The sequence below is a fragment of the Syntrophorhabdaceae bacterium genome (genome assembly GCA_036504895.1).
GTDB lineage: Bacteria > Desulfobacterota > Syntrophorhabdia > Syntrophorhabdales > Syntrophorhabdaceae > PNOM01.
This window is the reverse complement of record DASXUJ010000054.1, coordinates 1-57,671: the sequence shown is the minus strand read 5'-3', so window position 1 is coordinate 57,671 and position 57,671 is coordinate 1. Positions and strand designations below refer to the sequence as shown.

Genomic DNA, 57,671 nt, shown 5'->3' with positions numbered 1-57,671 from the left:
CCCCTTATTTGTCCCTCTCACACCTCATATCCCGAATTCCAGCACGAATTTCGACCCATGCCGGCGTTCAAGCCGGATGGTTCCGTCAAGCTGTTCCGTGAGCAAGCCGACGAGCTGCATCCCGAACCCGGTGGAGGCTGCGATGTCAACCGATTCCGGAATGCCCGTGCCGTTATCGTATACAATCAGGGTTGCACGGTTTTCCTTTACTGAAAATGAGACGCCTATCAATCCCCGATCCAGGCCGATAAAGGCATGTTTCATTGTGTTCGTAAGCAATTCATTGAGAATCATACCCAAAGAGGATAGCGTATTCGCGTCAAGGATTACGTCATCGATGTGCGGCTCCACGGTAACCGATCCCCGGGTGGAAAAATTCCTGAGAATTTCATCGATCAGAGACGCGAGGTAGTCCTTTGTAGATATCTGCCTGAAATCGGTAGACCGGTAGAGCTTGTCATACAGTACCATCATGCCTTGCAGGCGGCTTCTCGAATCCGCAAGGGCGGCGACTGCCAACGGGTCCTGTAATGTCTCTGCCTGCAGCAACAGCATGCTCATGATCACGTTCATGTTGTTTTTGATCCGGTGATGCACCTCATGGAGGAGGAGCTCCTTCTCGAAGAGGACGGATTTGATCCGTTCTTCCACCTCCTTACGCTCGGTGATATTCTCAACAAACCCCTCCAGGAAAGCTATTGCGCCGTCGGCGTTGAGCACCTTGCGCACCGTCACATTTGCAATGATAATAGTGCCGTCCTTGCGGCGGTAGCGACTCTCGGCGTGAACCCATCCGGTGCTTTTTCGCGTGGCGGTGAGAAGGTCCGAATGCTTTTCCGAGTCGACGTAAATTTGGGTTTTGATATTCGTGACGGCGGAAACCATCTCTTCCGGAGAGGCATACCCCATCATTTGAGCCAGCGCAGGGTTCACCCGCAAGAATCGTCCTTCCGGCAGGGAGTGGAATATGCCGATCGATGCGTTTTGAAAAAGACCCCGGTAATTCTCTTCACTTTCCCGAAGCGCCATTTCGGCTTTCTTGCGTCCGGTCGTCACTTCCGTATAGGTGATCATGCCGCCGATTTGTCCGTCCGCCCGATACCAGGGACGGCACTCCCACCGGTTGTACGTAACGGAGCCGTCAGGCCGTTCGAAATAATCGTCATCGTTGCGCTCTATGGCGCCCGCCAAACATCGTTGGTGCACATCCTTCCATTTCTGGGGCATCTCCGGAAATACCTCGTAGTGATGTTTTCCCAGGATGTCCGCTTCCTTGACATCATAATCCTGGAGGTACCGGTCGCTCACGGCAATGTAGTGGAGATCGCGGTCGTATACCGCGATCGCGTTCGGGTCGTGCCGGACGATATAGCGCATCATTTCCTCGCTTTCCCGAAGGCGCGTCTCCGACTGCTTGCGGTCGGTGATGTCGCGAACAATGGCCCACATACCCAGGAGGTTTCTTTCTTCGTCATCGATAAGAAACGTCCGCAGCTCGACGGGAAAGACGGCGCCGTCTTTCCGGACGTATTCTTTTTCATAGACATCCGAGAAACCCCGCACCATTATCTGCTCATCGATGATGACCGATTCTATGGAGTGCCATTTTTCAGGCGTCAAATCCTGATAGGTGAGACAAGCCAATTCCTCCATCGAGTAGCCGAGCATATGTATGAAAGATTGATTTGCTTCAAGGATCCTTCCGGTCATATCGACGAGCACGAAGGCGTCCGTCATGGTCTCGTGGAGCCGACGATATTTTGTTTCGCTGGCCTTAGTCCTCTCGTGGGCCTCGAATAACTCAAAGGCCATCCCGATCGAGGACTGGAGCACAAAGTTCCCGCAGTCCTTGGTTACATAACCATAGCGGGTGATCTCCTTTACTCTTTCCACATATTCCTGCTCGGAGTGGGAGGTGAGAAACACGATGGGGATCGTTCGTCGGGAGAGGATCTGCCTCGCAGCCTCTGTGCCGTCTATGCCTTTGCCGAGATTGATGTCCATGAGAACGAGGTCGATCTCTCTATTTTCAGTGGCGAGGCGGACAGCCTTTTCGCCGGAATTTGCAATGATGACCTTGTTGTACCCGAACCGCCTTATCGCCTCGGCCTCGGCCATGGCGATAAGGGCCTCATCTTCAACAAGAAGGATCGTCTTCTGTTCCTGAGCGCTCATGAGAGACATTCCCTAAATAAGAAAGCCTTTTCGCCGTCAGGGAGGGCATAGGTTCCCCTTGGGCGGGACAGAAGGCCCTGGATCGTTCACCGGCAGACATAGAAGATGTATACCTCTTTCCCTATAGCGAAACCTTTTTTATGAAGTTTCTTATGAAGCTTACCGAGGAGTATATTGGTGCGTCCGAAATTTGTCAACAAGATTAGCAATCTGCTATTTCCAGTCGAAGGGCGGTCAGGAAGTCCATGATTATATAACCTGTGGAGCCTGATCCGACGCTTAATGATTAATGACCAATGGCGACTGAAATACATTTCCCTACCCCCTGTGGTGCGGACCGTCATGAGAATGACGATTTTGACAATCTGATTCCATCCGAGCCCTTGCGCCGCATACAGCCCCATACTGGCGAACCGGCGGCAGCCTTCTTGCAGGATACCGTGAAGGAGCCGATGCGGAAGCGAAACTCCCGGGTCCATCGGAATGGACGCACGGTATATTGCGAATGCCGGTAAATTTTTCTATAGGAGATGGAGCTTTATGACATTAAACAGAACAGATTTGAAATCAGGTATCATCACCATTTTTGCGGCCCTTTGTGTATTCCTCGCAACGGGCTTAATCGTGCCTGCCTGGTGCGAGCCGGCAGCTGCTTTAAAAAGTGGAGAAACCGGAGAATCTTCGTCCATCACTCCCTGGACCACGGACTACATCCGTAAAAGACCGTACCTGATCTACAGCGGAAGGCCCACCGCCATGACGGTCCTCTGGCAGACCTATCAGACCCCCGCTATGTCGACCATAGAATGGGGAACTACCACGGGCTACGGCAGAGGCCCAATCGCGGTGCATGAGGACGGCAACTCATCGGATAAACACCAGTTCTCTTATACGATTTCAAATCTCCTTCCCGCGACGAAGTACTATTACCGTGTTACCAACGACACCTTCTCTCACACCGGCTCTTTCACCACCGCACCGCGTCCCGGCGAGACCTCTCTGTCCTTTTACGGGTATGGAGACACGAGGGCCGAATATCTCAACCCCCCGGTTGACCATAACGCCGTTCTGAGCGCACTGCTGACGGACATGGACCAGAACCCCGAGCAGCGGCAGACGCTTCTGGTCCACATGGGAGACTATGTCTATAACGGGTTGAATGAATTCCTGTGGGACGTGCAACAGTTCAACCTGGAGCCGGCCTACGATGCCATGCACTCCACCTTCGCGAAACTTCCGCTCATGGGAGTTCTCGGGAACCACGAAGGGTACGATGCCTACGCCGCGAAAAAAACGGTGATGAATTACGAGAACATAGGCGATCTTTTCCGGAAATATTATCCCTATCATTATCCGAACAATAACCGTTTTTATTATTCTTTCGATTACGGTCCCGTCCATTTTGTCGTAATCGACACGTGGTCATACCAGGGCGCCTCTTCGGAGCAGCAGACGATCGATGCCGTGCAGGCGAACTGGCTGAAGCGGGACCTCAGGGCTTCCAGAAAGCCCTGGAAGATCGCCATGCTTCACACGCCTATTTGGGCATGCCTGCAGGGTAATGCAGCCATGCAGGCCCAGCTCACGCCCATATTGAAGGAGGGCGGGGTCCATATGGTCCTCCAGGGGCACTCACACTATTACAGTCACGCAGAGACTGAAGGCCCCTACGCGGGCATGACCTGGCTCGTCCTGGGCGGCGGCGGCGCCCCGATCAATCCCGAGGCGGCGTGTGTTCAGGAAACGAACAAGATGTGGCCCCCCTTTGCGGCCTTTAAATTCCATTTCGCGAGATTCGATGTGTCCGGCAATACCATGACGGTTACCGTGATCGACAAGGACGGGGCAATAATAGAGACATTCCAGGTAACGAATTGACAGGGAGGTAACAGGGAGATATCTTTCGTACACTTGGACCGCCGCTGAATCGAGGAGGGTGTCCCATCTTCGCCGCCATGCTCCGGTCGCGTGCTCTGGCGTTATATAATTCCATGCACTCAACACAGACCCCGGGCCGTACTATAGAAAAAAGTTTTTTATCAGTCTACAAAAAAATGAGACCTCCTGTTAAGGTATTACGGGATGCGCCCCATCCCTACACCAATACAAGGAGGCCTCTCTAATGAATACTCACGAGGATAACAGGTTAAAGGAGTTCCGTCAACTGAAGAGTCTGATCCGGGGTTCCAAAGAATATCTGGTGGTCGGGATCGACATTGCCAAAGAAAAGCACCATGCCTTTCTCGGCACCGCGGCAGGCAAGACTCTGAGAAAGCAGCTCGCCTTCACCAATACCCGTGAAGGCTTCGAGTCTCTCTGTTTTCATGTGGAGGCAGTAAGAAGGCAAAATGGCCTTACAAAAGTAGTCTTCGGCCTGGAGCCCACGGGAGACTACCATAAGCCCCTTGCAGAGTACCTTCTGAGGCAGGGCCATACTCTTGTGATGGAATCGGGCGCCGCGGTAAAAAAGACGTGAGCTTTTAGACGGACGATGGGATAAGAACGATACCAAGGATGCCGCCAATGTGGCCGATCTCGTCTCCCAGGGGAAAGCCCAGTTCTATGATTTCCCTTCCGCCGATCTTAGGGAACTACGAGCGCTCCTCTCCTTAAAAAGAAGATTCAAGAAGCTGGAGCAGGGTTATAAGGCGAGAATAAGAAACCACCTCCTCGCCCAGTACTTCCCCGAGATGGATGAGTCCTTCGGGAATGTGGAAGGTCCTGCCATAGTGAAGTGGTGTCTCGACCCTAAGGAAATTGCCTCCCTCACCTTTGAAGAGTTCGTCCGCATGGTCTCCTCGGAGCGTGTAAGCGAACCACAAAGAAGACGGTTATTGACCACCTATACAAAGGCAAAGACCTCTATAGGGTGTGAGACAATGCCCGCTACGTCCTTTGAAGGCAAGATTCTTATCGATGCATTGGACCAGCTCCATGGGATGATTAAAGAGACGGACGCAAAGATTGCACAGGTATGCACGCGCTTCCCCGAGTATGCCTGCCTTCTCACCATTCCCGGATTCGGTCCCGATATCTCTTCCAAAGTCTTGGGAGCCCTCGGTAATCCTCATAGGTTCGAGAATGAGAGACAAGTCCTCAAAATGGCAGGGCTCGACCTCTCGAAGAGCCAGAGCGGGAAAAGCGAGACCGTTCCTGTCATCTCCAAGAAAGGGAAGGGAGATCTCCGTTATGGACTTTATCTGGCAGCCCTAAGCGCTTCCATAAAACATAAACGCTTTGTTGCCTACTTCACCAATAAGCTCAAAGGCAGGGAGCGGGAGAAGGGGATCAGGCTCAAGATGAGGGTAAAGCTTTCTGCAAAGCTCCTGGTGATCGCATGGACCCTCATGAAGAAAAGGGAGGTATTTAATCCGGATTGCATAGCTGAATAAGAAGATTATTACTGGCGTGAGAGTCCGAGCTCTGGCGTTGAGGCAAATGACCTCGATACATACAATTCTGGGCCTCTCACAAGAACTATGCAACCTGGATAAGGGATGATAGGTGATCCCACGGATATACCGGATAATACTAACGCTGAGGTGCCGGTTCGCAGTACGTGAGAGAGACCGCCAATTAAAGAAGCTTAACCCATAAGAGAAGTGCGCCTTGAGAAGGGGAGTAAATTGAGCTTACTGATATCATTAGATATTTTAATTGACTCAACATTTTGTTTGACGGGAGGATTATAGGATGTATCAATATACGCCGACGCGCCCAGCGATCCTCGCCTGACGACGAACCTGGAACATCCCCCTCGATTCAGCGGCCAGCGCAGCCCGGCAGTATTGAATGAATAATAAGGTGCCGGGGAAAAGCCCCGCGTGGAGATATTGGGGAGAAACGACAGGCCGGCGCGACGCAAGAAAAGTGCGGGGGGAAGAGGGGGTAGTCCAATGTTCAAGGCATTTTCCAGAATGGGTTTGAATGTTTACGGAGGTAAAGTCTGTTAATCACGTGAATTTATGACCACAATTAGAACTCCGGATGTGGCGCATTGGGAGCATCGCGACCGTAGGCGTACATCGCTGAGGCCGCGAGCGTATACAGGGTGCCTCAGATCGAGTTTTCGTCCCCTATCCCACCTTTTCAGGCTGTTTTTCACTCGGCATTGAAATACTGAAGGACATCCCGCTCACACCCACGGCCGGCGCAGTCCGGCACTATTGAAGTCCCTGCTCTTTCGCCCTGGGTCGCCGGCAGCTGAAATATATCTCGTCCTAATGCTTGTAAAACGATTACGAAACAATTGATGATTCAACGACTGCAAGGAACCCTCTCCCGGACCTATAATAGGTAGTGAATAAGACAAATTAGAATCGGAGACAGGTCTTCACCCGGGCTGTCCGAAGTTTGTTTGATAGGGATCTGAACTCACCGCCAGTCATTCATTCTGAACGGCACGGCATCCCTCGCATGATAACCGGGGAAGGTGCGCCGTGAAACGGATTTTTGCATCACTTCTTTTGATTGGCGTGATCATTGGTTTTGCGGGTTTCTCTCATTCCGGCATCACCTACAGGGTCTTTGACTATCCTGACCATATAGACACAATGCCCCGGGGGATAGACGGGGACAGGATCGTGGGAAGCCATTCCATGGAAGTTTTCGGCTTCTTTTATGACGGCGCCAATTTTATCTCCTTCCAATGGCCGGACACATTCGTGGAAGGCACCTGGGCCAACGGTATAAGCGGGAACAGGATCGTGGGATCGACCCAGGGCCAGGATTACCTGGGGGGTTTTATCTACGAGGCCGCCGCCTTTACCCCCCTCAATTTCCCCGGCGGCAGCTGGACATCGCCTAACGGCATAGAGGGAAATAAGATCGTGGGGACATACCTGACCTCGACTGAGGACAGCGATACCTACCATGGTTTTCTCTATGACGGCGCCGCCTTTACCACCCTCGACGTACCTGGTTCGAGCTATACGTCCGCCGAAGGCATAAGCGGGGCCAGGATCGTGGGGACCTATGTGGATGTCGATAACGTCTACCATGGTTTTCTCTATGACGGCGTCACCTTTACCACCCTAGATTTTCCGGGAGCCGCCTACACGTTTGCATACGGCATAAGCGGGACCAGGATCGTGGGGACATACGCGGATGCCGACAATATCTACCACGGTTTTCTCTATGACGGCGCCGCCTTTACCACCCTCGATTTCCCGGGCGCTTTCTTCACCTACGCATACGGCATAAGCGGGGATAAGATCGTGGGATATTCCGTGATTTCAGAAGACGTCGATGGCGGCCAATACCCTGTGATCCACGGCTTTATCGCCACCATCGTGAATGACAACGTGACGCTCACCGTCACCAAATCAGGCACCGGCGCCGGCACGGTCACAAGCAGCCCCACAGGCATCAACTGCGGCGCGAGCTGCAGCGGATCCTTTTCCCGGGGCGCATCGATCACCCTCACCGCTGCCGCCGCTACGGGCTCCACCTTCACGGGCTGGACCGGAGGCGTCTGTTCGGGAACAGGGACCTGCACGGTTACCCCAACGGTTAATACGGCCATAACCGCAGGCTTCGCCGCCGCCATATATACCGTCGGGGCCTCGGTTTCCGGAGGTCACGGCAGTGTAAGTCCCGCCACCCAGGCGGTCTCTTACGGGGCCTCCGCATCGATCACTCTCAGCCCCGACACGGGCTACCATATTGCCGGCCTTATTGATAACGGTCAGTCAGTCACGAATGTCTCAAGCTTCAGGACAAAAAACGGGCATGTCGCTGCTCCCGCACAGACAGCTCCAGGAAAAGCCGCGATGGTCGCCAATCCCTACGTGATCGGCAACGTTACCGAGGACCATAACATAGTGGTCACCTACGCGATCGACACGTACCCGATCAACGCCTCCGTCTCGGGCGGCCATGGATCGGTGGCCCCCGCGACGCAGACTATAAACCGGGGAGTAAACGCCTCGATTGCCATAACCCCCGAATCAGGCTATAACATCGCGGGGATTACCGACAACGGTCAAGCCGTGACAGTGGCCAACCCCTACACGATCAGCAACGTCACCGCCGCCCACACAGTAGTAGTTACCTTCTCCACCGACACGTACCCGATCAACGCCTCCGTCTCGGGCGGCCATGGATCGGTGGCCCCCGCGACGCAGACTATAAACCGGGGAGCAAACGCCTCGATTGCCATAACCCCCGAATCAGGCTATAAGATCGTGGGGATTACCGATAACGGCGTAGCCGTGATAGTGGCCAACCCCTACACGATCAGCAACGTCACCGCCGCCCATACAGTAGTAGTTACCTTCTCCACCGACACGTACCCGATCAATGCCTCCGTCTCCGGCGGCCACGGATCGGTGGTTCCCGCGACGCAGACCATAAACCGGGGAGCAAACGCCTCGATTACCATTACCCCCGAATCGGGCTACAATATCGCGGGGATTACCGACAACGGCGTAGCCGTGACAGTAACCAACCCCTACACGATCAGCAACGTCACCGCCGCCCATACAGTAGTAGTTACCTTCTCCGCCGACACGTACCCGATCAATGCCTCCGTCTCCGGCGGCCACGGATCGGTGGCTCCCGCAACGCAGAGCGTAAACCGGGGAGCGAACGCCTCGATTGCCATAACCCCCGAATCAGGCTATAACATCGCGGGGATTACCGATAACGGTCAAGCCGTGACAGTAACCAACCCCTACACGATCAGCAACGTCACCGCCGCCCATACAGTAGTAGTTACCTTCTCGGTCACGGCCACCCTGTCGGTGGAGAAGACAGGCACCGGCTCGGGCACTGTTATCAGCAATCCGCGGGGGATCAACTGCGGCTCTATCTGTGCCTACAGTTTCAATGATGGAAAAAAGGTGACCCTCGTTGCCCGGCCTGACGGCAGCTCCCTTTTTGCCGGATGGTCGGGAGGGGGCTGTTCGGGGACAAAAGCCACCTGTTCGGTGACGATGAACGAGTACACCTATGTAACCGCCGTCTTTAAGAGCGAATCCCATATAATTGTCACTCCGTCAGTTAAAAACTACGGCACGGTAAAGGTCAAAAGACGGAAAGCTGCGTCCTTCATAATAAAAAGCACAGGAAAAAAACCCCTGGCCGTGGGTGAGATCTCTTTGAGTGGCGATCCTTCCTTTGTCGTTACGAGAAATACATGCCCGGGGAAAAACCTCCCTCTCAATCACGCGTGCCAGGTGACGGTGACCTTCATACCTGTTACCACGCTCCCCGTGACCACAGATCTCATTGTGCCCTCCAATGATCTTGATATGCCTACCGTAATCGTGAATCTCGCCGGAAATGGAGGAGCGGGCGCCGGGGCAGCCGATGCCGGGGAGGAGACGGGAGATAGTGAGGAACCCTCGGTCCCTGTGGACTGACGCTACGGGAACAACCCCGCAGCAGCCGTCCCGTTATTCGGAAGAGCGGTAGCTGATGCGATAGACGGCGTCGGCTTTGTCGTCGGAGACGAGGAGGGCGCCATCGGGCATCACCAGGACGTCGACAGGACGACCCCATGAGGATAAGCCCTGCAGCCAGCCTTCTACGAAGACTTCATAACCGGTTATGGCTCCGTCTTTTTCCATAGCGCGGGTAATCCTGTATCCGATGGGCGGTATCCTGTTCCAGGAGCCGTGTTCGGCAATGAATATATTGTTGCGATTGCGGCGGGAACATGGCGCCTGTGTAAAACCTCATCCCGAGCGCTGCGACATGGGGTCCCAGGTTCTTCCGCGGGGGAACGAATTCCGTGCAGGACCTCTTGCCCCCATATTCCGGATCGGGAATATTGCTTCCATGGCAGAAGGGGAAGCCGAAGTGCATTCCCTTTTGGGGTGCGCAGTTGAGCTCATCGGGAGGCTGATTATTCCCTAGCCAATCACGCCCGTTGTCGGTAAACCAAAACTCTTTCGTCCTTGGGTGCCAGTCGAAGCCCACCGTATTGCGCACCCCCTGGGCAAATACCTCGAGGTCGGTTCCGTCGGGGTTCATTCGCATGATCGAGGCATACCGAGGGTCATGGCTCATACATATGTTACAAGGGGCCCCTACCGGCACATAGAGTTTGCCGTCCGGACCGAATCCGATGAATTTCCAGCCATGATGGGTCTCCTTTGGAAACGTGTCATTTACTACGACCGGTTTAGGCAGGTGGGACAACTGTTTTATGATATCATCGAAGCGGAGTATCCTCGATATCTCGGCAACATACAGAGACCCTCCGAAATAAGCTACGCCGTTAGGTGAATTCAGACCTTTGGCAATAATGACTATTTCCTCGGCCTTATGATCTTTGTTGCGGTCCAGGAGGGCATAGACTTTACCGGACGAACGACTTCCCGCAAACACGATCCCTTCGGGTCCGAGCGCAAGGGAACGGGCGCCTTCGACATTCGTGGCGTAAGTGTCTATGGCGAATCCGGGAGGGAGCTTGATCTTGTCGAGGCGAACCTCCGCCACCGCAGTTGAAGCTGCGAACGGAATGAAAAGTGCCGTAAGAAGGTGGGCACACAGATAGAGGATAAGTCTTGTCCCGCTGTTGCTATGAGGATTAGGGCTTGCGATTTTTTTTATCCCGTAGTGAGCCATGTCTGAGAATCTCCAGCGCTGAAATATGGCTGCGGCATCGGTGGCCATTTTTCCTCCCTTCCTACAATCTTGTGTACTTCGCGGTCTGTTATACCTGAAAAATAGAGCTTTCCTGGTCCAATTGCTTCACGCGAATGTATGCCCGGCATAGAGATTGTCAAGCCCTGTGGTCAAAGAGATGGATAATACCTACCGTCACCTTCCGTCAGTTCCCATGCCATATAGTATGTCAACGCGGTTGCCGCACGGCGCCGCTATAAAACACCTCACATTTGCCGGACTGAGCATATCGTTTTGCCTTCCTGTAAAGATCAAGGATCGGACCGGCAAGAGACTCGACCGAACTGACTGTGCCGGCACGGGGACTGTCGAAAGAACCGGTAATGGTTTGTTTAAATGTCGGGCACCCTTTGTCGTCGAGAAGTGCCACTGTCACGTTGTTAAATCGCCGGCTCACAAGATTGAGTTTGCCTTTGAGGGCCACCCGGAAATGGCGCGTGGCGAGGGCGCAATCGGTAGCCTCGGCCTCGCCGTTTTTAATCTTCCAGTGAGAGATAAACTGGGTGATGGCGCCTCGTCCTCCCTGGGTCTCGTAGTAAAGATCCCCGTAACGGTACCCTTTTAGTGCGACAGTGCCAAGAGGACCGACGAAGAAGTATGAAGCCAGATCGGCGAGGTGGAACTTCTGGCTCGTTTCATATTTTGCGAGGACTTTGTCGAGGTCCATAGTATAGGTGACGAGATTATCGCCCCGGAGAGAGAAAGTGCCTTCCATGCCCTTCAGTAAAGGGCGGTCCCCTGTTTCTTTCACCGTCAGGGATGCGACAAGATCACCCTTCCCCCCGACCAGCTTTTTTACGTCGAAAGATTCCTCCAGTTTTTCGAAATCCAGCTTCGACACTTTGAGATTAATTCTATATTCAGCCTTACCTTTCGATTTGTCTGCAGTGATATCCCCTTCACCCGCGGCTCCGAAGATATCCATGATGAGGGGCTTGAACGAGAATACCCCCTTCTCAGCCTTTACACTGCTTCTGATGCGGTTGACCTTGAGGTTCTTTTTCGCCAGTTCCTTACAGTCCATGGTTCCCGTAAATGAGATGTCTCGTATGATATCTTCCGTCATATCCACCACCGTCATATCTTTTACCGCCAGACTTATTTCCTTAAACTCCGTCGTTTCACCCTTTTTTCTGTCAGAGTAGACGATCGAGCCGATGGTAAAGGGTTCGAAAGTGTAAGCCCCTCTAATTGCCTTCACGGACGCCTTGAGGTTCTCCATCCTCACATTCTTTTTCAGCACCTCCTTGCAGTCCATGGTTCCCGTGAATGAGATGTTCTTCACCACACTTCCCGGGCCATCCACTACCGCCATACTCCTGATAGTCAGATTGACTTCTTTCAACTCCGTCTTTTCGCCCGTCTTCTGATCAAGATAAAATAGCGACCCCTTGGACAGCTTGAGATCATTCAACCTGAAACCCGGCCCCAGCCACCCTTTTATGGATTCCAGTTCATGAGTCCAGAAATTATATTTTCCCAAGGCGTCCTTCACGACGGTGACCACGGGTTTGACAACCTCGCAGCCGGTGACAGAGAGCTTTCCTCGCAACAGGGGCATCAACTCTGCCCGCAATGTGAGACGTTCAAGGGAGAGAATCTCGCCTCCCTTGCCGGTGACATGGACATTTTTTGCCGAGACGCCAAAGGGAACGAGGGAGAGCCTCATTCTCCCCTCAATCCTGACAGTGAGGCCGGTTTCCCTGGAGGCGGCGGCTTCGATCCTCGACTTGTGAGTGTTAATATTGAACGAAAGGACGGCAATAATCGCAATGATTACGACCGGGACGACCGCGCCGCCCGCGATCATAAGGCCCTTCCTTCTTAACGCTCTCATGGCGCTCACTCCGTGACGGACATTTACTTATTCCAACTATACGCATCTTGACTCAATAGCGGTAGTCAGTCGCTACGACATGTTCGCTCACGATGGGCAAGACCCCCGGGATTACGGGAGGGTGCTTTTCGGGCTGTCGGTTCAATGGGGCTTCCCCCCCACACACCACCCGCCTCCCCAAACCTGCTCTTTACAATAAACCGCCCAATGAGTAAAATAATCTACATGAAAACACCATCTATCGCACGACTGACTGCGCTTTTTGTCCTCCTCGGCTTTCTTCTTGCCCCTCTCTATTCCACTGCCCAGGACGGCAAGACTGCTTTTCTGGCAAAGGACAACCTTGTCCCTGTGCTTGGGAGCGGGAAGGTGAAGGTCCGGTTTTATACGGACTATTTTTGCGGCCCCTGCAGGGCCCTGGAGCCAAAGATCGAGCCCCTTATTGCCGACCTGGTGAAAAGGAACGCGATCACCATCACCTTTATTGACGCGCCTTTTCATACCTATTCCTCCCTTTATGCGAAATATTTCCTCTTCATCTACCGCGACAGGAGAGAGCCGGAATATCTCCTCAAGGCGCGAAATATTCTCTTTGAAGCGGCGAAGCAGCAAAAGGACGGTAACCCGGTTATCAATAATCCCCCTGCACTGGAGGAGTATCTTTCCAAGAATTATCTGCGGTTCCAGCCATACGACCCTGCCGCCGTATTTGCCGTGCTCGCGGGTTATATCCAGGAAGACAAGATCAATCAGACCCCTTCCTGCGTCATAACCGACGGCGGCAAGAAAGAGACCTACCGGGGGGGCGCGGATATCATAAAGGCCCTCTCTGCCATCAAATGAGAGGGGGCGTAAGGGCGAAAGGCTCCACCCCCGAAAAGATTTATCGTGTAACCGCTCATGAATTCTGAAGAGATTCTCTGCATTCACCTCGGGGGGCTCGGCGACCTGTGCCTTTCCGAATCCCTCTTCCAATCCCTCCGCCACCACTTTCACGCGCCCCTCGTGGGTCTCGGCACCAAGCGCTTCCTCAGCCTCTTTCAGGAGTATTTCGACAGGGTCCATGGAATCGAATCGGCCCGGTGGCTCTATCTCTTCTCCTCCCGGCCTGCGGAGATTACCTGGGAACGGATCGTCTTTATCGGCAAGGACAGGGAAGGGAGCCTGAGGTCGCGGTGGCAGCCTTTCTCGCGGTCGCCCCTTCTTTTTATTGAAATGTACCCGGAAGGCGCCTTCGGGAATATCTCCTTACAGGCACAGGCGACTCATGTGGAGGATTTCCAGCTGGCCCAGCTTGCGCGCCATGGGATAGGGGCCCTCAGGAAGGAGGTCTCCCCCCGGCCCGGCTCACGAGTGATACTCTATCCCGAGAAAGGCTTCAAGAAAGAAAAGTGGCATGAGGATAACTTCATCGAACTCTATCACTCACTTAAATCGCGGGATATCGAGACCGCGGTCATGGAGCCTTTCGATCTCAGATTGGGGCTTCCGGAGAGTATCACCCTCACCGAACTCACCGACGTGAAGGAGTTCTTTTCGGAAGGGGGCATCTTCGTATCGAACGATTCGGGAATGGCCCATTTCGCGGGCGCCTGCGGCCTTTACACGGTTACGGTCTTTATCGATTTTGACCCCGTGGTGTGGCATCCCCGGGGTGCCGGGCGCTTCCTCAGGAAGGGTGTCGATGAGGTAAATACCGCACTGGTGGAGAAAATCATTATGGATAGGCTGGCACTATCATGAGACATACAGTAACGGCAGCTCCGGGATCAATGAAACATCTGATAATAGGCGATGACGATCTCCTTGCAGTTTGCCGCGCACGGGCTTTCGACGACGCCCCGGAGAGAAAAGAACGCGGCCCTTTGCCCCTCGAGCACCGTCACTTCCTCGAGTGTGAAGTCGGCCGCCACCAGCCGGTACATATAGATGTCATAGCCGTCATAGGGAAAATTGCCGAAATATTCCGGGGCGGGGATCTCGAGATCGAGCTCTTCTCTGATCTCCCGCCGAATAGCCTCCAGGGGCGTTTCTCCTTCTTCGACCTGGCCCCCGAAAGTTCCCCAACAATCGGGCCAGGGTATGACGGGAATATTGTCCCTCAGTTGAAGGAGCACTTCCCCCTCTCCGTTTTCGATTATAAGCCCGCACTGGGGCCTTATCTTTTTCATCTCCTTATTCTAGGACGATAAGAGCGGTGAAGTCCAGAGGGAAGAGGAATGCCGCCTTTTCCCTTGCAAATTGCGCTTCAGTGTAAGAAAATGAGGAGAATGGTCGTGCGACTCCCTTACGCAGTCTATCCCTTCTCGCGCTCGGAGGTGTGTGCGCCCCATGGAGTGAACGGGGTTGCATAGGCCCATCCGTCTTATCCTTGCCCTATGTATAGTACTGCAGTGCGGCTTTGTTTTTGCCCAATCGGGCAATGTTGCACCTTCGGTTACGCGGCCGCTTACGGTGGCGATAGTCAACGATCCCCCAATGGCTTTCAAAGACAAAACAGGTCAATGGACGGGGTTCTGCGTCGAGCTGTGGCGTCACATGGCCCTGAAGATGGGCTCGGCCTATGAATTCAGGGAATTGGAATTCAAGGAGATCGAGGGGACGCTCCGATCGGGGAACGCCGATATCTCTGTTTCCCCTCTCTACGAGACGGTGGACCGCCATAGGTTTTTGGATTTCTCCGTCGCCATAGGCTCCATCGAGCCGGCTATCGCGGTCCTTGCGACCAGGGATCCCCATCCCTTCCTTGCCGCCCTCAAGGTGCTTCTCTCCTGGAATATAATCGAGATGGGGCTTCTCTTCCTGGCCGTGATCTTCCTTGCCGGGTTCACCTTTTGGATCATCGAAAGGAAGTCTAATCCGGACCATTTCGGCGGCCATCCCGTGAAAGGCCTCGTGGCAGGGCTATACTGGGTCGGCTCCACCCTCGTCTCCGGGTTTTGCACCGGGGTGAGTCTCAAATCGACTTCCGGCAGGATTATTGGGCTCCTATGGATATTGGCGGGGGCCATCGCCTTCAGCGCCCTTACCGCGTCGCTCGCCTCTTCCCTTATCGGGCGGCAGCAGCTCCTCGGCTACACCTATGATATGAACGCCATGAGGGGTATGCACCTCGGCGCGGTGACCGGGACCACCCAGGCGTCGCTCCTCGGGAAGCTGGGGGGGAAATTCACCCTTTTCGACAGGACGGACCAGGTAATCGAGGCGCTCCTGGCAAGGAGAATAGAAGGCTTTTTCGGCAACGAGCGGCTTCTGGCTTATGAGGAAAGCAAATATAGGAATAAGCTCTCCCTTCACCTGACTACGCTCAAAAAGATGAGGCTTGCCTTTGCCCTTCCCCAGGGAAGCCCGCTACGGGAAGGGCTCAATATTTCTCTCATGGAATTCATGGAAGGCCCTGAATGGGACAGCCTCGCCCATCGCTACGGTCTCACCCGTGATCTCGAGCCGCTGGGTAGAAAAGAGGCGAAAGGGTCGTCATGGTCGGGAAATTGAAAAGCCATGGAGGCGGCCCCGGCCAGATCGGGCAGATCGGCAGTTTCATGATGAAGGAGATGTGTGTTCTCCTTATCTTTGTGGTGCTGCTGGCGGCGCTCCTGACGCCTCTTCCCCTGCAGGGGCAGGCTTCATCGAGCCTCCCCCATAAGAAGCTGATTGTGGGAGTGATAGACGATCCCCCCTTTGCGATCAAGAACGAGAGGGGCCAGTGGACGGGATTCAATGTAGACCTGTGGCGCTACATGGCCGTCGACCTTGGCATCGATTATGAATTCAGGGAGATGACCTTCAAGACAATTCAGGACAGCCTCAGGAACGGGACGATCGACCTCTCCATCGCAGCCCTTTATGAAACCGCGGCCCGATACCGGCTCTTCGATTTTTCCACGACGGTCGGCACGGAGCGCCTGGCAGTGGCCGTCCCGGCAGACAAGGATTCTCATGCCTTACTGGGCGCCGGGAAAACTTTTTTTTCCTGGGGTGTGATAAAGATACTCGCCCTTTTTCTGGTGGTGCTTTTGGGGGTGGGGCTTATCCTCTGGCTCATCGAAAGGAAGCGGAATCCCGAAGATTTTGGAGGCCGCCCTGCCAAAGGGATCGGCACGGGCACCTACTGGGTGAGCTCGGCCTTAGCCGCGGGAGCGTGCTATGATGTGACGCTCAAAACGCTGCCGGCCCGCATTATAGGTCTTATCTGGATCTTCCTCGGCGCATTGGCGTTCAGCGCCTTTACCGCCTCCCTTGCCTCGACGCTTCTTATTCAAAGCCAGTCCATGGAGATCTATGATGCGAAAAAACTTCGGAGCCTGCGCCTCGGCGTCTTGAGGGACAGCCTGCAGCATACTCTGCTCAAAGATATAAATGGAAAATACCGGGTCTTCAATGACGAGAGCGCCCTCATGGCCGCCATGAGAGCGAAAAAGATAGAGGGCCTCTTTATGGGCGAGCTCACCCTCCATTATTACGCAGGCAACGAGTTTGCGAGGCCCCTGCGCATCCATCCCACGGAATTCAAGCCCCACCGTTTCGCTTTTGCCTTTCCCAAGGGGAGCCCTTTAAGGAAGCCCGTAAACCTCGCCCTCACCGAAATCGCGGAGAGGCCGGAATGGGAAGCACTCGCGACCCGCTACGGCCTCGATAATAATCTCGAACCGAAGCAGATGAGCCTGGGAAAGAAGAGCCGCTTTTCCAGGTAGCCGGTCCTTACGGCAGATCTCTCTTCATCGCGGAGAGGCGCGCAAAATGACCCCGTTCCTCCATAATGATCTTTTCGATGGCGGGACGTTCCTTCTCGGGCACGTAGGCCTTCAGCTCCTGGTAAAAGGTTATGGAGTCGACTTCCCTCTGGATCGCGAAATCAAGCGCTTCCGCCACGCCGCTAATCTCCTGGAGGACCGCCTTTTTATCTTTCGAAAAAATTACCTTGCCGTCGATGTAATCATGAAGGTAGGCCATATACTCGCCGGGATAGCTCTCCGGGGCATCGATCCTTTGGACCAGGCTTAAGAGCCCCTGGAAGAACGATTTGTGGCGGACCTCTTCCGCGGCAAGGTCGTTAAAAAAATCGGTCACTTTTTTATCGCCGGCCATCTGGGCGGCCCTGAGATAAAAGAGCTCCCCGTCCTCTTCGATACGGACGGCAAATTTCAAAATGTCGGCAGCGTCAAATTTCAGCATCGACTTCCTCCTCTGAGATAGTTTTCGAATTAGAGAAATATATATTATTCAATGAGTAGTACGCAAAGGAATTGCGCAAAAAATGGTTTACCCCACTCCCTGCGCTTCAAAGAGCCGGCGGATCATCTCGATCGCCTCTTCCTGAAGGGTATGGAGATGGTCTGTTCCGAGGAAGCTCTCCGCATAAATTTTGTAGATATTTTCCGTCCCCGAAGGCCTTGCCGCGAACCACCCGTTTCGGGAGACGACCTTGAGGCCTCCGATGGCCGCGCCATTGCCCGGTGCTTCCGTTAATTTCGCAAGGATCTTCTCTCCGCCGAGCGTATCGGTCTTCACCTGATCGGGAGAGAGTTTCCCCAGCAGGGCCTTCTGCTCCGGGGTAGCCGGGGCATCGATGCGCTCGTAGACAGGGGCGCCGAACAGCTCGGTCAGGGCCTCGTAATGGACGCCCGGGTCTTCTCCCGTGACCGCGGTGATTTCCGCGGCCAAAAGACCCATGATGATCCCGTCTTTATCGGTGGTCCACACGGTTCCGTCTTTCTTGAGAAACGATGCCCCCGCGCTTTCCTCGCCACCGAATCCGTATTTTCCGTCGATCAAACCATCTACGAACCATTTGAATCCCACCGGCACCTCGTAGAGCGCGCGGTCGAGATGGCTCGCCACCCTGTCGATCATGCTGCTGCTCACGAGGGTCTTGCCCACCGCCGAACTCCCGCTCCATCGGGGCCTGTGCTGGAATAGATACCAGATCGCCACCGAGAGAAAATGGTTCGGGTTCATGAGTCCCGCGCTCCTCGTCACGATGCCGTGTCGATCGGCATCCGGGTCGGTCCCGAAGGCGATGTCGAAATCACCCCTTAAGCCCACGAGGCGGGCCATGGCATAAGGAGAGGAGCAGTCCATCCGCACCTTGCCGTCCTTATCGACCGTCATGAAGCCGAAGGCAGGGTCAAGGGCCGGATTGACGACCGTGAGGTCGAGGCCGTACATCTCTCTAATGGGCTCCCAATAAGGGAGCGACGCGCCGCCCAAGGGATCGACGCCTATGGTGATCCCCGAATTCTTTATCGCCTCCATATCGATGATGTGGGCGAGATCGGCAACATAGGGCAGGATAAAGTCGTATTCGTGCACCGTCCCCGAGGAAAGGGCTGCCCGTAAGGAGAGGCGCTTCACGCCGTCGTTGCCGCGGCGGAGAAGATCGTTCGCCCGGTCTTCTATCCAGCGGGTCACCGCCACATCAGCAGGGCCGCCGTGAGGGGGATCGTACTTGAAGCCGCCGTCTTCGGGCGGGTTATGGGAAGGGGTGATCACTGCCCCGTCTGCGAGGCCTGTCGATCTTCCGCGGTTGTAGGAAAGTACCGCGTGGGAGACTACGGGCGTGGGCGTATACCCCCCGCCTTTCTGGATCATCAGGTTGACGCCGTTTGCCGCGAAGACTTCGATGGCCGTGGCATGGCTCGGCTCCGACAGGGCGTGGGTGTCCATGCCGAGGAAGAGGGGCCCGTCAATGGAGCGGCCCGCCCGGTAATCGCAGACCGCCTGGGTTACGGCAAGAATGTGGGCTTCATTGAAGCTCTTGCGGAAAGACGATCCCCTGTGGCCGGAGGTGCCGAACTCTATGGCTTCCGCGTTGACGGCAGGGTCGGGGCTTTCCGTATAATAGGCGCTCACGAGTCTTGGTATATTTACGAGCAGGTTTCTGGGGACGGGTTTGCCGGCAAGTTCGTGCAATGCCATTATGGCCTCCTCAACGTGTCTTTATCTATAGCAATAATAATACAGGGTTCGGCGAAGAGGCAAGTCAGGCTATCCTTTTTTTCCCCGCCGGGTGCGATCTGCCTCGTGCCTTTCTGTAAAGGACGCGTCAGAGGCTCAGGATAAAACACTTCAGGTATTCGCCCTCGGTAAAAGGCACGAGAACGGGATGGTCGATGCCGTGGGTATGGGCTTCGAGGAATTTGAAGTTCTTTTTTGTCCGGCCCCCCGCTTCGGAGAGGATGAATCTCAGCTCCTCGACGCTCAGATGAGTGGAGCAGGAGCAGGTGAGGAGGATGCCTTCCCTGGCGAGGAGTCTCATCGCCGCCTCGTTGATGCCCCTGTAGCCTACGAGGCCTTCCTTCTTCTTTCTTCTGTCCTTGATGAAGGCCGGCGGATCGAGGACGATGGCATCGAATTTCTCACCACCTTGTTTCAGGTAACCCTTTACATCGGTGCAGACCGATTCGCACAGGTTATCGGAAAAGCCGTTCATCCTGATATTCTCTTTGGCGAGATCGAGGGCTGCCGCCGAGGTATCCACATTGACCACGCGCCTGGCCCCGCCTGCAAGGCTGTAGACGGAGAAACCTCCTGTATAGGAGAAGCAGTTGAGGACCGATTTGTCTCTTGTGTAGCGGAGGAAGGCCTTTCTCTTGTCCCGCTGATCGAGGAAGAAACCCGTCTTCTGCCCTTTCTTCACGTCTACAAGAAAGGCAAACCCATTCTCCCTGATGGTGAAAACGTCCGGGACATCGCCCGCCAGGGTCCCGGTCTTCGCCTCCATCCCCTCTATTGCGCGCTGGGTGATGTCGGAGCGCTCATAGATGCCCTTTGGCCGGACCACGTGATCGAGGGCGGCGATAATAGGGACCTTCCAGGCCTCGATCCCCCGCGTGTGGAACTGGACTACGAGATAGTCGCCGTATTTATCCACAACGAGGCCGGGCAGGAAATCGCTCTCGGCGTTAATAAGCCGGTAGGAGTCGGTTTCCGCGTTCTCCACGTACTTCCGGCGCAGGTTATAGGCCTTTTCCACACGGCGGATGAAAAACTGCTCGTCCACCTCTTCCTCTTTCTCATGTCCCCAGATGCGCACGGTGATCTGAGAATAGGAGCTGAAATACCCCTGGGCGAGAAATTCCCCGGAGCTGCTCATGAGCCGGACGGGCTCACCCGCGGGAATCGCGTCGGGGATCGGCTCGAAGGCCTGGGAAAATACCCAGGGGTGGCCGCCTACTACAGGTCCGATACGTTTCTGTTTTACGGTTAGTGTAATCATGGGGTATAGAGTAACCTATCGAACCGCCCTGTGACAAGGCCTTAAAAATTGTCTGAAGAAGGGACTTTTTGAAGACCTCACAAAAAAATTCTTAAAAAACCCATTTCATAATCGGTCGGAGCGGAAGCCGAATGCTTCCCACCCATCCCCCTCACTTTGACCCGGGGGATACTACCTCGCCCCTTTTTCCGCTGAGTTTTCTTCGCTACCCTGCGCTTAACGCACCAGGATGAACAGAGGAGCACCTTCCTTGAGGCGACTCTGCCCTTCGAGGGGGTCCTCTTTTTGAAAAAGGGCTACTCTGTCTGTAAAGGACATGAATTGATTGTTAGGGGAGAGACATGATAAAACTGAAGGGGGAAAACCATTCAAAGGAGCGGGTATGAGAGAACTTTACATAAAAATAGCGGAATTATTGAGCCGGGGGGAGAGTTTTGCGGTTGCCACCATTTTTGATAAGGCGGGCTCCGCTCCCCGTGCCGAAGGGGCGAAGATGGTGGTGAGGGCTGACGGCTCCATCGCGGGCACCATCGGAGGGGGACGGCTCGAAGCGGACGCCATAGGCCTCGCACGGGAGGTCATCGATAAAAAGAAGACGATTACCCACACCTTCGATCTTACCAGCGCGGATGCCGCGGGCTCCGACATGATCTGCGGAGGATCGGGAGAGATACTGATCGATTATATCGACGCAGGAGAGGAGAACAACCTGAAAATCTATTCGGAGGCCGCCCGGATCGTCTCTCAAGGGAGGAAAGGCTGGCTCATCACCGTTTTGGACAGGCAGACCGGGGCAGAGGGCGTGTCGAGAGAGCAGTGTCTTATAGGGGAAGATAGACGCGTCATCGGCACCGTCACCTGCGATCCTTATCTCCTTGAAAAGCTGATTTCGGGCCCCGCAAAGATCACCCTCCATTCCGAGGCTTTCGATACACACCGTTTCCTTGTGGAGCCCCTGCGACAGGGGGGTACGGTCTTTCTCTTCGGGGCGGGACACGTGTCGCAGAAGATCGCACCTTTGAGCGCAAGCGTCGGTTTCAGGACCGTGGTGCTCGATGACCGGGAGGATTTCGCCAACAGGGAACGCTTTCCCGAGCCCACGGAGATAAAGGTGATAAATTCCTTCAAGACCCTCCCGGACCTCGGCATAGGTCCTGACAGTTATCTCGTGATCGTCACGAGGGGCCACCTTTTCGATAAGCACGTACTCGAACAGGTACTGAGGAAAGGGGCGGCATATGTCGGCATGATCGGCAGCCGGCGCAAGAGAGATCTTATCTATGAGGAATCCATGGGCCGGGGTTTTACGAAGGAAGAGCTGGCACGCGTCTTTTCTCCCATCGGCACCGATATCGGAGCGGAGACTCCGGAGGAGCTGGCCGTTTCCATCGTAGGGGAATTGATCAAAGTGAGGTCCGAAAAAAGCGGCAGCGGAAAAAAGAAGCGGGACAGTGAAGTCGTATTCTGCGGCAACATAAAACAGGTGTAGTCCGCAATTAGGCATCTTTCTCTCTTTCGGCGGCTCCGGTGTTGACTTGGCGGGGCGGAGTTAGTATAAAAAGCGAGGGGCCGTAGGATAAAAACCGAATAAGGGAAGGTGACATTGCGCGTGCGCTTTAATGTATTTTGCCACACCGAATGGGGTCAGGACGTCTATGTTCTCGGCTCCGGGCCGGAGCTGGGAGAGTGGGACCGCGACCGGGCCTTAAAAATGGCCTATACGTCCGGCGGCATCTGGACCGGGGTTGTCACCATTCCCGATTGTCCGGCACGTGCTTTTGAGTACAAATACATAATTAAGGCAGATAAGGGCTTCCTCCGGGAAGAGACCTATCCGCGGTCTGTGGCGTCCGTTCTTCAGGGACAGGAGATATCCGGCACGATAGCCCTTCTCGATACGTGGGATGACCCATCCGACCCCGACTCCCTTTTTCGTACTGCCCCGTTTGTGGAGACCATATTCAAGCGCACCCCCGGCGCCTTGTATGAAAATAGCGACCTCGGGGACGGCGATTCGTCCTCCCCGATCAAAATAAGGCTCCGGCTGCTGAATCCCCGTGTGTGCGGCGATGATGTGGTTGCAGTCATCGGCAGTATCCCGTCCCTCGGCGAAGGGGATAAGACGAAAGCCGTCCCTATGGATTCGTCGCACTTTCCCTATTGGACGCTCGATCTGACGGTTTCGCCGGATGTGGCGGAATTCTCTTATACCTATATTGTCAAAGAGAGGGGCGGCCGGATCATTGCCCGGGAAGAGAGTCCCGAGCGCAACGTTCACCTCGCGGACCACCTTTCTCTTGAAAAGGGTGATGGCACCGGCCTGATTCAGGTGACCGACAATAAATTCCATTATGAAAAAAAATGGAAGGGCGCGGGTATCGCCATACCCGTCTTTTCTATCCGCACTGAAAAGGGGCTCGGAGTGGGGGAATTCTGCGACCTCAAGGATCTTGCCGAATGGGCGCGGTCGAGCGGGTTTCAGCTCATCCAGATGCTGCCCATCAATGACACGTCCGCCTACATGAGCTGGATGGACTCATACCCTTACAGCTGCATTTCCGTCTTTGCCCTCCACCCCCTTTATCTGAACCTCGAAGCGATAGGGGATTTACCGGCGGGGATGGCTGGTGAGATCGCGCTCCACAGGACGAGTCTCAATAACTCGCCGGTATTTGAATACGAGCGTGTCATGGCAATTAAACGGCCTTTTCTCATGCGCATTTTCGAGGCGCAACAAGAGGCCTTTCTCTCGTCCGTCGAATTCAACCTTTTTCTCACGGACCACGGACACTGGCTCAAGCCCTATGCGGTCTTTTCCTCATTGCGGGACCATTTCCGGACGGGCGACTTCACCCAGTGGGGTCCCTGGAATGAAGGGAAAAGTGAAGAGATAGAACAGCTCGCCTCACCCGGCTCCGAATTTTACGGGCTCGTCTCTTTTTACTATTTCATTCAGTATCACCTTCACCTGCAGCTCCTGGAAGCTTCCCGTTATGCGAAAGAGCGCGGCGTGGTCCTGAAGGGAGATATCCCCATAGGCATACAGAAACGAAGCGATTCATGCTGGATAAAGCCCGAGCTTTTTCATATGGACCGATCTGCGGGCGCGCCGCCGGACCCTTTTTCCGATTCCGGCCAGAACTGGGGCTTTCCCACCTATAACTGGGAGAAGATGGCCGGGGATGGGTATTCGTGGTGGCAGCGCCGGATGAGGCACATGTCCCTTTATTTCCAGATGATCCGTCTCGACCACGTCCTTGGCTTCTTTCGAATTTGGGAGATCCCCGATGAATACTATTCCGGCCTCATGGGACATTTTAACCCCGTCATCCCGGTGACGGAGGAGGAGCTTGCAGGGCAGGGTTTCCGGGATTTGGAGCGGCTCACCGAGCCCTATATTCCGCGCTGGCTCGTGCGCGCCATATTCGGCGCCGATACGGATTTTGCGACTGTCCACTTCCTGGAGGAGACAAAGGAGGGGTTCTTCCGCCTGAAGTCCTCCTGCGCTACCCAGAGGGGGGCCGTGGAATCGGTGGATTCCCTCCGGGACAGCTCGGAAACCTGGAATATGCGGCTCAACGCGATGCAGGAGGGATTGTTTACCCTGATCATGAACGTCCTTTTCCTTAAGGACCCGGAAGGACCGGCCCTCCATCCCCGCATCAACATACGGGACAGCGCCTCCTTTGCATGCCTCGAAGGGTGGATGAGGGAGAGCCTCTATCGTCTTTACAACGACTATTTTTATCACCGGCAGGAGGAATTCTGGCGCGATTCTGCGATGATAAAACTGCCGGTCCTCAAGAAAGTCTCCAATATGCTCGTCTGCGGTGAAGACCTGGGAATGATCCCGGATTGCGTGCCCGGCGTGATGGAGGAGCTTTGCCTCCTCGGACTGCAAATTCAGAGGATGCCCAAGGAATCGGACAGGGAATTCGGCTATCCTTGGGATTATTCGTATCTGACCGTCTGCTCCACGTCGAGCCACGATATGTCCACTCTCAGGGGCTGGTGGGAAGAGGACAAGGAGAGGACGAAGAGGTTTTACCATAAAGTGCTCGGCCGCGAAGGAGAGCCGCCTCTCACCTGCGAAGCGCCCGTGGCGCGGGAGATCATCAGGCAGCACCTGGAGTCGCCGTCCATGTGGGCGGTTTTTCCCCTTCAGGATATCCTCGCCATGAGTGCCGATCTCAGGCGGCCCGGCGCTCCCCAGGACGAACAGATCAACATGCCCTCCGACCCGCACCATTTATGGAATTTCCGCCTTCACCTTAGTGTTGAAAAGCTGAGGGAAGAACATGAATTCAACGAAAATATCCTCAAAATGGTGCGCGATGCCGGGCGCCTTGGACCGTATTAGAAGGAGGTCCGGCCACTCTTTTCGAGAATTTCAGTTCAAACCCTTTTTCCCGCAGCAGATAAAACCGGATAAAGGGCGGATGAAAGCGTGTTTTCCGTCCAACCGGTGACACTACAGGTTGGACACTCTCCGGCCCGCAGCGCCGAGAGTATTTGACCGGCCAATGTCGGCCGGGCAAATCGCAGTCATTCTCCTTTCATCCGTTTTTATCCCAAGTTATCTGCGGCTAAACAGGATTTTGATCTAGATGAAGGGTCACTTTCGAGTCGTCGTTGCCCTTTACAAGAGGCCGGTCCATCTAGTAAAATAGTGCACCCATGTACATGAGGATCGGTCCGGGCAAATCCTATGCTCTTTAATTCATATTTCTATATTTTTCTCTTTCTTCCCCTGTGCCTCATAGTCTACTTCCTCTTGAACGACAGGAGGCTGACGAAGGCCTCCAAGGCCTGGCTCGTTCTTGCCTCTTTCGTATTTTATGGGTGGTGGAACCCTATTTACGTGCCTCTCATCGCGGGGAGCATCGTCTTTAATTACCTCGTGGGCACGTCGATTTCCAAGTTTCGCGACCGGGGGGCGCTCTCCCGCTCAAAATGGCTCCTCTGGACGGGCATTGCAGGCAACCTCGCCCTCTTGGGCTATTTTAAATATACCGATTTTTTTATTTCGAATGTGAACGGGCTGGGCGGGCTTTCCCTCTCGCTCCTCCATATTGCCCTGCCCCTGGGCATAAGTTTCTTCACCTTCACTCAGATCGCATACCTGGTGGACAGGTCAAAGGGGAAAGTGACCGAGTACAGTTTCATGAACTACGGCCTCTTCGTGACCTTTTTCCCCCATCTCCTTGCGGGTCCCATCATTCACCACTCGGAAATGATGCCCCAGTTCGACAGGAGAAGAAATAAGCTTCTCGATTCGGAGAACCTCACGAGAGGGGCTGTCCTCTTCTTCACGGGGCTTTTCAAAAAGGTCGTGATAGCCGATACTTTCGCCATCTGGGCAAACGGGGGCTACCAGAACCTGGGCGACCCTGCACTGGTTCAGGCATGGGTGATCTCCCTTTCCTATACCCTGCAGCTCTACTATGATTTTTCCGGTTATACCGACATGGCGCTTGGCTCCTCGCGCATGTTCAATATTATCCTGCCCATAAACTTCGACAGTCCTTACAGGTCCCTCAATATCCAGGAATTCTGGCGAAGATGGCACATTACGCTGGGGAGGTTCATGAGGGATTACGTCTATATCCCTCTCGGGGGCAATAAGGCGTCGGAAGGCCGTATCCTGCTTAACATCATGATCACTTTTTTCATCGTCGGCCTCTGGCATGGAGCGGGGTGGACGTTCGTGGCCTGGGGATGCATGCACGGCGCAGCCCTCGTGGTCTACCGCGCGTGGAATAGACTCCATATCTCCATGCCCAAGTGGCTGGCATGGCTCATCACGTTCAATTTCGTGAATGTGGGATGGGTATTTTTTCGGGCGCCCACCTTCGCAGACGCCCTTAAAATATTGAAAGGCATGGCCGGGCTGAACGGGTCGGGGCTACCGGGGACGACGGCCCCTTTCATCGTTAAGGTGAAGGAATTTATACCCGACCTTAAAGAAGTGGTGCAAAGGATGGGCGACCCGGACATCATGCTGATCATGTTCTTCCTCTTTCTCCCCCTGTCGTTTCTCTTCAGGAATTCGAATCAAATCGCCGCGAAGTTTCAGCCGGGGACAATCCCGTTAATCGTCTTCTCCTGCATCGCCGCGCTTTCCGTGCTTTACCTCGGCTCTTATTCCGAATTCCTCTATTTCAGGTTCTGATATGGCCCGGTACAAGAGGATTTCCTATCACAGATGGCTGAAGCGCTTTTTCATCTTCTTCCTTTCTCTTCTTGCCTTGGTGGCCCTTTTCAACCTCCTTGCAGACGGCGTCGGTATATTCCGTCTCAACGCGGGCCTCAAGCAGGTGGCAACGAACCTCCTGGCGGGAAAGATGGTGGCCGGCCGGTTCAGCACTTTTGACGAGCGGGAGCTGCAAAGGTTGATAGTCGAGCAATACAAGGGCCGAAGAGATATCATTGCGATCGGATCGTCCCGCACCATGTCGCTTCGAGAGAAATTTTTTCCGAGAAGGCCGAATTTCTTTAATCACTCCACCTCGGGCGCCTTGCTTGGCGACATGGCGGCCGTTATCGGTCTCTACAGGAGTAAAGGTGTACTCCCCGGAACGGTCATTCTGGGTATAGACCCCTGGATATTCAACACGGATAATGGACTGGGCAGGCCATGGGAGACCCTCAGCCAATATTGCCTCGATATGATGAAGGTGATCGATGAGAATAAAAGGGACGGCAACGGGAAAGAAAGGAAGGTAGATACCCCGCCCAAAGTCGACCGTACCGCCCGCGTGAGGCAGCTCATCAACCTCGATTATACGCTGCAAAACTGGAAAGCGCTGCGTAAGGGCAAAAGGATGAGGCCCACGACTACCGCCGAAATAGATGATTTCGTGCGGGAGCCGGACGGGAGTATCCATTTCCCTTATCAATGCAGGCATTCGAAGATGGGCGGGGAAGGGCCGGCAAACTTTATGCCCGACTCATATTTCAACAATTTCAATGCTTTTTATGGTACGGAGATCCTCGAAGGGTTGGTGCAATACCTCCAGAGCCGGGGCGTGCGAGTCGTTTTTCTCCTGCCGCCCTTTCACCCGCGGGCATACCGTGCCGCCCTGGAGGTTCCGAAATATCACGTTACTCTGCAAGTCGAGGATTACCTGAGGGGCCTGGCCCGTAAGAAAGGCATTACCGTGATCGGCTCCTACGATCCCGCTCCCTATGGGTTTAAGGGCGAGGATTTCTTTGACGGCACCCATGGCCATCCGAACGTCATGGAACGGCTATTCAAAGGATACAAGTGAGGGAAGTCTCTATAGTCTAAGTCCTTATCAAAGGCGCGTTAAGAGACTTATGACTCTGCTGCTTTCCATAACGTCTGCATAGACTGCGGCCAGGGCTGCCATGAAAGACGCATGCACGTCCCGGGCAGGCACCTCGATGCCGTTGAAGCTGAGCCCTTTCGTGGCGCAGGCGTCGTGTGTCACGAGGCACCTGAAACCTCCGTCAAAACCGGCCCGTACCGTGGCATCGACGCACATGTGAGACATCATGCCGGTCACCACGACTGTATCGATCGCCAGGGACCTTAGGTGCGCACCCAGGCCCGTCTCCCTGAAACTGTTGGGATAATGTTTTGTGAGGATTGTTTCTTCGGGAAGGGGTTCTACCGACGGATGAAACTCGATGCCCGTCGTATGGGGAATGAAGAACGTCGCGCTCTCAGAGAGGGAAACATGGCGTATGTGAACGAGGGGAAGGTTAGACCCCCGGAAGACCTCGAGGATAGTCTTCGCCGCGTGTGCGGCCTCGAGGGGGCCCGATAATTCCATACGCCCGCCGGGAAAATAATCCTTCTGAATATCGATGAGGATCAGCGCCGGTTTCATGTTATCTCCATCCTTCCCGAAGCCCTCGCCGGGCTTCCGATTTCAACATCCGCTGATAATGGAATTTAAGGTGCGTAAAAGACCGCCCCCGCGAAGCTGACTGATGAGCGTCCGTCGCTCCACTGTCCGTAGTCGATGATTTTACCCCTGTGTCCTTCCAGGAGCTTCAATTGAATGTAGATAGACGTGAGCCCGCATATCCTTCTTTTATCCTGTTCCGCCCTGACCTCTTCGAAAAATGCCCGGCCATCGACCTTTTCCACGTGCCGGAGAATCGCTTCGTCTCTTTCTTTTGAGCGGGCGAGGGTCTCCCCGTCGAGGGGCGAAGGGTCTCCGAACTGTGCCCCTATGTGGGCGAGGTCCGCACCGGAAAGGAGAAGGCAGGGTTTGCCGTACTCCTTGAGCACCTCTCTCAGCCCTTCGACCAGGCGGCTCATCTCCTCTTCCTCGAGTCCTTTATTACCCACAATGTACTCGTGCATGGAACCGGTCAGGATAGGGAGGATTTCGACAGGGGCGCCGGCACACAGGTGCTGGATGAGTGGAAGCTGAAGCTCGATGGAATGCTCGTTTCTATGGGGCCATTCGTTCACGCACCCTTTCAGGTCCCGGTGGGACCGCACGAGATCGCACACCCCCGCGCAGGCAGGGACCACGCCCAAGGGGGTAGCGAAGCCTTTTGTGGAAATATGGAGCATTCCTTCCGCGTAACCGTGGCACGTGCCGAATATCACTATTAAAGGTCTTTGGGCGCCCCTGAGATAGGCGTACACCTGCCGGTATACCTCTTTGCCCCGACCGTAATCGATGTGGGGCGCGAGGATTCCCGTAATCGAACCCTCGGGCTTTTTTGACGGGAGGGTAAGCATATCGTCAAGATAGGCGAGGAGATCGGCGGACTCGCCGGGATAGCTTTTCCCGGCGAGGGACGATTCTCTCACCGGGGCGTCCTCGTAGGCCTTCTTTATCTCGTCAAACCGGCTCAGATACTTCCGGTTCATGAGAAAGAGGTTCGAGTCCATGGCGAGGACCACCTCTCGAATCCGTTCCAGGTCAATCATGCCGCCGGCGATCTTTCCGTAATCGCCCTGAATCTCCTCCAGGGTCCTCGTGCCGTCCATAAGAGAAAGAAGAAAGGCGGTGGGCCTCGACACAATGAGGGCCTGTTCGACTATACCCTCCGAGTCCCGTAAGAGTATCATCTCCTCCCCTTCGTGCACGATGGGCGACGCCTCAATCCAGCGTAATTTCGGTCTTTCCATATTTATTCCTATAATGCATGCATGTCCGCAAATCCATCCCTACCTTTGAGCAATTAAGATAACCCGCGAATCATCCGGGAGTCAAGAGAACCAGTCTCTAGTCGCTAGTCTCTAGTGAAAAACAAAAACGGTGACTTTTGCAGGTTGTAACTGGGGCTGCCTTCTCATTGTCTTGCCGTTACTAGAGACTAGAGACTGCCTTATAAGCCGTCGCTTATAAGGCATCCCGGGAACCGGGAGTTGCAGCTCATTACGTGGGTTATGGCGTTGGTGTCGTATTCGTCCCCGGAATGGTAGGTCTCGAAGAAATTGTTCAGCTTATCCACCTTGTCGGCCATTTTGCCTACTGATTGGAGGCCCAGGGAGACGCCGTAGTTGGTGAAGGCGAACTTCATGTGGCGGAGATAGGGTTCGCGGCAGAAGTAGCCGGGTGGATCTACCCACATGGTTTCGAGGGTCTCCAGACAGCGCTCCTTCTGCAATAAAGCCCACGGCTCCTCCGGGAAAAAATGCGTGGTCCAGAGCATCATGCCGAGGCCCAGGTCCTGAGTGACCACGAGGTCCCGGTACGTCTTTTCCACCAGCTTTTCCATCTCCTTGATCTCCTGTGCGAGTCCGTGAGGATCGAGGAGCCGGTAGACCACATATCCGTCGAAATGGTCTATTCCACCCAATCCGGAGCCAGGATAGGGACCGCTCAGGTCCTCCTTCATCTTCCATATGACCCCCTTTTCAGGGATTACGAATGCGTGGTGAATCTCCCAGGCAAGATCGACGGCGATCTCCCTGTACTCGGGTTTCACTTTCCCAAGCTCGCCGAGCGCGAAGATCCACATGATAAGATAGTGGTAGTACTGACCGTCCCTGTCCGGCTCCTCGCCGATCCTTATGCCTTTCGGCCTGCCGAGGACCCGATAGACCTCCTTTACCACCCATTCCGCCTCGTGAAGATAATGTGCCTCCCCCGTCTCCTTATAAAGGGACGTGAGGAGGGCCACGCCGAAGGCATCGGTCCAGAGATATCTGAGCCCGTTGGGCCAGATGTGATGCTCCCTCATCCACCCCAGCTTATCGATCACCCTGCTCAGCTCTTTCAGCAATCCTCACCCCTGGATATTTTCAGGTAAGGCTCTTTCGCGAAGGAGCCCATTTCAGGGCACGCGGGTTTTGCATAGTGTGGAATAGGCTTCCATGAAAGTGGGGAATCCCACGGTGGGGATAAGGAGGAGGAGGGCATGTTTCATCTCTTCATCCGTAAGGCCCGCTTCCCTTCCCTTCGCAATATGGGTCTCTAAGGCTACCCGGTGACCTGTGGCCCCCGATACTGCGATCTTCACAAGCCACCTGACCTTCTCGGGCAAGGAGCCGGACCTTTCATGGATCTCCGCCCCGAGGGCTTCATGTTTGTCATAGATAAGGGGAAATTCCTCTTTGAAAGTGGTGAAGATCTCGTGAATATCCTTCATATTCACCCTCCTTTTCCGCGGGGGTCCCGGATTTGAAAATACCTTAAATATCTAGTATAATTCTCATCAGGTCCTTGTCAAGGAGCGGCCGCTCTCGCTCGCTTCTCTGATTGACCGGTTTTGAGACAGCCACTTGTTTCGCTTCTCTTATTCTGATAATCTTTTCCGACACGACACGGATGGATTAGTGTGGAGGCTTTTTATGAATGTACTTTCGGCCATAGGGAATACGCCCCTTGTCGAGCTTATGAACATCGTTCCGAACCCGGAGGTGAAGGTCCTCTGCAAACTCGAAGGATGCAATCCCGGAGGCTCGGTGAAGGACAGGCCGGCCCTCTATATGATCACGAAGGCAGAGGAACGGGGAGAGCTTACTCGGGATAAGATAATTCTCGAAGCCACCTCTGGAAACACAGGCATCGCCATTGCGATGATAGGGGCGGCGAAGGGATATACGGTAGAGCTTTGTATGCCTGAGTGCGTGAGCAGTGAAAGAAGGCTCATCCTCGAGGGGCTCGGCTCCCATGTATTCCTCACCCCTGCAAAGGAGAATATTGACGGGGCCATAAAAAAGGCGCTCAGGCTCCTTGAGACGGAGCCCGAGAAATACTTCATGCCCAACCAGTACGACAACAACGATAACGTCCTTGCCCATTTTGAGACCACCGGCCCGGAGATCTTCAGTCAGACAAAGGGCGAGGTGGATGTATTCATTGCCGGCATGGGCACCACGGGCACGCTCATGGGTACCGGCCGGTACCTGAAATCGGTCAAACCCGCGGTAAAGGTCGTGGGTGTCGAGCCTGTAATGGGCCACACCATCCAGGGGCTCAAGAATATGACGGAGTCTATGGTCCCTCATATTTATCACCCCGAGGAACTGACCGAGAAGGTCATGGTGGAGGATGGGGAGGCATTCGAAGTGACACGCCTTCTCGCCCAGAAAGAAGGACTTTTTGTCGGCACCTCCGCGGGCGCCGCGGTTGCGGTAGCGCTTAAAAAGGCGAGAGAGCTGGAACACGGTATTATCGTGGTCATACTGCCCGACCGGGGAGACCGGTACCTCAGCACCATGCAGTTCAGATCGGTCTGCGCCAAATGCCCGCCCTGATGCAGCCGCCTTCAGGCGCACATATTAAAAGAAAAAGGACGAGCACCAATGGCTAAATCCGACCGAACCCATCTTCGAAACATGTGGGACCTCCTTCCTCCGAAGGTCCAAAAGGCGCTGGACCGTTCTGTAGAAAACCAGCCTCTTTCCGAGGCAGGCGCTCACGACCCCGAGGCAAAGCAATGTCCCCGGTGCGGCGGCTCCCGGACAATAGATTGTAATGGGGTAAAGGGAATTGCCGATCCGACGGTGGGCCTCTGCGTGGCATGCGGATATCTTTGGTGCCTCGAATGTGAGACCCATCTCATCTCCACGGTGACATGCGGCCACTGGAAGATCTGTGCAAACTGCACTGAAAGCAAGGATGAAGCAGGTTACTGCCGCACTCTTCCCCGCGAATGCAGGCATATCGGGATCTGGCTGGACAGGAACAACCCCAGGGCGTAACTTTCGCTTTATTCCAATTCCAACTCAAAGCGCTCTCTTCGTTGCACTCGTCATCTGTTCCTCGGTGTACTGTAAAGTACACCTGCGTCGCTCCTTCCTCAGCGCCTCGATTTCATCTTTGATTTGGAATTGGAATTACAGCATATTTTTGACCCGCAGCTGGAGCTCGATGAATGTCGACCTCGATATCTTGAGAGAGCCGTCCTCCCTTACTTTCTTCGGTTTGCAATGCTTGACGGCTTTCACCACGCAATCCGCTACGGTGAGGTTGGTCGTCATCAGGTAGCTGAAAGCCCACCCGGTGATCTCATACTTATCGTGTTCCGACAAACCGGAGAATATACTCTCAAACATCGGTTTTTCCTGACGCCATTCCCGCAATCTCTCCTACTTCCACAACTTCGGACGACCCGTCCTGAGAAGAACGCTCCTCCAGCCAAAGCTCGGATACGATATCTTCCACCCCTTCCAGTCGGTCGAGATAGGTGAGCCCTTCCAGGTGATCGTATTCATGCTGGCATACCCGTGCAGCAAAACCGTGAAATTCCCGTTCTTCCTCAGCGCCCTCCTCACCCGTATATTTTATCGTAATCGAGGTAAACCTGGGGACTACTCCCCGAATACCCGGAATGCTCAGGCATCCTTCCCAGTCCTTTTCGATTTCGTCGGAGTGGCCGGTGATGAGGGGATTAATCATGACTACCGCCTCCGGCCCGGGTGTGCCGGGATCGGGATCATTTAGATTTATTACCATAATAAAGAGCCGCAAAGAGACGTCCACCTGGGGCGCGGCGATACCTACGCCGCCCGAATCGGCAAGGGTCTCCATCATATCTTCGATGAGGCTCCGGACCTCCGGCGACCCCCCGTCGTCTACGGAAGATGCCTTCATCCGCAGGGTGGGACAGCCCAAGGGTGCAATTTTTCGTAACGCCATTGATTCTCCTTCTATAAGATCGCCTTCAGGAAGTAGCGGGAAGGGCATCCGGGTCATTCCGGCGGGCTAAGGGAAGACTTCGTTGAAACGGTTATCCCTCTCTATCTCTCTTATTTTTCGCGATAACGCATGCTCGAGGGTCCTCGTCATATTCAGGAATTCGACCGACGCGAAACCGAGCTCATGCTTAAAGCGCTCGTTTTCTCCTTCCCAGGTCCTAAGAATCCGGCCGTCCAGATTATATGTTTTTCCTTCCAGCGTCATGTAAAGCTCCACTTTGCGGTCCGGCTCAAAGACAAAACGCTTGTCGTGGCTGAAACGCGCGCCCCCCAGGGAGATATCGAGGATATTGACCTGTTTATGAAAGACGCTTAAGGCCAGGTTACTCCTTCCGGTCGGCTCCACCCGATAGAACATCCGTATACTGTAGGGCGAAGGCTCCACCCTCATGGAGACCTCGAGGGCCGTCACTTCCTGGGATGAATTAAGTTTATACCCCTCGAGGAACCTGACGAGCACGGCAGGAAATCCGTAGCGGACGGCCTCGCCCTTCTCATGAATAAGGTAGGTGACGATGAACTCCCTGTTCAGCATCGATTTCAATATGGGAGGGTCGGTCTGGGCCATGATCACGGTCCGGCCGTTCACCTCGTAGACGATCGAATTCTTCACATGGATGATCTCTTTCATGAGATCGATCTCCGTGACTATCCGCGTATTTATTCCAGGTCGAAAAGTCATATTCTGTTCATCGTCTCCTAAACTGAATAAATTAAGATATTTCGACAAAAAAATCCATTAGAGAAGGTAGACAATGCAGGTTCGGCGGGCAAAGGCGCCGGAGGGGCGCCGCACGCCCCTCCGGCACGGATCACTTATAGACGGCTTTCATATGGGTCGGTGCCTTGAGGTCGAGGCTTGCGATCACCTCTGACTGGGCGGCAAGCTCCGCAAAGGTTTTGTTCCGGGCGTACAGGCTGTTGAGGTCATCCTTCGACAGGTGGAGGATGACATACTCGAGAAATCCGCCGTTTTCCCTGCACTGGGAATAATCACGGACAGGCCAGTAGACGCCGAAAGAGAGGCCCTCGACGCCGGCAGCCTCGATATCCGATTTCTTGATGTAGAGCAGGTATTTCTCAAAATAGGCGCCCATCACCTTCGAAAACCGCTGCTCCGGTTTGGATGTACTCTCGTCGAAGACGATCTCCGGGGGCCTCACATTCACCATCAAGTAATAATGGCCGTTATTCTTCGGGTCTTTCAAAGTGGTGAAGCCGATCCCTTCTCGGTAGATATTTATCTGGGATGCCCTGAGCCTTGCATAAATATCTCGTAAAAGGGGCTTATTCCTGTCATACAGGTTTTTGAGCTGGACTTCATCGTAAGAGTTCTTGAAGCTCTCCTCTTCCGTCTTCGCCATATGAACGGGGCCTACCGTGCATGAAGTCAGAATAAAAGCGATGATAGCAAAAAAGATACCCTTTTTCATTTTAAACACCTCTTCAATTAAACGTCGTATCGGTTCTGACGGCAAGGATCTCTCCCCCGAGGCACTCTTCGCCCGCGGCCACTGACCATGGGCGGAAGAAATTCACACTGTCTTTCAGTGAAAAATGCTGCACTACATCCTGCTACAGATGATAATATACCCCCTGTTAAATGTAAAGTTCTTAAAAAACGCCAAGGGATCCGATTGACGCGCACCCTCCCCTTCATCACCTGGCAAACAGGGAGACGAGGGCGTGCCGGAATTCCATCAATTGATTGAGAAGGGCAAAAATGGACACACTAAAGAAGACTTTGGCGGCATCGCGGTAGCCGGGCCACAGGAGTTGAAAATGTTCGCCATAAGTGTCCGCTCCCCAGAAATACCGTTCAAGAATGGCGACCAGGCATATGCCCAGAAAAAATGAGAAGAAAAAGGTTAGCCCCTGGATTATGGCGGCCAGTATTGAATCCTTTGTCGAACCGAAGATGAGACGAATAATGAGGGGAACAAAGTAGAGGAGAAAAAGGGAGCCGAAATGGAATCCCATACCGAACCAGATCCCCACGAGCATTCCCACCGGCAGGAAGATCAGGACGAGGACGAGACCCGCCAGGAGTAATATGGCCGCCGGGCCGCCTCCGATCATTTCCCGTCGGTGGGTGAAAAAGAAAAGCAGACGGTCTTTCCCTCCTACCATGAGGAGAAGAAAAACGAGTGGAATGGTGGCCAGACAGGCGAAGAGAAGCATGCGCGTGTAGCCCACATTCATACCGGGGCTGATCATATGGCGTAGCACATTGCATGCATAATATCCGGAAATGCAGAGGCTTACGACCGCCATAATCCTGTTCATCTCTCCCCCCGGCACGCTTAACAGATAGCTTAACAGATAGTCGTTGGTCGTTAGTCTCTAGTCGTTAGTAACGACAAGGACAAAGAAATAATTCCAGATGCAAAAATCGCGTCCTGGTCTTTCACTATCGACTAATGACTGTATGTTAAGCTATCGACTAACGCCTGCTTTTCCTTGACCAGTATAAAATGAACTATTCAGGCGGTCAATAATTATGAGTCCTGCCCGTCAGAGTCCCTCTGTTTGACATCTCTTCTCTATGCTATAAGTTATAAAAGGGTACCTGTTTTCTGACACCACATGACAACCGGGGAGAACGCGCAATGAGATATCCTTCAATCCTTACGGCCCTTCCGGGACCCGTCGCTTCAGAGCAAATCAGGATGGACCACAATTTTGTATCCCCTTCCTACACGAGGATTTACCCTCTCGTGGCGGAGAAGGCCAGCGGGCTCTGGGTCGAGGACCCTGACGGGAACCAGTTTCTCGATTTCACCGCCGGCATCGCAGTGTGCGCCACCGGCCATTGCCATCCCCGGGTGGTCGACGCGATCAAAAGGCAGGCCGACCGCCTCCTCCACATGTCGGGCACCGATTTTTACTATACCCCCCAGATTTCCCTTGCCCGGAAGCTCGCGTCCCTTGCGCCGGGCAAGGGGCAGAAGAAGATATTTTTCGGAAATTCGGGCGCCGAGGCCGTGGAAGCGGCGTTCAAGCTCGCCCGATGGCATACGCGGCGGGAGCTCAATATCGCCTTTTTCGGCGCTTTCCATGGCCGCACTATGGGGGCCCTTTCTCTGACGGCGAGTAAATCGATACAAAAGAGGCATTACAACCCCCTCGTCCCGGGCATAACCCATGTGCCTTACGCATACTGCTACCGTTGCGCCTACGGGCTTTGCGCGCCTGAGTGCGGCCTCGAATGCGTGCGCTGGATCGAGGAGACCCTTTTTACCACGGTCATGCCCCCCGAAGAGGTGGCCGCCATATTCGTGGAGCCGATCCAGGGAGAAGGGGGTTACGTGGTGCCGCCCCCGGAGTTTCTCCCGGAGCTTTCGAGGATCGCGAGAAAGCACGGCATTCTCCTGGTGGCGGACGAGGTACAATCGGGCATGGGCAGGACAGGAAAGATGTTCGCCATCGAGCATTTCGACGTCTCCCCCGACATCATCGCCCTTGCCAAAGGCATCGCCTCCGGCATGCCGCTCGGCGCGATGATCGCCGATGGAGATATCATGGATTGGGAGGCAGGCTCCCATGCATCGACCTTCGGGGGCAATCCCGTCTCATGCGAGGCCGCACTCGCCACGATTGCCCTTCTCGAAGAGGAGCTGATGGAAAATGCGGCGATTCAGGGGGAGCGTCTCATGGAAGGCTTGAAAACAATCCAAAAAACATGCGAATCCATGGGAGACGTGCGTGGCAGGGGGCTCATGGTGGGAGTCGAGCTGGTAAAAGACAGGGAGAGGAAGGAAAGGGCAGGAGAACTCCGTAATGAGATCGTGCAGAAGGCCTTCCGGAAAGGGCTCCTCCTCCTCGGCGCAGGAGAGAATACGATCCGCTTCTGTCCCGCCCTCACCGCGAGTGCGGATGAGATCGACGTCTGCCTCGAGATCTTCGACCATGTGCTCCGCGAATCGATATCAGGCCGGTAGGCCCAACTGTCCGGGGCATCTTCGCACATGCACGCAGGCTTCTATGACCGGGAACTTTCCCGGTACGCTTCAGAGCAGCTTATCGGGTGTGATCGGCAGGTCCCGTATCCGTGTTCCCGTCGCATGGAAGACGGCGTTGGCGATTGCCGCGGCCACGCCGACGATGCCTATCTCGCCAAGCCCCTTGATGCCGAGAGCGTTTGCCGCGTCGTCCTGCTCTTCCACAAAGATCACCTCCATGTCGCACACATCGGCATTTACCGGCACGTGGTAATCCGCCAGGTTATGAGTCATGAAGCGGCCGAAATTCCGGTCGATTACGCTCTCCTCTTCCAGGGCCGTGCCGATACCCATAACCATCCCTCCGAGCACCTGGCTTCGCGCCGTCTTCGGGTTTAAAATCCGGCCGAGGGCGAGGGCGCTGACGAGCCGAGTCACACGGGTCGTGCCCAGGTCCCGGTCGACCCTCACTTCGGCGAAGACTGCCGAGTGGGTAAAGTGAGAAGACTTGCCAATATCCGGCGCCGGTCCCGCCGACACCTCCGCCTCGATAGTACGGGGGCCGCTATGCCGGATCGCGTCCATGAGAGGCAGGGTGCGGGAGCGGTCGCTCCCGAGCCTTATCTGTCCCTCGGCAAACTCCACGTCCTCTATTCCGGCATCTGCAAAGGGCGAGCCGGCAATATTCCGCGCCGATTGGAACAGCCTTTCCCGTATCTTTCCACACGCGGCCCTGACCGCCGATCCCACCGACAAGGCGGTAAAGGAGCCTCCTTCGACCGGCGCATTCGGCAAAGACGAATCGCCGAGTCTGAAAGTCACATTTTCCAAAGGCAGTCCGAGCATCTCCGCGGCAATCTGGGTCATGATTGTATAGGTGCCGGTGCCGATATCGGACGTCGCGCTGCCGACCGTGAGTTTTCCATCCGGAGTAAGGACGGCTTTCGCATCCGCCGGCGCGTGAAAGGCGTCCCACATGCCTCCGGCCATTCCCCAGCCGATCAACGCGCTGCCCTGCCGCATGGACCGCGGCTCGCGCTTACGTGCCGCCCATCCGAATTTTTGGGCGCCGAGGCGATAACAGGAGCGAAGCGCCTTGCTCGACCATGGCTTGTCGTTGATCTGGTCCTTTTGCGCGTAATTCCTCAGTCTCAGCTCGACCGGATCGATGCCGCATTTATGGGCGAGCTCGTCCATGGCACATTCGAGGGCAAAGAAGCCCCACACGGCGCCCGGGGCACGCATATCACCCGGTGTCGAGAGGTCGAGGGGCACGACCTTCTGACGGAGATGGATGTTATCGCATTGGTAAAGCAGGCCGGACCAGTTGGTTACCGTCTCATTGTAATCCTCGTATCGCGACGTCTCGGCTATCGCCTCATGGGTGATCGCCTGGAGCACCCCATCGGACTTGGAGCCGAGGGCGACGCGCTGCCAGGTCCCTGGACGGCGGGAGAGGCTGAACATCTGTTGACGGGTAAGGGAGACCCGGACGGAGCGCTTCAGCTCCCGTGCCGCCAGCACGGCCAGAAATACCTGGTACTGGGGGCGCAGCCCCGAGCCGAATGCCCCGCCGACAAAAGAAGAGATGACCCGAAGATCGTCGTGGGAATAGCCGAATACGTTACAGAGGTAGTTCCGGACATTCTGCACCCCCTGCGTTTTATCGTAGACGAAGAGCCGGCCTGTCTCGTCCCTGAATACGGTGGTGGCGAAGAGCTCCATAGGATTGTGATGCTCGCAGGGCGCGAGATACTCCGCTTCAATCCGTATCGCCGCTTCATTCATCGCTCTTGCGGCATCGCCCCTCTGTCCCTGGAGCACGATAAACTCTCGCGGTTTCGGTTCGTACGCCCTCTCCATCTCCTCGCAGAGGTCCGTGGCATGGGCCGAGGGCTCGTATTCGACCCGGACGAGAGAGGCCGCATATCGGGCAAGCTCCAGGGTTTCGGCGACTACCAGCGCGATCGGCTGGGCGCTGAACCTGATCTCGTCGTTGAAAAGGGGTCGGAAAGGAGAGCCGGGAGGCGCCACCTCGTCGATGTAATCCTCATCGGTCTCTCCCCGGCGAGGACTGTTATGGTGAGTGAATACCCGCAGTACACCCGGTAGTTGAAGGGCGGCGGAGTCATGGATCGTCCGGATCTTTCCCCTGGGGATCGCGCTCGACACGACCCAGCCATAGACCAGGTCCGGGATGTGTATCTCGGCGGGATATTTTGCAACCCCCGTCACCTTGGCGCGACCGTCTACCCTGCTCGTGGGCTTCCCGATGTAGGCGGTCTTCATAAGAGTACCTCCCCGAAGGCGGCCGTGTGTAATGCCCGAACCACGGCACGTCTGGCCATTTCGATTTTGAAGCTGTTGTATTCGAAACCTTTCGCTTCCCGAAGGAGCGCTTCGGCGACCCGCTCAAACGTCTCCCCGGTGGCACGCTGGTTGTCGAGCAGACTCTCCGCCTGGGGATCGCGCCATGGCCTGTGCGCGACGCCGCCCAGGGCGATGCGCGATTCCCTGATCCTGTCGCCGTCCAGATCGAGGGTAGCCGCCACGGAGACGAGGGCGAAGGCGTATGATGCCCGGTCGCGGACCTTAAGGTAACAGTGGTGATCCGCAAAGCCTTTCACGGGCAGATCCACTGCCGTGATAATCTCATTGAAATGGAGATTTGTCTCGATGTGCGGGGTGTCTCCGGGAAGACGGTGAAAGTCGGCGAAGGGCATCGAACGGTCGCCTTCAGGCCCGCTCACGTGGACCTTCGCTCCAAGAGCGGCCAGGGCAACGCACATGTCCGACGGGTGGGAGGCGATGCAGCGCTCGCTCGTGCCCAGTATTGCATGGGCGCGGTTGAACCCGTTGAGGGCGGAGCAGCCGCTTCCCGGTATCCGCTTGTTGCAGGGGGTAATAATGTCATAGAAGTAGCAGCACCGGGTCCGCTGCAGTAAATTGCCGCCCAGGGTCGCCATATTGCGCAGCTGGGGCGAGGCCCCCGCGAGGATCGCCTTCGCGAGCAGCGGATAGCGGCGCCCTACCTCCTCATTATAGGCGACGTCCGTATTGGTCGCGAGCGCGCCGAGTCTCAAACCACCTTCCCGGTTGGGAAGGATCTCCTTGAGGGCCAGGCGCGAGATATCGATCAGCCGGTCCGGCCGCTCGACGCCCTCCTTCATGAGATCGAGGAGGTTCGTGCCGCCGGCGATGAACCTGGCGGCCCGGTCCGTAGTCGCTTCACGCACCGCGTCCGCCGCGTCTTCGGCGCGGGTGTAGGTAAAGGGGTTCATTGTCCGCCTCCCTTTTCCTTCATCCCCATGACCTGTTCGATTGCCGCGACAATATTAGGGTAGGCCCCGCAGCGGCAGATGTTCCCGCTCATCAGCTCCCGGATGTGGGTCGGTGATTTCGCCCTGCCTTCCTTCAGTAATCCGGCGGCGGAGCAGATCTGCCCCGGGGTGCAGTATCCGCACTGAAGGGCATCGTGCGCGATGAATGCCTCCTGCAAGGGGTGGAGCGCCTCCCCTTTGGCGAACCCCTCGATGGTCGTCACCTCTGCTCCGTCATGCATGATCGCGAGGGTCAGGCATGAATTGATCCGCACGCCGTTCAGCAGCACCGTGCAGGCGCCGCACTGACCGTGGTCGCACCCCTTCTTCGTGCCCGTCAGATCGAGGTCTTCGCGCAGGACATCGAGCAGGCTCGTCCAGGGGGCAACCTCCAACTGTCTCATGACCCCGTTAACCTTCAGGGTGATCCCGGTTTTGGCAGCCGGAGAAGGGGATGCCTTGGCCGCAGTGTCAGTCATTTGATCGCTCTTCATATTTACTCCTTATGGTGCCTGTTACCGGACAGTCACGTTGGAGAACCGGACTTCCTTTTCTTCTTTTCGTTACGGGGAATAGAGAAAAGAGCAGGAAAATTGCCAATTGATGGTAAGATCCGAGCCGGCCCGCAATACCGCCCGCGTCCCGTCGATCATCATGACAATACGCTAATCATTGGATACCTTGGAATCAACTGTAGGGTTTTAGGCACTTCCAGCTTTCAAATCACGCCATTTTCCTCGCCGGTCTTTCCGCTGGTACGGTAACAAGGCTTACGGCGATGAGCTATTTCTGAATGAGAAGTGAAGGAGCCTGAAGAGATTTGGAAATCCAACATATTTCAGACAAAGAGATGATTTTGTTTGCAAATCAAGATATATATCAATTGACCAATCAACGCATCGGTCCGAGAACAAATTCATTGCAGGTGCGGAATGGGGTGTGCGTCGTTTTATGAAAAGCAGGGACGGGTATCAAGTTGTCCAAGTCAGAGACTCGGGAGTAGGCATGTTTTTTGTTATACCTATGGCGGGGACTGATGCGCTGGGGTACCCTTTTAGACCAAAGCTTGTTGCTGAACGTGAGCCCGCAAAGTAGGTAAGAGGTGTGGGAGACGGTCGTAAATAAGTAATAACTCATGGAAAGGAGAACCGTTTCTAACTTCCTGAAAGAGAGCCCATAGTATTCTTCTCTCTCGCGCTGAGTTTCATGCCTCTCATGCTTCACGGGAACGGGAGGGTTCTATACTCCCTGCGCCTTGCGAGCACCGTCGGGACCCACTCGGGGAGGAGAAACGCTCCGAAGGATAGCCAGCCGTGCCTGAGGAAGTACGACGAGTTTGGTGGCTGAGTGCCGGACGAACCGTCTTTTAGTGGGTAACGGGCGCAGCCGAAGCGGGGAGTATAGGGCCCTCCCGTTCCCGTGGCCACCAAATCCCCACTCCAATGGGAAGGGCTGTGATCGGTTCCATATGAACTGCCGCGTCGGCGGAGATCGACTCTTTATCGCTCGTTATTAATGAAAAGGGGCCGCGTCCTTTTCGGAACGCGGCCCCTTTGTCGGTCTTAGACTTTCTTAATAATTGTACGCCGTAGGCACGTTCTTAGCCTTTCCCTGGCCCTTCCAGTAGTCGACGCGGTCTTTATATTACGGAATATTGGGGGGTCCCCAGGGGCTGACTCCGTTCAACCATACGATAATTTTGCCGGCTTGATCGCCGGAGGCCAGCACTTTGCCGTCCTGTCTAAAAGTCAGGAAATTCACCGGGCTACTTTCGACACTGAGCATCTTCCTTCGAAAAGGGGCTTCCGTCTCCCATAGATCGATTCGCCCATTGTAGTACGATGAGGCGAGCGTCTTGCCATCGGCGGCATATTTGAGGGAGAGCACCATAGACCGTTGGGTGGTCGGTATCAGTTTCAAGCGAGATGCTGCAGCCACATCCCAGAGCACAATATTGGGAAAATTACCACCTGACGCGAGGACCCTGGCGTCCGGCGCAAAATCGATCGAACAAACCCTGCGGGAACGGGCGTCAAGGGTGGCTATTCTGTTCCCCGTGGAGGGGTCCCACATAATGACCAACCTGTCTTCGGAGCCTGAAGCAAGCACCCTGCCGTCCTTACTAAACACAACGCTGTTGATCGCGCGGTCGTGACCTTTAAGTTCTTTCACCTTCTGCCATGTCGCAACATCCCAAAGAGTGATTAAACAATCGGTTCCTCCGGACGCGAGGAGTTTTCCATCAGGACTAAAGGCCAAAGAACTGACCCAGGAGGACCCTGCTTGGAGGCTCTTGGTCTGTTTCCATGTCCCGGTATCCCACAGAATGATGCGAGAGTCGCTGCCGCCCGATGCGAGGACCTTCCCATCAGGGCTGAAGACTACTGAATTAACCGAGCCTTTACCTGCCGGACCCCCCCACGAATCAATGTCGCCATGGCCCTCGAGGGCCACAAGTTTTTTTCCAGTGGTAGCATCCCAAATCTCGACGTTTCTGGCATTATGTCCCGACGCAAGGAGCTTGCCGTCGGGACTGAAGGCGAGCGAATTTACGGCGGACCCGGAAACTATCTCAATTTTTCCCTGGTTCGTGTCAGCCACACCGTGGGGTATTGCAAAAACCACTGATATGACGATACAGAGGACGGAGAACGAAATGAACTTTTTCACAAGGAAGACCTCCTCAACAAGAATTAGTTTGAACCCTTAACGGGCCTGACAGCGTCAATAAAGCCTCATGACCTGAGGGTGGCGGGTAGGTGGCTTCTTTCTTACCCTATTGTCCTATAAATCCCGACGCATTACAACCATTCCGAGAAGTATCCTGAACGAGCCGCGGGCGTCCCCCCGGGCGACTTCGTGGAAGAGCGTCCGAACCGGCGGCGCATTCCTTCACTCCGCCGACGGCGTAGCCAACGTTGCCTTCCGGGTGTAAGTACCAAACCCATCTTCCTTCGTCATCGACTGGGCTGGTCAGGCGTTTTGACCTCAGGATTCTCCTGTTCTCCGTGAGGTGGCTGCTCAACAAGGGATTTGCTAAGGTCAGCGAGGAAGGCTTCCACGGTTTTGGTCGTGGATCCGGAAACCATCGTCCTCATGGCGCTCTTTCTCGTGCCTACCGACGTGAGGCTTAGCGGTGAGTCAGGATCCCCATCTTTCATGTCAGAGCAATATCTGTTGTTGAGGGACTTCGACTTCACGCTAAATTGAGTCAGGCCATGGACCCGAAGAAAAAGGAATCCAAAAATTCTGGGGCTCAAGACTTCAAGTTGGACCTGGATCACATTGTCAGACGAATGTTCAATTGAGGCGGACGATTCCTTGGCCATTCGCAGGAGATAATTCTTGAAGAAATCAAATCCGTCTTTATCGTCAAATTCAGTGCCCCCTGCCGGAGCAGCATCCGAGCATGCTAATTGGGTATATTCCCCTCTTAGGTCGGTAAATACGAATTGAACGGATCTGCCTCCCAGATCAATCGGCTTCTTTGGCGCGTAATAAGGAGCGTCTGCCGCAGCGCCGTGGCACAGCCCCGGCACACCGCACCACAACATAGCGGCAGTAAAAGCGAAAAGCATCAGTTTTCCTGGTATTCCTCCGAAACGCCCGCCACTCTTCATTCAAAGTACCTCCCCGGGAATTTGCACAAAAATTGTTACACAGTCAAGTTGTAAAGTCAAAAAACCCTCCAATAAGGAAGGGAAAAGTAGTCATAAGGGAACAGCCGCAAATAAGTACGTAGTTTTTGATATTAGGGACGACCGCAAGATAATAAATATTCTTAGCGCTCTTTGTAAGGTTTGTCGAGCGGGCCGGATAGTGCATAATGTACCAGCTTTTTTGTGGTAACAGCGGCTACATAGAGGAAGCCCTGGTGTCGACTCGTAGGTGCATTCTCAGGTGCAGCACCTAAATTACCCTCTCTTATGCCGACCCGGGCATATGTCGGAGTAGAACCATTTTCGCATATTAATAATAGACGATTAAAATAACGAATGAAACAGGATTTGGAGTTGGTAGGGCAGGAAAGAGCTTACGAACCTTTGAAGTTATATGAGAAAAATGGTGCCGAAGGCGGGATTTGAACCCGCACGAGTCGCCCCGCCACCCCCTCAAGATGGTGTGTCTGCCTATTCCACCACTTCGGCATCAGGTGTGTTTCTATTTACCACAAAACCATTATCTATGGCTATAAAAATATGCAAGGAGCATGCTCGTGACCATGAAGATCGCGACCGTGGCCGTGGTCAGTTTGGTCATGAAGACTGTTGAGCCCGAGCTACCGAAAAGGGTCTGGCTCGAACCGCTCCCGAAGGCTGCCCCTATCTCCGAGCCACGACCTGTCTGGAGGAGGACGATACATACGAGGGCTATGGACGCTAATACGTGTATTATACCGATTGCTGTCAACATTTCTTCTTCTCCGCTGCGTTTTTAATTATAGCCAGAAAGCCTTCGGCTTTCAAGGATGCGCCGCCCACAAGGCCGCCGTCGATATCTTCCATGCCGATGAGATCGCCGATATTTTCCCCTGTGACGCTTCCGCCGTATAGTATACGCACGTTTTGATCGAAATCTCCATACATATCGGCGATCAATTGCCTGATAAAGCGGTGGACCTCCTCCGCCTCGATGGGCAGGGCGGTCTTACCTGTTCCGATGGCCCAGACCGGCTCATAGGCGATGACCACATTGTCGAGGGAGGCTACGCCGTAGAGGCCCTTTTTCAACTGCCCACCTATCACGAACTCCGTCACCCCCTGCTCCCGCTCTTCGAGCGTCTCGCCCACACAGAAGATCGGCTTCAAACCCTCGGTAAGGCATTTCTTGACTTTGAGGTTTACGGTCTCGTCCGTTTCATGGAAGTATTTCCTCCGCTCCGAATGACCGATAATTACATAGGCGCACCCTGCGTCCCTGAGCATGGAGGGGGCGATTTCGCCGGTGAAGGCGCCCTTGTCCTCGTAGAACATGTTTTGGGCGGCAAGAGAAACCCTGGTGCCCCTAATTACCTCATTGACCGCACTGAGGGCGGTAAAGGGGGGCGCGATTACCACCTCGCCCTGATCGAGCCCGCCTGTCCCCTCCGCCACCGCGGCAGCGAGAGTCCTCGCATCGGAAATCGTGGTATGCATCTTCCAGTTCCCCGCAATCATCCAGTTTCTCACTGTGGCCTCCTTATGCGCCGAGCGCGGCGACTCCGGGAAGTGTCTTACCCTCGAGGAGTTCGAGGAAGGCGCCTCCGCCTGTAGAGATGTAGGAGATCTTCGCGCTTTCACCCGCCTGATGGACCGCGGTGTCCGTGTCTCCTCCGCCCACTATGGTGAGGGCGCCGGAATTGGCTACCGCCCGGACCACGCCGAAAGTCCCCTTGCTGAAAGGCTCGAGTTCGAACATGCCGAGAGGCCCGTTCCATACGATCGTTTTTGCGGTTTTAACGGCATCGGAGAAAAGAGAGGTCGTGGCGGGTCCGATATCGAGGCCCATCCAGTCCTTTGGCATCGCTTCCACGGTCACCACCTTCATTTCCGCGCTTGCCGAAGGCTCGGGAGCGATCACCGTGTCGACGGGCAGGTAGAGTTTCACGTTCCGGGCCGCTGCCTTCTCCATGATTCCCCGGGCCGTATCGAGCATATCCTCTTCGCATTTCGATTTCCCGATCTCGTATCCCTTTGCTTTAAGGAAAGTAAATGCCATTGCGCCGCCGATAAGGAGCATGTCCACCTTCTCGATGATCTTCTCGAGGACGCCGATCTTGTCGGAAACCTTTGCCCCTCCGATGATCGCGGCCAGCGGCCTTACCGGGTTCCCCATGGCTTTATTGAAATAATCGATCTCGTCCTTGAGGAGGAACCCCGCGGCGCACTCTTTCACCAGGGCCGTAATGGCCGTGTTCGACGCTGCCGCCCTGTGGGAGACGGCAAAGGCGTCGTCTATGTAGACGTCGGAAAGGGCTGCCAACTGTTTTGCAAAACCTTCGTCGTTCTTCTCCTCTCCTATGTAGAACCGGAGGTTTTCAAGGAGTATGACGTCTCCAGGCTTCATAGAGGCCACCGCCTTCTCCGCCTCGGGGCCTACGCAGTCGTTTACGAAGAGGACCGGCTTTCCCGAGAGCTCCGAAAGCCTTGCCGCAGCCCGTTTCAGAGAAAATTTGTCGTCCCTCTTCCCTTTGGGCCTGCCCATGTGGGACGCGAGGATGACTTTTGCGCCCTTTTCGGCTGCGTACCCGATGGTCTTGAGATGGGCTTTTATTCTCGTATCGTCCGTAATGTTGCCCGCGTCATCCGTGGGCACATTGAAATCGACGCGGATGAACACCCTCTTACCGGCCAAATCTATCTGATCTATGCTTTTCATTTTTTGCTCCTGTCTGGTATTAACGGAACCGGGAGATCCTCACCTCATGATGAAGGAAAGGAGCTCCGCCATCCTGCTTGAGAAACCCCACTCGTTGTCGTACCAGGAGAGTATCTTCACCATATTGCCGCTCACCATTGTGTTGGGAAGATCGACGGTGCTCGACGCGGAATTCCCATTGTAGTCCCGTGAGACGAGGGGCTCATCGCTGCAGAAGAGATAGCCCTTCATCGGACCGTCGGCGTACTGTTTCAGCTTCGCGTTGACCTCTTCTTTGGTGGTGCTCTTCGCCAGGGTCGCCACGAAATCGACGAGGGATACGTTGGGGATAGGCACCCTGATAGAGAGGCCGTCGAGTTTTCCCTTCAGCTCGGGGATGATCTCGGAAATCGCCTTCGCTGCCCCCGTGGTGGTGGGGATCATGGAGAGGGCGGCCGCCCGGGCCCTTCGCAGGTCCTTATGGGGCTCATCCTGAATGACCTGGTCGTTGGTGTAGGCATGGATTGTGGTCATGAGGCCGCGCTCGATGCCGAACTCGTTATGGAGCACCCTCACGATGGGGGCCAAACCATTTGTGGTGCAGGACCCCATGGAAATAATGTGGTGTTTGGTCTTATCGTAGACTTCCTGGTTCACCCCGAGCACGAAGGTCACATCGGGATTTTTGGCCGGTGCGGAGATTATGACTTTTTTCGCCCCGGCGGCGAGATGCTTCATCGCCCCTTCCCGGTCCGTAAACCTTCCCGTGCTCTCGAGGGCGACGTCCACGCCGAGGTCTTTCCATGGAAGCTGCTCCGGGTCCCTCACCTGATATGTCTTTAATTCCTTCCCGTTTACGATGATGGAATTATCTGTAGCCTTTACCTCCGCGTCCAGTATCCCGTGGACGGAGTCGTACTTCAGAAGGTGGCCGAGTGTCCTGGCGTCAGTGAGGTCGTTGACTGCAACGAATTCCACATCTTTGTTCCCAAGGCCCGCCCTGAAGACCAGCCTCCCTATCCTGCCAAACCCGTTGATTCCAACTTTGATAGACATGGAAACCTCCTCCCTTTTTTCTTAATACTAATCAAACAGGTCCCTTCTGTCAACCGATTTCCTTGTAAAGTCGGGATTTTCAATGGACGTGGCAAGAACCGAAGTCGGAAGAGCGGACGAGGATTTCCGGCTCATCTGGAGCACGACTTCAGGATGTGTTATAAATTGTGACTGCTATAGAAAGCCGGGGCGGGGAAGGTGATGAGGAAGACAGTATTCAGAATAGCCAAAATGGATTGTCCTTCGGAAGAACAAATGATCCGGATGAAGCTGGAGGCTATAGACAGTGTAAAATCACTTCATTTCGATATACCCGGGCGCACGCTCGAAATCAATCACCAGGACAACTACGACGGCCTCCTTGCCGCCCTCGACTGCCTCGACCTCGATACGAAGCTTCTTTCTTCCGAAGAGGCCGATCTGCAGTTCGTGCAGGAAGATCACCACAAGGAAAGGCACGTGCTTCTTCAGGTCCTCGCCGTCAACTTCGGCTTTTTCGCCCTTGAAATCATTACAGGCCTAATCGCAGGCTCCATGGGCCTCGTCGCCGACAGCCTCGACATGCTCGCCGACAGCATCGTCTATGGATTATCCCTGGGCGCGGTGGGCACCGCGATCTCCCGGAAAAAGAAGGTAGCCGGGATTGCAGGGTATTTTCAGCTGGGCCTTGCCATTGTGGGGTTCGCGGAGGTGATCAGGCGCTTTCTGGGGCATGGCGAGGCCCCGGATTTTCTTCTCATGATCGTGATCTCATGCCTCGCCCTTGGGGGAAATACGGTCTGCCTCTATCTCCTCCAAAAGGCGAAAAGCCGTGAAGCCCATATGCAGGCGAGCATGATCTTTACCTCGAACGATGTAATCGTAAACGCCGGCGTCATCGTCGCCGGCATCCTCGTCTACCTCAGCGCTTCGAATCTTCCCGACCTGATCACAGGGACAATAATCTTTCTTTTAGTGGGAAGAGGGGCCTACAGGATCCTGCGGCTGTCGCGATAGGATTCTCAAAATACGTTATTGGATTATACTTCGATCTCGATATTTCGCCCCCTCCTCGTCGGGGGCTCGCTTCTCGTGACAGTGGTCGTGGTGCCTCCCGATACATAGACCCTGCCGCATTCCGGACACACCGCCGTGTGGATCTGCACGTTCTGCCTCACCACCGTATTGCCATCTGCCTCCGCCTTCAACTGCTCCCGCACCACATGCTCTCCTTCATGGGTGCTGACCGCGGACGCTGCCGCCTCAGGCGACACGTGGGCCGCTGATTTGAAAGAGACCCCGGGGTCGTTTGATTCATCCTGATAGGTCCTTGCATCACATGTCGTACACTCACGGGACCCTATTTCGCGGGAATCCGGCGCCGAAGACGGGCCGACCACAGCTTGGGAAGAATGTCCCGAAGGCGCAGCGACGCCGCCCGCACCGGGCGACCCGTATGGCGAAGAACCATAAGAAGGAGTGAAAGAAGGGGATTGCGGAGCAGATGGGATATATAGGTCCTTCCCGACGAATGACCCGCCCCCGGGATCACCGGAGCCACCCGTCCGCGGATCGGGCGTCCTGTCTGTCAAGCCATGGGCATGCAGCGTCCCCCGGCCGACGGCCGGCACACTCATACCCATAGAGACATGCCCCTGTAGTAGCACCACACCATTTTACAATATTATCGGCGAGAGGAGCGAAAACTTAAGGGCAGGCGAAATGGCCAAATCAGTTTTCGGACCGAGGCTATCTCGAGTCCGCCTCCGGAAGAAACCAGCCACGCCCGGGATCGGCATATCTATAAGGGTGATGAAGTCGCTCAAAATAATTCGCCTGAAACAAGTCATCATTTACCGACACTTATCTGCGGGGAGCGGTTCAGAGGCCAAAGTTCCCGCCGAAGTGCTTTCATCCCGACCCTTCTTCTGGTAAACTGAAGTCGCTATCTCACCATATATCTGAAAGAAGGAGGGTGCAATGGAGAAGGGAAGGGCCTTGTGTTCCGGAGGACCGTGGAGGAGAAAAGTCCCGTCATTTATCGTCATTTCAATTCTCGTCGCGGGAATTTTCTGCTCCCCGGCCCTTGCCGCGAAGAAGGCCACGGGCAAGACACCCTCCGGGACCGAGGGGGAAGTGGCGGCGATCGTGAAAAAGATGGCCGATCTCTATAAAAAGAAAGACGCGAAAGGTCTCACGGCCCTCTATTCGAGGGACAAGGGCGCCCTCGCCATCGGCATGGGAGAGGATGAAAGGCTGGTGGGCTCTCAGAAGATACGGGAGGGCCTGGAAAGGACCTTCGCAGACTTTGGGGAGATCAAGTCCGTAGAAATAATCCCTTTCGCCACCTCCTACTCGGGAAAAACCGCCTGGTTCGCCGCCCGGATGCAGACGACCGCCCTCAATGGCGGCGCGGCCATGACCTTTTCGGCACGACTGACCGGTGTCCTCATGAAACAGGACAAAAAGTGGCTCTTTGCCCAGACCCACCTCTCCCTTCCCGGGGACCCGGGAAAAGCCGGACTCTACGCCCTGCCTCCCGCAGTCCTGGGCAGGATACAGAAAAAGCTCTCCACCGTGCTCAATCTCATGGACGCCGAGCTCGGCGACACTGCATCCCGTTTATCGAAAACGGGTATCTCGGGGGACGAGGCGCGAAAGATGATCGAAGGCCTCTGCAAGAAAAGCGCCTATGCGGTTGACTGCGCCGCCATAGACGGGAAAGGAAAGATGGTGATAGTAGAGCCCCAGGGGTACAGAAAATTCGAAGGCGCCGATATAAGCGGCCAGGAGCATATGAAAAGGCTCCATGCCACGGGCAAGCCTGTATTCAGCCCGGTCTTTCTCTCCGTTGAAGGTTTCGCGGCGGTGGACCTGGAGTACCCCGTGTTCTCGCAAAAAAACGAGCTTCTCGGATCGGCGAGCATCCTTCTCAACCCGGAAACTGTCTTTTCGAAGGCTGTCGCCGATGAAATGAAAAAGGCCCCATCCTTCGAAATATGGGCGATGCAGACCGACGGTCGAGTCCTCTATGACCGAAACAGGAAGAGAACAGGCACCGTACTTTTCAAGGATGACTTATACAAACCCTACTCGGAGTTCCTCTCTCTCGCCGAGCGGATCGCAAAGGAGAAGGAAGGACACGGGTTTTACCGCTTCTCTACGGGCGACACCGACAAGGCCGTGACACAGGAGGCATTCTGGACCACAGTAGCCCTCCACGGCACCGAGTGGCGGCTGGTGGCAAGCCGGCAGGCGGAACCTCAGGGGGGAACCAAATAACCAGGGCAGCTTAAAAAAAGGATGGGATCGTTACTGAATGCCGCCTGAAAGCCCGGGGGCCCAGATGGCAGAATCGGGGGGATTATATATGAGGCATTTATTATATCAATCCGCGTGTTATGGCATAGTGCATCAACTGGCTGATTCCTTTCATGCCCAGTTTCTGTAAGATAATGGCGCGGCAGGTTCTCAAAGTATCCGCACTTAAATGGAAACCCTCCGCCATTTGGTTTACCGTCTTTCCTCTGCCAATCATGACCAGCACCTGAAGTTCACGGACGGAGAGTTTGTCGTGAGGGGCCTGCTCGGCACCCGTTTCGAAGTCGGACAGCATTTTGTCCGCAAAGGCCGGACTCACATACTTCTTGCCGGACAGGACTTTACGCATGGCTTCCAGCAACTCTTCGGTGGCACTTTGTTTGGAGACGTATCCATACGCGCCGGCCCTTAGTGCGCGGGTTGCGTAGTCTTCCTCGGGGTGCATGCTTACAATAAGAACGGGGAGTTTGGTATTTTTCTTCTTGATCTCCTCAAGCACTTCAATACCGCTTATGTCGGGAAGATCGATACCGAGGAGGGCTATATCGTAGCGATTTTTGCGGGCATTCCATATGAGCTCGTAACCCGCTGCAAATTCATCGATTGTCGCGCCATAAAAGCTTTCCAGTATAATCTCCTTCAAACCAATGCGCACGATGGGATGGTCATCCACGATAGCGAAACGGAACATGATTACCCTTGCACCATATGGCGTGCGGGATAGGACTCTTCCTTGGGGCGGGTATGAAAAACAGGTTTTTTTATTCTCTTCATGAGCCCGAAGGAATCTGCGGCCTCCGCGATGAAATGCTCCTTCAAATTTCCCAGGATTTTCCTTTCTATCTGCCTCACCCGCTCCCGGGAAATGTTGAAGACAATTGCGATCTCCTGGAGGGTTTGAGGTTCTTCCGACATGATGCGGTGATCGAAAATGAAGGCCGCCTTGACGTTCAGCGAATCCCTGAAATTCGTGATTTTTCTTGAGAACAGCTCCTTCTCCTCTTTGCGGTTCACTATTTCGAATACATCATCATTGCTCCGTAGCGTGTCCATGACCGTGTCGTCACTGTCGGCATAGGCGGGGGTCTCAAGAGAGAGGTCGCCCGACAGTACCCTCTGCTGCATCTCTTCCACATCCCTTTCCTCCACCTGGAGGGAGGTGGCGATAATGTGCGGCTCGGGATAGATGCCGAGGGCTTCGAGCCTTCTCGTTTCCTTTTTCAGACCAAAAAAAAGCTTCCTCTGACCCTGGGTGGTGCCTATCTTGACCATGCTCCATGAATCCATGATGTACTTCAACATGTAGGCCCTGATCCAGTATGAGGCATAGCTCGAAAATTTCGTGCCTCTATGGGGATTATATTTCTTTACCGCGCGGAGTATCCCGTAATTCCCTTCCTGGATAAGGTCGAGGAGATTGAGGTATGTACCATAGTATCCGAGCGCGATCTTTACGACAAGCCTGAGATTTGCCGTGACGAGCTCCCGGGCCGCATCCGGATCCTTGTGGTCGAACGCGAGCAGGGAAACCGCATGCTCTTTTTCCCGCGTCATTAACGGGCACTTCGATACCTCGGCGAGATAGGTCTTTAGGGCATCGAAAGGAACGGCCAAGCCCTTGTCTTCATTGGGCTCTCCTTCCTTCTTTCCATTGGCGGGAAATAAATCATCAATCATAGATTAATCCTTTACCTTTTGTGGGCTATATCGTCATGACCGGGCAAAATGCTGCGGCGCGTGCGCGCCCAACCGGAATGGCCAGACGTTCAATCTTTTGAATCCTGTATATGAAGTCTCAGGGGCGACCGTTCTCCCCTCATTGTGCCACTTTTGAAATTTACCACACGATATGCTCGTTTATATGTCACGTAAACGACAAAAATTTCGTCATCATTCATGATGTAACTCGTGGGTCCGGAAATATTTATCGTGCAGAATTAAGGAGTTGTGGCCACTCTTCCCTTTTCCCCTGAAATACTTTATAGATGTTCCTATCTGCTTCCTGTCACTGAAACGAGAGACCGCCATCTCACCGCTCCCTCGTCTCGACCATTCCGCCGGCATGTCATACGGATCTTGACAGCCTCCCCTTTGCGGTGTATAGCGATACATACATGGAGGTGTATATTGAGAACAAACACAGTCCTCGATGAGGAGTTGGTGGCTGAGGCTTTTAAGCTCAGCAAAGCAAGAACGAAGAAAGAACTTGTCCATGAGGCGCTGGAGGAATTTGTTGAAAGCCGTAAACGTCTCGACCTCCTTGACCTTGCAGGTAAGATTAAGTTCGCCGGGGACTACGATTATAAGGCTCTGCGTGAAGGGAGATGATTCTTGTCGATAGGTCGGTTCTCATTGACTTTTTGAGGGGTTCAAAAACCGAAGGGCAGCCGGAAACTCCAGGATATCCTGGAACGAAAGATACCCTTCGGAATAACCTCCTTTATCTTGCAAGAGGTGCTTCAAGGGGCCGCTTCGGAGAAAGAATTTTCCCTTCTCAGACGCTATTTGTCTTCACAACGTTTCTATCACCTGAAAGACCCTGTAGATTCTTTCGCGGAAGCTGCGAAACTTTACATGGAATGCCGTAAGAAAGGAACCACCATCAGGAGCACAATCGGCTGTCTCATCGCGCAGACCGCCCTGGAGCACAACCTGATACTCCTTCACAATGATAATGATTTTGATGCGATATCAGAGGTCGTCCCTCTCAGGTTCTGGTGAGGATGGAGGAGATACTAAGCGCCATTGGGTTCCGGGGGAAGGTGTTCCACGAGACGCAGTATTTTGCCGATCCATTTGAGGCCCCCGTCCGGCGGCCTCAGCGGGTTGAGCGAATGGCGTGAGGTCCCATTGGATAAGGGCCGCATCCGTCATCTTCGTCGCGCGGAGCTGCCGGTCGACACGGTCGAGCTGGCGCGTTATCTCATTGGCAAGACGCTGGTCCATGATCTCGGAAAGGGCAGGATAAGGGGACGCATCGTTGAGACGGAAGCCTATGTCATCGACGATGCAAGCGGGCATGCCTTTCGCGGACGGACGCCACGCAATCGCTCGCTATATCTTGAACGCGGCCATGCGTACGTCTACTTAGTATATGGTTCGTCGTATTTACTCAACGTCACAAGTGAGTTGCCCGGGATCGGCGCAGGGGTGCTGCTGCGCGCACTCGAACCGCTGGAAGGAATCGCGTTGATGCAAGCTCGTCGTGGTTCAACGCGGTTACGTGACCTCGCGAGAGGGCCGGGCCGGCTATCCAAGGCGATGTGGATCGACGCGGGATACGACGGTGTAGACCTATGCACGGACAGGTCGCTGTGGCTCGGTCCGGCATCGCAGCCGACCCGCCCAATCGGAAAAAGCGTGCGCATTGGTTTAACGCGGGAGGTGGAGCGCATGCTCCGCTTTTTTGAGTCCGACAACCCGTTCGTGAGCGGTCCGAAGCAGCCCCCGGAAGGTTCTGACAAGATAGTGATATAGTTATGGATGTCCCCTCAGCCGTCCTCACCACGTTTCTATCACCTGAAAGACCCTGTCGATTCTTTCGCGGAACCTGCGAAACTTTGCATGGAATGCCGTAAGAAGGGAATCACCATCAGGAGCACAATCGACTGTCTCATCGCCCAGACCGTCCTGGAGCACAATCTCATACTCCTTCACAGCGATGACGATTTTAATGCAATATCAAAGGTCATCCCGCTCAGGTTCTGGTGAAGATGTGAGCACCTCGCAGACGTGCCGGGCCACTGGGTGAGGATCGATCCCTGCGGCCATAAGGCGGTTCTTCCCTCCTTCTTTTCTTTTGCATGCAAAAGAACCAAGTAATGGTAATGGTGACGCCATCTCTAGGCAAAAATTATACCAAACAGTCATCAATTATGTTTTATTGTTGACAATAACAATCTTGTTTTGTAAGATTTTTTCTTACAGTTACCCATTTCTACTTAAAAAGGCTTAAATTTTCCGCTTTTGGAATATATACACGATCCGTCCGATAAGGCCCTGAAAAGGATTATTGATGTCGGCCAAGCGAAAGATTCTAGTTGTCGATGATGATTTTATGATCTGCACAGTAGTAGAATTCAGCTTGAAAAAGCTCGGTTATGATGTAGTAGTAGCCACGACAGGCGAAGACGCACGTAAACTATTCCTGAACAAACGCTTTACACTCGATCTGGCTATGGTGGATGAACATCTTCCAGATGCCAGCGGCAGGAAACTTTGCGGGGAACTTGCAGGGATACGTCCAGATGTTTTGTTTGCCTTGCATACAGGCGATGACCTTGTTTTTTCTGGTGAAATGCGGTTAGATGGAATTCATGCCGTGATACCGAAGGGTCTATCAAAAACTGAGCTTGGAGAAGAGTTACGTCACATATTCGAGCATACTTCAGAGACGGAGCGGATAATCAAGATGAAATAATTATTTTCCCCTGATTTCCGCCATTGAAGTTCCCGCACATTGCGCATAGCAGAGTCCCAGAGTATGGGAATACAAATAGATTGTGAGGGGGACGGCCGAAAGCGACATCCTTTACTTTTTCACTTTCATTTTTTTCCATAATCACAAGAGGGTATACTCTCTCTCCTTCGCGAGAGCTTCTCCTCTTCTCACTGTTTTCGTAAGGGCTGCGGGAGAAAGGCTGAATTGCCGTGCCAGCTCGGTCTGGCTCACCCCTAATTCCCTGACGGCCCAGTAGCAGTAGAGGCTTCGGGCTCTTACCCGGTCCGGGTTTTTCCCCGCGCCAAAAAGATCCTCCATCTCAGCATGAAGCACCTCGCAGACGCGCCGGGCCACGGCGTCGAGATCGATACCAGCGGCCATTAGGCTATATCTTCTCTCCTTCTCTTCTTTTGCGTGCAAAAGGACCCGGTCAACGAATTCACCGTCTCCCAGTATACGCTCATCGGACTTTTGGAATACCTTGTCCCGGCGGTCCGAGATTACCTGTTTCCATCCTCCGCTGCTACGGATGAGTCCGCCGCCCGTAAAACCGTTTTTATTGTCCAAGAAGAGGCCTTTACTAAGAAAGTTACGGTATCGATTCCGGGCGATGTGTATCTTATCCGAAAAGAGGCGCAGCACCCCTTTGGTATCCTGCCAGTCGTGGTTATATGAGCCCATAAGGGTGCCGTGGCCGCAATAGGGGTATTGGTCGAGTTCCGAAATAGAAGAGACAATGCTGGCACGGATAGGGTTCAGGTGGATATATCGCATCAGTTCGAGAAGATAGGGCTCCTCCTGACACAAAATGGATTTATACCTGTTCTGAAAGAGATGGCCTGAACGGGTATGACGCCTGTTAAAAGAGACGGCATAGCCGGTGAGGAGTTTCTGCATCACATGACTTACCGGCATTGTACCGGTCTTCAGGAGCAGGTGAAAATGATTGGGAATAAGGGCCCAGGCATAGCATGAAGTAGCTGTTTCCGACAGAATATGAGAAAGTCGATCGATAAACCGGTCCCGGTCAATATCATCCTCAAAGATGACCCCCCGATCTATTCCCCTCACCATGATATGATGAAGGGCACCTTCCGCGTCAATGCGTGATCTCCTGGGCATGAAGGGAGTATATCATGGGAGGAAAAGGAACGAAAGTGAAAAAGTAAAGGGCGTCCCCCTAGATACCTCAAAATGGATTTATACCTGTTCTGAAAGAGATGGCCTGAACGGGTATGACGCCTGTTAAAAGAGACGGCATAGCCGGTGAGGAGT

General features: G+C 54.5%; 51 protein-coding genes, 1 tRNA gene and 1 pseudogene. 22 read left to right on the top strand and 31 right to left on the bottom strand.

The window, feature by feature from the left end; translation table 11 throughout:
• Positions 1-24: 24 nt before the first annotated feature.
• Positions 25-2,175 (bottom strand): PAS domain S-box protein, encoded by a 2,151-nt coding sequence (locus VGJ94_07130; GenBank protein ID HEY3276377.1) that lies wholly within the window; start codon positions 2,173-2,175, stop codon positions 25-27.
• A gap of 540 nt (positions 2,176-2,715) precedes the next feature.
• On the opposite strand from VGJ94_07130, the gene VGJ94_07125 reads away from it, so the two are divergent.
• The 4 genes from VGJ94_07125 (at position 2,716) to VGJ94_07110 (ending at position 9,539) form a co-directional block, all read left to right on the top strand.
• Positions 2,716-4,053, top strand: a complete 1,338-nt coding sequence (locus VGJ94_07125; protein HEY3276376.1) for a metallophosphoesterase family protein — start codon at positions 2,716-2,718, stop codon at positions 4,051-4,053.
• Positions 4,054-4,297: 244 nt separating this feature from the next.
• A complete protein-coding gene (locus VGJ94_07120; GenBank protein HEY3276375.1) occupies positions 4,298-4,651 on the top strand; it encodes a transposase in 354 nt (117 codons plus the stop codon).
• Positions 4,652-4,700: 49 nt separating this feature from the next.
• Complete coding sequence (locus VGJ94_07115) at positions 4,701-5,567, top strand: transposase (protein ID HEY3276374.1); 867 nt, start codon at positions 4,701-4,703, stop codon at positions 5,565-5,567.
• A gap of 1,047 nt (positions 5,568-6,614) precedes the next feature.
• Positions 6,615-9,539, top strand: coding sequence for a hypothetical protein (locus VGJ94_07110; GenBank protein HEY3276373.1), 2,925 nt, complete (start codon positions 6,615-6,617; stop codon positions 9,537-9,539).
• Between the two features lie 33 nt (positions 9,540-9,572).
• On the opposite strand, the gene VGJ94_07105 is transcribed toward VGJ94_07110, so the two are convergent.
• The 3 genes from VGJ94_07105 to VGJ94_07095 form a co-directional block, all read right to left on the bottom strand.
• Positions 9,573-9,746: a hypothetical protein gene (locus VGJ94_07105; GenBank protein HEY3276372.1), complete on the bottom strand. Its 174-nt coding sequence runs from the start codon at positions 9,744-9,746 to the stop codon at positions 9,573-9,575.
• Positions 9,715-10,797, bottom strand: coding sequence for a PQQ-dependent sugar dehydrogenase (locus VGJ94_07100; protein ID HEY3276371.1), 1,083 nt, complete (start codon positions 10,795-10,797; stop codon positions 9,715-9,717). Before VGJ94_07100 ends, VGJ94_07105 begins: the two co-directional genes overlap by 32 nt.
• A gap of 181 nt (positions 10,798-10,978) precedes the next feature.
• Positions 10,979-12,646 (bottom strand): AsmA family protein, encoded by a 1,668-nt coding sequence (locus VGJ94_07095; GenBank protein HEY3276370.1) that lies wholly within the window; start codon positions 12,644-12,646, stop codon positions 10,979-10,981.
• A 225-nt stretch (positions 12,647-12,871) separates the two neighbouring features.
• Here VGJ94_07095 and VGJ94_07090 point away from each other — a divergent pair, with 225 nt between their 5' ends.
• Together VGJ94_07090 and VGJ94_07085 are read left to right on the top strand one after the other, a co-directional pair.
• The gene (locus VGJ94_07090; protein HEY3276369.1) at positions 12,872-13,489 is read left to right on the top strand and encodes a thioredoxin domain-containing protein; all 618 of its coding nucleotides are present in this window, start codon (positions 12,872-12,874) and stop codon (positions 13,487-13,489) included.
• A gap of 57 nt (positions 13,490-13,546) precedes the next feature.
• Positions 13,547-14,389 (top strand): hypothetical protein, encoded by an 843-nt coding sequence (locus VGJ94_07085; protein ID HEY3276368.1) that lies wholly within the window; start codon positions 13,547-13,549, stop codon positions 14,387-14,389.
• Positions 14,390-14,415: 26 nt separating this feature from the next.
• On the opposite strand, the gene VGJ94_07080 is transcribed toward VGJ94_07085, so the two are convergent.
• Complete coding sequence (locus VGJ94_07080) at positions 14,416-14,817, bottom strand: NUDIX domain-containing protein (GenBank protein HEY3276367.1); 402 nt, start codon at positions 14,815-14,817, stop codon at positions 14,416-14,418.
• A gap of 283 nt (positions 14,818-15,100) precedes the next feature.
• On the opposite strand from VGJ94_07080, the gene VGJ94_07075 reads away from it, so the two are divergent.
• Together VGJ94_07075 and VGJ94_07070 are read left to right on the top strand one after the other, a co-directional pair.
• Positions 15,101-16,141, top strand: coding sequence for a transporter substrate-binding domain-containing protein (locus tag VGJ94_07075; GenBank protein ID HEY3276366.1), 1,041 nt, complete (start codon positions 15,101-15,103; stop codon positions 16,139-16,141).
• A complete protein-coding gene (locus tag VGJ94_07070; GenBank protein ID HEY3276365.1) occupies positions 16,126-17,340 on the top strand; it encodes a transporter substrate-binding domain-containing protein in 1,215 nt (404 codons plus the stop codon). Before VGJ94_07075 ends, VGJ94_07070 begins: the two co-directional genes overlap by 16 nt.
• 7 nt (positions 17,341-17,347) lie before the next feature.
• Here VGJ94_07070 and VGJ94_07065 read toward each other — a convergent pair whose 3' ends face one another.
• The 3 genes from VGJ94_07065 to VGJ94_07055 all read right to left on the bottom strand — a co-directional run bounded on the left by VGJ94_07065 (position 17,348) and on the right by VGJ94_07055 (position 20,864).
• Positions 17,348-17,821 (bottom strand): ferritin family protein, encoded by a 474-nt coding sequence (locus VGJ94_07065; GenBank protein HEY3276364.1) that lies wholly within the window; start codon positions 17,819-17,821, stop codon positions 17,348-17,350.
• An 87-nt stretch (positions 17,822-17,908) separates the two neighbouring features.
• A complete protein-coding gene (gene pgm / locus VGJ94_07060) occupies positions 17,909-19,564 on the bottom strand; it encodes a phosphoglucomutase (alpha-D-glucose-1,6-bisphosphate-dependent) (GenBank protein ID HEY3276363.1) in 1,656 nt (551 codons plus the stop codon).
• A gap of 127 nt (positions 19,565-19,691) precedes the next feature.
• Complete coding sequence (locus VGJ94_07055; protein HEY3276362.1) at positions 19,692-20,864, bottom strand: class I SAM-dependent rRNA methyltransferase; 1,173 nt, start codon at positions 20,862-20,864, stop codon at positions 19,692-19,694.
• Between the two features lie 382 nt (positions 20,865-21,246).
• Between VGJ94_07055 and VGJ94_07050 the strand changes: the two genes are divergently transcribed.
• The 4 genes from VGJ94_07050 (at position 21,247) to VGJ94_07035 (ending at position 28,135) form a co-directional block, all read left to right on the top strand.
• On the top strand, positions 21,247-22,353 hold the full coding sequence (locus VGJ94_07050; protein ID HEY3276361.1) for an XdhC family protein: 1,107 nt from the start codon (positions 21,247-21,249) through the stop codon (positions 22,351-22,353).
• A gap of 120 nt (positions 22,354-22,473) precedes the next feature.
• Entirely contained in the window at positions 22,474-25,224 is a 2,751-nt protein-coding gene (locus VGJ94_07045; GenBank protein HEY3276360.1) for a 4-alpha-glucanotransferase, read from the top strand.
• A gap of 348 nt (positions 25,225-25,572) precedes the next feature.
• Positions 25,573-27,036 (top strand): MBOAT family protein, encoded by a 1,464-nt coding sequence (locus tag VGJ94_07040; GenBank protein ID HEY3276359.1) that lies wholly within the window; start codon positions 25,573-25,575, stop codon positions 27,034-27,036.
• 1 nt (position 27,037) lies between these two features.
• Positions 27,038-28,135, top strand: coding sequence for a hypothetical protein (locus tag VGJ94_07035; GenBank protein ID HEY3276358.1), 1,098 nt, complete (start codon positions 27,038-27,040; stop codon positions 28,133-28,135).
• Positions 28,136-28,162: 27 nt separating this feature from the next.
• Here the strand turns inward: VGJ94_07035 and VGJ94_07030 are convergent, their stop codons facing one another.
• The 4 genes from VGJ94_07030 to VGJ94_07015 all read right to left on the bottom strand — a co-directional run bounded on the left by VGJ94_07030 (position 28,163) and on the right by VGJ94_07015 (position 31,448).
• Positions 28,163-28,720: a cysteine hydrolase family protein gene (locus tag VGJ94_07030; GenBank protein ID HEY3276357.1), complete on the bottom strand. Its 558-nt coding sequence runs from the start codon at positions 28,718-28,720 to the stop codon at positions 28,163-28,165.
• Between the two features lie 65 nt (positions 28,721-28,785).
• Positions 28,786-29,982, bottom strand: coding sequence for an AmmeMemoRadiSam system protein B (amrB, locus tag VGJ94_07025; protein ID HEY3276356.1), 1,197 nt, complete (start codon positions 29,980-29,982; stop codon positions 28,786-28,788).
• Positions 29,983-30,182: 200 nt separating this feature from the next.
• Entirely contained in the window at positions 30,183-31,082 is a 900-nt protein-coding gene (locus VGJ94_07020) for a hypothetical protein (GenBank protein ID HEY3276355.1), read from the bottom strand.
• Positions 31,083-31,133: 51 nt separating this feature from the next.
• Positions 31,134-31,448: a carboxymuconolactone decarboxylase family protein gene (locus VGJ94_07015; GenBank protein HEY3276354.1), complete on the bottom strand. Its 315-nt coding sequence runs from the start codon at positions 31,446-31,448 to the stop codon at positions 31,134-31,136.
• Positions 31,449-31,650: 202 nt separating this feature from the next.
• Here VGJ94_07015 and VGJ94_07010 point away from each other — a divergent pair, with 202 nt between their 5' ends.
• The gene (locus tag VGJ94_07010) at positions 31,651-32,559 is read left to right on the top strand and encodes a cysteine synthase family protein (GenBank protein HEY3276353.1); all 909 of its coding nucleotides are present in this window, start codon (positions 31,651-31,653) and stop codon (positions 32,557-32,559) included.
• Between the two features lie 48 nt (positions 32,560-32,607).
• Positions 32,608-33,006, top strand: a complete 399-nt coding sequence (locus VGJ94_07005; GenBank protein ID HEY3276352.1) for a hypothetical protein — start codon at positions 32,608-32,610, stop codon at positions 33,004-33,006.
• Positions 33,007-33,141: 135 nt separating this feature from the next.
• Here the strand turns inward: VGJ94_07005 and VGJ94_07000 are convergent, their stop codons facing one another.
• The 5 genes from VGJ94_07000 to VGJ94_06980 form a co-directional block, all read right to left on the bottom strand.
• Entirely contained in the window at positions 33,142-33,360 is a 219-nt protein-coding gene (locus VGJ94_07000) for a hypothetical protein (GenBank protein ID HEY3276351.1), read from the bottom strand.
• On the bottom strand, positions 33,353-33,943 hold the full coding sequence (gene def, locus VGJ94_06995; GenBank protein HEY3276350.1) for a peptide deformylase: 591 nt from the start codon (positions 33,941-33,943) through the stop codon (positions 33,353-33,355). The genes VGJ94_07000 and def overlap by 8 nt, the downstream gene beginning before the upstream one ends.
• A gap of 66 nt (positions 33,944-34,009) precedes the next feature.
• Positions 34,010-34,684, bottom strand: coding sequence for a PilZ domain-containing protein (locus VGJ94_06990; protein HEY3276349.1), 675 nt, complete (start codon positions 34,682-34,684; stop codon positions 34,010-34,012).
• 130 nt (positions 34,685-34,814) lie between these two features.
• Positions 34,815-35,435 carry a hypothetical protein gene (locus VGJ94_06985; protein ID HEY3276348.1) on the bottom strand — a complete coding sequence of 207 codons (621 nt, stop codon included), beginning with the start codon at positions 35,433-35,435 and terminating at the stop codon, positions 34,815-34,817.
• A gap of 226 nt (positions 35,436-35,661) precedes the next feature.
• A complete protein-coding gene (locus VGJ94_06980; protein HEY3276347.1) occupies positions 35,662-36,288 on the bottom strand; it encodes a hypothetical protein in 627 nt (208 codons plus the stop codon).
• A 323-nt stretch (positions 36,289-36,611) separates the two neighbouring features.
• Here VGJ94_06980 and VGJ94_06975 point away from each other — a divergent pair, with 323 nt between their 5' ends.
• Positions 36,612-37,943, top strand: a complete 1,332-nt coding sequence (locus VGJ94_06975; protein HEY3276346.1) for an acetyl ornithine aminotransferase family protein — start codon at positions 36,612-36,614, stop codon at positions 37,941-37,943.
• Between the two features lie 69 nt (positions 37,944-38,012).
• Here VGJ94_06975 and VGJ94_06970 read toward each other — a convergent pair whose 3' ends face one another.
• The 10 genes from VGJ94_06970 to gap all read right to left on the bottom strand — a co-directional run bounded on the left by VGJ94_06970 (position 38,013) and on the right by gap (position 48,655).
• A complete protein-coding gene (locus VGJ94_06970; protein HEY3276345.1) occupies positions 38,013-40,232 on the bottom strand; it encodes a xanthine dehydrogenase family protein molybdopterin-binding subunit in 2,220 nt (739 codons plus the stop codon).
• On the bottom strand, positions 40,229-41,224 hold the full coding sequence (locus VGJ94_06965) for a xanthine dehydrogenase family protein subunit M (protein HEY3276344.1): 996 nt from the start codon (positions 41,222-41,224) through the stop codon (positions 40,229-40,231). The genes VGJ94_06970 and VGJ94_06965 overlap by 4 nt, the downstream gene beginning before the upstream one ends.
• Positions 41,221-41,757, bottom strand: coding sequence for a 2Fe-2S iron-sulfur cluster-binding protein (locus tag VGJ94_06960; GenBank protein ID HEY3276343.1), 537 nt, complete (start codon positions 41,755-41,757; stop codon positions 41,221-41,223). The genes VGJ94_06965 and VGJ94_06960 overlap by 4 nt, the downstream gene beginning before the upstream one ends.
• A gap of 1,150 nt (positions 41,758-42,907) precedes the next feature.
• On the bottom strand, positions 42,908-43,933 hold the full coding sequence (locus VGJ94_06955; GenBank protein ID HEY3276342.1) for a WD40 repeat domain-containing protein: 1,026 nt from the start codon (positions 43,931-43,933) through the stop codon (positions 42,908-42,910).
• A gap of 287 nt (positions 43,934-44,220) precedes the next feature.
• On the bottom strand, positions 44,221-44,883 hold the full coding sequence (locus tag VGJ94_06950; protein HEY3276341.1) for a hypothetical protein: 663 nt from the start codon (positions 44,881-44,883) through the stop codon (positions 44,221-44,223).
• 443 nt (positions 44,884-45,326) lie between these two features.
• Positions 45,327-45,411 (bottom strand) — tRNA-Leu (locus VGJ94_06945).
• A 31-nt stretch (positions 45,412-45,442) separates the two neighbouring features.
• Positions 45,443-45,676, bottom strand: coding sequence for a preprotein translocase subunit SecG (gene secG, locus VGJ94_06940; GenBank protein HEY3276340.1), 234 nt, complete (start codon positions 45,674-45,676; stop codon positions 45,443-45,445).
• A complete protein-coding gene (gene tpiA / locus VGJ94_06935) occupies positions 45,670-46,431 on the bottom strand; it encodes a triose-phosphate isomerase (GenBank protein ID HEY3276339.1) in 762 nt (253 codons plus the stop codon). The genes secG and tpiA overlap by 7 nt, the downstream gene beginning before the upstream one ends.
• 10 nt (positions 46,432-46,441) lie before the next feature.
• Positions 46,442-47,620, bottom strand: a complete 1,179-nt coding sequence (locus VGJ94_06930; GenBank protein HEY3276338.1) for a phosphoglycerate kinase — start codon at positions 47,618-47,620, stop codon at positions 46,442-46,444.
• A gap of 39 nt (positions 47,621-47,659) precedes the next feature.
• Positions 47,660-48,655 carry a type I glyceraldehyde-3-phosphate dehydrogenase gene (gap, locus tag VGJ94_06925; GenBank protein HEY3276337.1) on the bottom strand — a complete coding sequence of 332 codons (996 nt, stop codon included), beginning with the start codon at positions 48,653-48,655 and terminating at the stop codon, positions 47,660-47,662.
• A 201-nt stretch (positions 48,656-48,856) separates the two neighbouring features.
• Here gap and VGJ94_06920 point away from each other — a divergent pair, with 201 nt between their 5' ends.
• On the top strand, positions 48,857-49,651 hold the full coding sequence (locus VGJ94_06920) for a cation transporter (protein HEY3276336.1): 795 nt from the start codon (positions 48,857-48,859) through the stop codon (positions 49,649-49,651).
• A 23-nt stretch (positions 49,652-49,674) separates the two neighbouring features.
• On the opposite strand, the gene VGJ94_06915 is transcribed toward VGJ94_06920, so the two are convergent.
• On the bottom strand, positions 49,675-49,908 hold the full coding sequence (locus tag VGJ94_06915; protein ID HEY3276335.1) for a hypothetical protein: 234 nt from the start codon (positions 49,906-49,908) through the stop codon (positions 49,675-49,677).
• Positions 49,909-50,614: 706 nt separating this feature from the next.
• Here VGJ94_06915 and VGJ94_06910 point away from each other — a divergent pair.
• Positions 50,615-51,916 carry a nuclear transport factor 2 family protein gene (locus VGJ94_06910; protein HEY3276334.1) on the top strand — a complete coding sequence of 434 codons (1,302 nt, stop codon included), beginning with the start codon at positions 50,615-50,617 and terminating at the stop codon, positions 51,914-51,916.
• A 100-nt stretch (positions 51,917-52,016) separates the two neighbouring features.
• Here the strand turns inward: VGJ94_06910 and VGJ94_06905 are convergent, their stop codons facing one another.
• Entirely contained in the window at positions 52,017-52,646 is a 630-nt protein-coding gene (locus VGJ94_06905; protein HEY3276333.1) for a response regulator transcription factor, read from the bottom strand.
• Positions 52,647-52,648: 2 nt separating this feature from the next.
• Positions 52,649-53,632, bottom strand: coding sequence for an RNA polymerase factor sigma-32 (locus VGJ94_06900; GenBank protein ID HEY3276332.1), 984 nt, complete (start codon positions 53,630-53,632; stop codon positions 52,649-52,651).
• 450 nt (positions 53,633-54,082) lie between these two features.
• Here VGJ94_06900 and VGJ94_06895 point away from each other — a divergent pair, with 450 nt between their 5' ends.
• The 5 genes and pseudogenes from VGJ94_06895 to VGJ94_06875 all read left to right on the top strand — a co-directional run bounded on the left by VGJ94_06895 (position 54,083) and on the right by VGJ94_06875 (position 56,375).
• On the top strand, positions 54,083-54,283 hold the full coding sequence (locus VGJ94_06895; GenBank protein HEY3276331.1) for a type II toxin-antitoxin system VapB family antitoxin: 201 nt from the start codon (positions 54,083-54,085) through the stop codon (positions 54,281-54,283).
• Positions 54,284-54,346: 63 nt separating this feature from the next.
• A pseudogene (locus tag VGJ94_06890) lies at positions 54,347-54,676 on the top strand (PIN domain-containing protein).
• Positions 54,677-54,805: 129 nt separating this feature from the next.
• Entirely contained in the window at positions 54,806-55,432 is a 627-nt protein-coding gene (locus VGJ94_06885) for a DNA-3-methyladenine glycosylase (protein ID HEY3276330.1), read from the top strand.
• A gap of 87 nt (positions 55,433-55,519) precedes the next feature.
• Complete coding sequence (locus tag VGJ94_06880; GenBank protein ID HEY3276329.1) at positions 55,520-55,666, top strand: PIN domain-containing protein; 147 nt, start codon at positions 55,520-55,522, stop codon at positions 55,664-55,666.
• 304 nt (positions 55,667-55,970) lie between these two features.
• Positions 55,971-56,375, top strand: coding sequence for a response regulator (locus VGJ94_06875; protein ID HEY3276328.1), 405 nt, complete (start codon positions 55,971-55,973; stop codon positions 56,373-56,375).
• A gap of 141 nt (positions 56,376-56,516) precedes the next feature.
• On the opposite strand, the gene VGJ94_06870 is transcribed toward VGJ94_06875, so the two are convergent.
• Positions 56,517-57,518 (bottom strand): transposase, encoded by a 1,002-nt coding sequence (locus tag VGJ94_06870; GenBank protein ID HEY3276327.1) that lies wholly within the window; start codon positions 57,516-57,518, stop codon positions 56,517-56,519.
• Positions 57,519-57,671 lie beyond the last annotated feature (153 nt).

Bases quoted from the DNA above. Each gene is read 5' to 3' on its own strand.
- VGJ94_07125 (HEY3276376.1), top strand. From the start codon at position 2,716: ATGACATTAAACAGAACAGATTTGAAATCAGGTATCATCACCATTTTT.
- VGJ94_07035 (HEY3276358.1), top strand. From the start codon at position 27,038: ATGGCCCGGTACAAGAGGATTTCCTATCACAGATGGCTGAAGCGCTTT.
- VGJ94_06985 (HEY3276348.1), bottom strand. From the start codon at position 35,435: ATGAAAAAGGGTATCTTTTTTGCTATCATCGCTTTTATTCTGACTTCA.
- VGJ94_06920 (HEY3276336.1), top strand. From the start codon at position 48,857: ATGAGGAAGACAGTATTCAGAATAGCCAAAATGGATTGTCCTTCGGAA.
- VGJ94_07040 (HEY3276359.1), top strand. From the start codon at position 25,573: ATGCTCTTTAATTCATATTTCTATATTTTTCTCTTTCTTCCCCTGTGC.
- pgm (HEY3276363.1), bottom strand. From the start codon at position 19,564: ATGGCATTGCACGAACTTGCCGGCAAACCCGTCCCCAGAAACCTGCTC.
- VGJ94_06875 (HEY3276328.1), top strand. From the start codon at position 55,971: ATGTCGGCCAAGCGAAAGATTCTAGTTGTCGATGATGATTTTATGATC.
- VGJ94_07130 (HEY3276377.1), bottom strand. From the start codon at position 2,175: ATGAGCGCTCAGGAACAGAAGACGATCCTTCTTGTTGAAGATGAGGCC.
- VGJ94_06980 (HEY3276347.1), bottom strand. From the start codon at position 36,288: ATGAACAGGATTATGGCGGTCGTAAGCCTCTGCATTTCCGGATATTAT.
- secG (HEY3276340.1), bottom strand. From the start codon at position 45,676: ATGTTGACAGCAATCGGTATAATACACGTATTAGCGTCCATAGCCCTC.
- VGJ94_07095 (HEY3276370.1), bottom strand. From the start codon at position 12,646: ATGAGAGCGTTAAGAAGGAAGGGCCTTATGATCGCGGGCGGCGCGGTC.
- VGJ94_06970 (HEY3276345.1), bottom strand. From the start codon at position 40,232: ATGAAGACCGCCTACATCGGGAAGCCCACGAGCAGGGTAGACGGTCGC.
- VGJ94_06950 (HEY3276341.1), bottom strand. From the start codon at position 44,883: ATGAAGAGTGGCGGGCGTTTCGGAGGAATACCAGGAAAACTGATGCTT.
- VGJ94_07015 (HEY3276354.1), bottom strand. From the start codon at position 31,448: ATGAAGGATATTCACGAGATCTTCACCACTTTCAAAGAGGAATTTCCC.
- VGJ94_06905 (HEY3276333.1), bottom strand. From the start codon at position 52,646: ATGTTCCGTTTCGCTATCGTGGATGACCATCCCATCGTGCGCATTGGT.
- VGJ94_06965 (HEY3276344.1), bottom strand. From the start codon at position 41,224: ATGAACCCCTTTACCTACACCCGCGCCGAAGACGCGGCGGACGCGGTG.
- VGJ94_07080 (HEY3276367.1), bottom strand. From the start codon at position 14,817: ATGAAAAAGATAAGGCCCCAGTGCGGGCTTATAATCGAAAACGGAGAG.
- VGJ94_07000 (HEY3276351.1), bottom strand. From the start codon at position 33,360: ATGTTTGAGAGTATATTCTCCGGTTTGTCGGAACACGATAAGTATGAG.
- VGJ94_07065 (HEY3276364.1), bottom strand. From the start codon at position 17,821: ATGCTGAAATTTGACGCTGCCGACATTTTGAAATTTGCCGTCCGTATC.
- VGJ94_06960 (HEY3276343.1), bottom strand. From the start codon at position 41,757: ATGAAGAGCGATCAAATGACTGACACTGCGGCCAAGGCATCCCCTTCT.
- amrB (HEY3276356.1), bottom strand. From the start codon at position 29,982: ATGGAAAGACCGAAATTACGCTGGATTGAGGCGTCGCCCATCGTGCAC.
- VGJ94_07085 (HEY3276368.1), top strand. From the start codon at position 13,547: ATGAATTCTGAAGAGATTCTCTGCATTCACCTCGGGGGGCTCGGCGAC.
- VGJ94_07100 (HEY3276371.1), bottom strand. From the start codon at position 10,797: ATGGCCACCGATGCCGCAGCCATATTTCAGCGCTGGAGATTCTCAGAC.
- VGJ94_07010 (HEY3276353.1), top strand. From the start codon at position 31,651: ATGAATGTACTTTCGGCCATAGGGAATACGCCCCTTGTCGAGCTTATG.
- VGJ94_07105 (HEY3276372.1), bottom strand. From the start codon at position 9,746: ATGGAAAAAGACGGAGCCATAACCGGTTATGAAGTCTTCGTAGAAGGC.
- VGJ94_06910 (HEY3276334.1), top strand. From the start codon at position 50,615: ATGGAGAAGGGAAGGGCCTTGTGTTCCGGAGGACCGTGGAGGAGAAAA.
- VGJ94_06930 (HEY3276338.1), bottom strand. From the start codon at position 47,620: ATGAAAAGCATAGATCAGATAGATTTGGCCGGTAAGAGGGTGTTCATC.
- VGJ94_06880 (HEY3276329.1), top strand. From the start codon at position 55,520: ATGGAATGCCGTAAGAAGGGAATCACCATCAGGAGCACAATCGACTGT.
- VGJ94_07120 (HEY3276375.1), top strand. From the start codon at position 4,298: ATGAATACTCACGAGGATAACAGGTTAAAGGAGTTCCGTCAACTGAAG.
- VGJ94_07070 (HEY3276365.1), top strand. From the start codon at position 16,126: ATGGTCGGGAAATTGAAAAGCCATGGAGGCGGCCCCGGCCAGATCGGG.
- gap (HEY3276337.1), bottom strand. From the start codon at position 48,655: ATGTCTATCAAAGTTGGAATCAACGGGTTTGGCAGGATAGGGAGGCTG.
- def (HEY3276350.1), bottom strand. From the start codon at position 33,943: ATGGCGTTACGAAAAATTGCACCCTTGGGCTGTCCCACCCTGCGGATG.
- VGJ94_06900 (HEY3276332.1), bottom strand. From the start codon at position 53,632: ATGATTGATGATTTATTTCCCGCCAATGGAAAGAAGGAAGGAGAGCCC.
- VGJ94_07030 (HEY3276357.1), bottom strand. From the start codon at position 28,720: ATGAAACCGGCGCTGATCCTCATCGATATTCAGAAGGATTATTTTCCC.
- VGJ94_07055 (HEY3276362.1), bottom strand. From the start codon at position 20,864: ATGATTACACTAACCGTAAAACAGAAACGTATCGGACCTGTAGTAGGC.
- VGJ94_06870 (HEY3276327.1), bottom strand. From the start codon at position 57,518: ATGCCCAGGAGATCACGCATTGACGCGGAAGGTGCCCTTCATCATATC.
- VGJ94_06975 (HEY3276346.1), top strand. From the start codon at position 36,612: ATGAGATATCCTTCAATCCTTACGGCCCTTCCGGGACCCGTCGCTTCA.
- VGJ94_06990 (HEY3276349.1), bottom strand. From the start codon at position 34,684: ATGACTTTTCGACCTGGAATAAATACGCGGATAGTCACGGAGATCGAT.
- VGJ94_07050 (HEY3276361.1), top strand. From the start codon at position 21,247: ATGAGAGAACTTTACATAAAAATAGCGGAATTATTGAGCCGGGGGGAG.
- VGJ94_07090 (HEY3276369.1), top strand. From the start codon at position 12,872: ATGAAAACACCATCTATCGCACGACTGACTGCGCTTTTTGTCCTCCTC.
- VGJ94_07005 (HEY3276352.1), top strand. From the start codon at position 32,608: ATGGCTAAATCCGACCGAACCCATCTTCGAAACATGTGGGACCTCCTT.